The following is a 57,671-nucleotide window of genomic DNA, read 5'->3' on the forward strand; positions in this document are numbered from 1 at the left end:
GAGCGGGCTTGTCCCGCGCTGGGCTGCGCAGCAGCCCCAAAACCAGGCAACTTGGTTTTTCTGAAAAAACGCGGTGGGTTTGATGGGGCTGCTTCGCAGCCCAGCGCGGGACAAGCCCGCTCACCACAACAGCCCGTTTGCCATAGATTCAGTATCCACGGAAAGTTATGTAGACACCTATGCCCCGATAGGGCCATCAGCCTCACCACAAGACTCAAGGCTCCAACCCAATGCCGCGCAAAATCACACCCGTCACGGTCTGGATCGCTTTCTCAAACTGCAGGTCCGACAACGGCTGGTGATCATTCAGAATCTTCACCTGATGGTCAAAGTCGGCATAGTGCTGGGTCGAAGCCCAGATCATGTACAGCAGGCTCGACGGCTCCACCGGCAGGATGCGTTTGTCTTCCACCCATTGACGAATTTTCGCTTCCTTCATCTTGGCCCAGTCGTACAGGCTTTCGTCCAGCGCCTCACCGAGTGTCGGCGCGCCGTGGATGATTTCGTTGGCCCAGACCTTGGAGCCATACGGCCGTGTGCGTGAGCGCTGCATCTTGGCGCGGATGTAGCTGCTGAGCACCACCCGTGGGTCATCGAAGGTTTCGAAGCTCAGGGCATCCTGTTTCCACACATCCAGCAGGTCGAACAGCACGGCGCTGTACAGCTCGCTTTTGGTGGTGAAGTAGTAATGCAGGTTCGAGCGCGGCAGTTGCGCTTCTTCGGCGATGTCGGCCATGGCGGTGCTGCCGTAGCCTTTCTCGGCGAAGACTTTCTCCGCCGCCAGCAGGATTTTTTCGACGTTGGCCCTACGAATTCCGATCTTGTGATTGCCCATAAGGGCTCCCTGACAAAGACATACGCCAAAGACTACCACCCGCTCTAGATCGGGGCGACAGGCCAAGCCGAAACTTCGTACACTGCCCACTCCTACCCATTGATTGGTATTGAACAATGTTGATCAAGAAAACCCTCACCATCGTCGCCCTGCTCGCATCCCTGCTGGGCGCCTCGGCGGCGTTCGCCCATGCTCACCTCAAAAGCTCCACGCCGGCGGCAGACAGCACGGTGACAGCCCCCGCCGATCTGCGCCTGACCTTCAGCGAAGGCATCGAGGCGACCTTCACCAAGGTGTCCCTGAGCAAGGACGGCACCGAAATCGCGATCAAAGGCCTGGACACCGAAGGCACCGACAAGAAAGTCCTGGTGGTCACCCCGGCCGCACCACTCGCGGCCGGCAACTACAAAGTGGTGTGGAATGCCGTGTCGGTCGACACCCACAAGAGCAACGGCGAATACAGCTTCAAGGTTGGCCAGTAATCCATGGCGACCCTGCTGGTGCTGTGCCGCTTTGTGCATTTCATCGTCGTGTTGCTGATGTTCGGGGCCTGCGCGTTCAGGCCCTGGCTCCTCGGCGCTGAACCGCAGCCGGCGCTGGACCGGCAATTGCTGCGCATCACCCGTGGGCTGGCATGGACGGCCCTCGCGTCGGGGGCGATCTGGTTACTGTTGATTACTGTCAGCATGGCGGGCTCATGGTCGGCGGCGCTGGAACCGTCGACCGTGCAGTTGGTGCTGGGCAAGACCTTTTTTGGCCAGGTGTGGACCTGGCATCTGATCGTGAACGGCTTACTGATCATCAGCCTGATGACCCCGTGGAGGGCCCCTCGCCTGCCGCTGATCACGCTGTTGCTGATAACCCTGGCCCCGGTCGGCCATGGCGCCATGCTCGATGGGCTGAGCGGGCAGTTGTTGATCCTCAACCAGGTGGTCCATCTGATGTGTGTGGGCGCGTGGTTGGGCGGGCTGTTGCTGCTGGTCTTGATCCTCAGGCAATCACAGCGTTTTGAGTTGGCGCCCGTCCTGCGTCGTTTCAGTGGCGTGGGTTACGGCCTGGTCGCGGGCTTGCTGGTGACCGGCCTGATCAATGTGCGCGTCCTGACCGGGCAGTTGTGGCCCACGCCGTTGTTCAGTGGTTTTGCCCTGATTCTGTTGATCAAGGTGATGCTGGTGCTGGGGATGTTGGCGCTGGCGTTGCTGAACCGCTTACGCCTTGATAGCTGCGAACAACGGCTGGGCAGCTTGAGGGCCAGCGTGATGCTGGAATGGCTGCTGGGTGTTTGCGCAGTGGCCGCCGTTTCACTCCTGGGCACCTTGCCGCCGATGCTGCTGGCTGGCTGAAACGACATTGACTCTGCCCGCTTTAGGTCGGCACCCTCGTTGTCATCGTATAACTTCCCCTTGACACCTCGGGAAATCCCCGCAAATATCCGCTCCAATGTCGTACGACGACGTATAACAAATAATAAAAACAACAAACAGAAAGGGAGCATCACTGTGAGTCAATTCGCCCGCAATTCGTCTGCGCGTCTCGGTCTTATCGGACTCGGCAGCCTGGCCTTCACCCTCCCCCTCACTGTCCAGGCCGAAGGGTTTGTCGACGACGCCAAGGCCACGCTCAACCTGCGCAACGCCTATTTCAACCGTAACTTCACCAACCCGGCGAACGCTCAGGGCAAGGCCGAAGAGTGGACGCAGAGTTTCATTCTCGATGCCAAGTCGGGCTTTACCCAAGGCACCGTGGGCTTCGGTCTTGATGTGTTGGGCCTGTATTCCCAGAAGCTCGACGGCGGTAAAGGCACCGGTGGCACGCAGTTGTTGCCGATCCATGATGACGGTCGCCCTGCGGATAATTTCGGGCGTCTGGGTGTGGCGTTGAAAACCCGGCTGTCGAAGACCGAGTTGAAGGTCGGCGAATGGATGCCGGTGCTGCCGATCCTGCGTTCCGACGACGGGCGCTCCCTGCCCCAGACCTTTCGCGGCGGCCAAGTGACGTCCAACGAGATCGCCGGCCTGACCCTTTACGGCGGCCAGTTCCGTGGCAACAGCCCGCGCAACGACGCGAGCATGGAAGACATGTTCATGAACGGCAAAGCGGCGTTCACCTCCGACCGTTTCAACTTCGGTGGCGGCGAATACAGCTTCAATGACAAGCGCACCCAGGTCGGCCTGTGGTACGCCGAACTGAGCGATATCTACCAGCAGCGCTACGTCAACCTCACCCACAGCCAGCCGGTAGGCGACTGGACCCTGGGCGCCAACCTCGGCTTCTTCAGCGGCAAGGAAGACGGCAGCGCCCTGGCCGGCGATCTCGACAACAAGACCACCTTCGCCCTGCTCTCGGCCAAATACGGCGGCAACACCTTCTATGTGGGCCTGCAAAAACTCACCGGCGACAGCGTGTGGATGCGCGTCAACGGCACCAGCGGCGGCACCCTGGCCAACGACAGTTACAACGCCAGCTATGACAACGCCAAGGAGAAATCCTGGCAGGTGCGGCATGACTTCAACTTCGTGGCGCTCGGCGTGCCGGGGCTGACCCTGATGAACCGCTATATCAGCGGCAGCAACGTACACACCGGCGCGATCACCGACGGCAAGGAGTGGGGACGCGAGTCGGAGCTGGCCTACACCGTGCAGAGCGGCGCGCTGAAGAACCTCAACGTGAAGTGGCGCAACTCGACCATGCGTCGGGATTTCAGCACCAACGAGTTTGATGAGAACCGGATCTTTATCAGCTATCCAATCTCGCTGTTGTAGAACTCAGCCTCCCAGCCCCAGGAAATCCCCGGTGGGAGGGGGTTTGCTCCTGATGGCGGTGGGTCACTAACAGATGCACTCACTGGCATGCCCTCATCGAGGGCAAGCCCTCTCCCACATTTTACTCCGCGCTCTGTCCGCAAGAACGTTGACAACCTGGGGACTCCCTAACAATACTTCGGCATAGTCATACGACAACCTACAACAAAAAATCTGGAATCCCCATGACCACGACCACCCACGCTCCTTTCAACCGCCTGCTCCTCACCGGCGCCGCCGGCGGCCTTGGCAAAGTCCTGCGCGAGCGCCTGCGCCCCTACGCACATGTCCTGCGCCTGTCCGATATCGCGGCCATGGCCCCGGCTGCCGATGCTTCGGAAGAAGTCCAGCCCTGCGACCTCGCCGACAAACAAGCCGTGCATCACTTGGTGGAAGGCGTCGACGCCATCCTGCACTTCGGCGGTGTCTCGGTAGAGCGTCCTTTTGAAGAAATCCTCGGTGCCAACATCAGTGGCACCTTTCATATCTACGAAGCCGCCCGTCGCCATGGCGTCAAACGTGTGATCTTTGCCAGCTCCAACCACGTGATCGGCTTCTACAAACAGACCGAAACCATCGACGCCCACTCGCCACGCCGCCCGGACAGCTACTACGGCCTGTCCAAGTCCTACGGCGAAGACATGGCCAGTTTCTACTTCGACCGTTATGGCATCGAGACCGTGAGCATTCGCATCGGCTCGTCGTTCCCGGAGCCGCAGAACCGTCGGATGATGCACACCTGGCTGAGCTTCGACGATCTCACCCAACTGCTCGAACGCGCGCTGTACACGCCGAACGTCGGCCACACCGTGGTCTACGGCATGTCGGATAACCAGGGCACCTGGTGGGACAACCGCTACGCCGCGCACCTGGGGTTTGCACCCAAGGACACGTCCGAAGTGTTCCGCGCCCAGGTCGAAGCCCAGCCGCCCGTAGCTGCCGATGACCCGGCCAAGGTCTATCAGGGCGGCGCGTTCTGCGCGGCCGGGCCGTTCGGTGACTGAGTTCACATCAACCCAAGGGAATGAGTTGCCATGACTGCTGATTTGATCGTCGACGCCCGCAATGCCGTGGGTGAATGCCCGGTGTGGGTGCCTGAAGAAAACGCGCTGTACTGGGTGGACATTCCCAACGGCGGCCTGCAGCGCTGGAGCGCCAGCAGCGGCCATGTCGCGGCGTGGAAAGCCCCGCAGATGCTCGCCTGTATCGCCCGCACCACGGCGGGCAATTGGGTCGCGGGCATGGAAACCGGCTTTTTCCAACTTACCGCACACAATGACGGCAGCCTCGACACCACGTCTCTGGCCAGTGTCGAACACCCGCGCCCGGACATGCGCCTCAACGACGGCCGCTGTGACCGCCAGGGCCGCTTCTGGGCCGGCAGCATGGTGTTGAACATGGGCCTGAATGCGGCCGAGGGCATCCTCTACCGCTACGCGTCAGGCTCAGCGCCTCATGCTCAATTGGATGGGTTTATCACCCTCAACGGCCTGGCCTTCAGCCCCGACGGCCGCACGATGTACGCCTCGGACTCGCACCCGCTGGTGCAACAGATCTGGGCCTTCGACTACGACATCGACACCGGCACGCCGTCCAATCGCCGCGTGTTTGTGGACATGCACAACCACCTCGGCCGCCCGGACGGCGCAGCGGTGGACGCAGATGGCTGCTACTGGATCTGCGCCAACGACGCCGGCTTGATCCACCGCTTCACCCCGGACGGTCGCCTGGATCGCTCCCTGAGCGTTCCGGTGAAAAAACCCACCATGTGCGCCTTCGGCGGCAGTCGCCTGGACACGTTGTTCGTCACCTCGATCCGTGATGATCAAAGTGAACAGTCGGTGGCCGGCGGTGTGTTCGCCCTCAACCCCGGCGTCACCGGTTTGCCGGAGCCCAGCTTCACCCTCTAGCTGCATCGCTGTGCCTTGAATACAACAATAAAATAACAAGACAGGAGTGACCCCCATGGACTTCAAACGCACCTTGCTCGCCGCCGCAGTGTTCACCCTCAGCAGCGCCGCCCACGCGCTGGAAATCAAATTCGCCGACATCCACCCCGCCGGCTACCCCACCGTGGTCGCCGAAGAGAACATGGGCAAGGCCCTGACCAAGGAAAGCAACGGCGAACTGACCTTCAAATATTTCCCCGGCGGCGTGCTGGGCTCCGAGAAAGAAGTGGTCGAACAGGCCCAGGTCGGCGCCGTGCAGATGACCCGCGTCAGCCTCGGCATCGTCGGGCCGGTGGTGCCGGACGTGAACGTGTTCAACCTGCCGTTCGTGTTCCGTGACCAGGCGCATATGCGCAAGGTCATCGACGGCGAGATCGGCGATGAGATCCTCGCGAAGATCACCGACTCCGAGTTCGGCCTGGTGGCCCTGGCCTGGATGGACGGCGGCACGCGCAACCTCTACACCAAGAAACCCGTGCGCAAGATCGAAGACCTCAAGGGCATGAAAATCCGCGTGCAGGGCAACCCGTTGTTCATCGACGCGTTCAACGCCATGGGCGCCAACGGCATTGCCATGGACACCGGCGAGATCTTCAGCGCCTTGCAGACCGGGGTCATCGACGGCGCGGAGAACAACCCACCGACCCTGCTTGAGCACAACCACTACCAGAACGCCAAGTACTACACCCTCACCGAACACCTGATCCTGCCCGAGCCCATCGTGATGTCGAAAATCACCTGGAACAAACTCACCCCCGCCCAGCAGGACATGGTGAAAAAAGCGGCCAAGGCCGCCCAGGCCGATGAGCGCGTGCTGTGGGACGCCAAGTCCGCCAGCAGTGAGGAAAAACTCAAGAAGGCCGGTGTCGAGTTCATCAGCGTCGACAAAAAGCCCTTCTATGACGCCACCGCAGCGGTACGTGCCAAGTACGGCGCGCCGTACGCCGACATCATCAAGCGTATCGACGCCGTTCAGTAACGCCCTCCTCCCTGACAAGGCTTGGCGCGGTCGGCATCGACGCGCCCGGTTACGGTGAACGCCATGAAGAATCTGCTGCTGCGCATCAACGACCGCATCTACATGACCTGCATCTGGGTCGCCGGCCTCGCGGTCCTCGGGGTCGCACTGATCATCCCTTGGGGCATCTTCGCCCGCTACATCCTTGGCACCGGCTCAAGCTGGCCGGAGCCCACCGCCATCCTGTTGATGCTGGTGTTCACTTTTATCGGCGCGGCCGCCAGTTACCGTGCCGGTGCGCACATGTCGGTGGCGATGGTCACTGACCGCCTGCCGCCCACCCAACGCCGAATCGTCGGCATTTTTTCGCAACTGCTGATGGCGACCATCTGCCTGTTCATGACCATTTGGGGCACCAAGCTGTGCCTGTCCACCTGGAACCAGTTCATGAGCGCCATCCCCACCCTGCGCGTGGGCATCACCTATATGCCGATCCCCATCGGTGGCGTGCTGACCCTGGTTTTTGTGCTGGAAAAACTCCTGCTCGGTGACCAGAGCAACCGGCGCGTGGTGCGTTTTGACCTGGTTGAAGAAAGCGAAGGGGCTGCCTGATATGGACGCATTGATTCTGCTGGGCAGCTTTATCGCCTTGATCCTGATCGGTATGCCGGTGGCCTACGCCCTGGGCTTGTCGGCGCTGATCGGCGCGTGGTGGATCGACATCCCGTTCCAGGCCCTGATGATTCAGGTGGCCGGCGGCGTGAACAAATTTTCGCTGATGGCCATTCCGTTCTTTGTGCTGGCGGGGGCGATCATGGCCGAGGGCGGCATGTCGCGCCGGCTGGTGGCGTTTGCCGGGGTGCTGGTGGGCTTTGTGCGCGGCGGCCTGTCCTTGGTCAACATCATGGCCTCAACATTTTTCGGCGCGATCTCCGGCTCGTCGGTGGCGGACACCGCCTCGGTGGGCTCGGTGCTGATTCCGGAAATGGAACGCCGTGGCTACCCACGGGAATTTGCCACGGCGGTGACCGTCAGCGGCTCGGTGCAGGCCTTGCTCACCCCGCCCAGCCACAACTCGGTGCTCTACTCCCTGGCGGCAGGCGGCACCGTGTCCATCGCCTCGCTGTTCATGGCCGGCGTGGTGCCGGGGCTGATGATGAGCGCGTGCCTGATGGTGCTGTGCCTGATTTTCGCGAAGAAACGCAACTACCCCAAAGGCGAAGTCATCCCGTTGAAGCAAGCGCTGAAGATCGCCGGCGAAGCGCTCTGGGGCATGATGGCCATGGTGATCATCCTCGGCGGCATCCTGTCGGGCATCTTCACGGCCACCGAGTCCGCCGCGATTGCGGTGTTGTGGGCATTCTTCGTGACCATGTTCATCTACCGCGACTACAAGTGGAATGAACTGCCCAAGCTGATGCACCGCACGGTGCGCACGATTTCCATCGTGATGATCCTGATCGCCTTCGCCGCCAGCTTCGGCTACATCATGACCCTGATGCAGATCCCGGCGAAAATCACCACGCTGTTCCTGACCCTGTCGGACAACCGCTATGTGATCCTGATGTGCATCAACGCCATGCTGCTGTTGCTCGGCACGGTGATGGACATGGCGCCACTGATCCTGATCCTCACGCCGATCCTGTTGCCGGTGGTGCTCAATATCGGCGTCGACCCTGTGCACTTCGGCATGATCATGCTGGTGAACCTGGGCATCGGCCTGATCACCCCGCCGGTGGGCGCGGTGCTGTTTGTCGGCGCGGCAGTGGGCAAGACCACGATCGAGAAAACCGTGAAGGCGCTGCTGCCATTTTATGCGGTGCTGTTCCTGGTGCTGATCGCCGTCACTTACATCCCGGCGTTGTCGCTGTGGCTGCCGAGCGTGGTGCTGTAATGATTGAGCTTAAAGATGACCTGACCCACCTCAGCCTTAACCCGGCCGTGGGCGGCAGCCTCGTCAACTGGACCGTGCGCGCCAGCGGGCAACCGCTGTTGCGGCCTAACGACCCGCGCAGCAAGCTGCCTGGCAAGCTGGGGTGTTACCCGTTGGTGCCCTGGTCCAACCGCATTGCCAATGGGGGGTTCGAGACCCCCGACGGCTGGCTGGCCCTGGCGCCCAACAGCCCGAGCGATCCCTTTCCGATTCACGGCTCGGCCTGGCAGCAGCCGTGGCACGTCGTCAGTCAAAGGGCGCAGGAAGTGGTGTTGGAGCTGCGGTATGAAACGCCGTTCGCCTACCGCGCCGAGCAGCGGATCCGGTTGAGCAACGGCGAACTGAGCATCGCATTGCGCGTGACCCATCTGGCCGAAAAAGCGGCGTGGCATGGGCTTGGGCTGCACCCCTACTTCCCGCGCCGGCCTGACACTCGGTTGCAGGCCTCGGCGGCGCAGGTGTGGTTGAGTGACGGCACAAAGTTGCCGACAGGCTTGGCGGCAGTGCCGCCCGAGTGGGATTTTCGGGTATTGAACGAGTTGCCTGAAAGTCTCGTGGACAACGGCTTTTGCCAGTGGGACGGGCACTGCCGAATTGAACAGCCAGAGCTGGGCTATACGCTGGAATGCCAGGCCACCGGCGCCGATTACTTCCTGCTGTATTGCCCGCCGGGGTTGGGGTTCTTTTGCATTGAACCGGTGAGTCACCCGGTGAATGCTCATCACCTGCCGGGGCGACCGGGCCTGAAACTGCTGGAACAAGGCCAGTCCACCCAACTCAATTTCACCCTGAAATACATTCAAAATGTGGGAGGGGGCTTGCCCCCGATGGCGGCCTGACAGCCCCCTCCCACAGTTTTGATTAGTGTTGTGTCAGTGATGTCAGGGTGGAGAGTTTTTCAGACGCCCAGCCGTATCGATACTCACGACAACCGACAACCCAGGCCGCAGCCGCTCACTCTCGGCCTGATCCGGGTCCACGGTAATCCTCACCGGCACCCGCTGGGCAATCTTCACAAAGTTGCCCGTCGCGTTGTCCGCCTGCAACAGGCTGAACTCCGACCCCGTCGCCGGGGAAATATGCTGCACCGTGCCGTGAAACCTGCGGTGGTTCAGCGCATCCACGGTGAAGGTCACCGGTTGGCCGACCTGCACGTTGTCCATCTGGGTTTCTTTCATATTGGCGATTACCCACAGCTGTTTCGGCACCAGGGCCATCAGTTGCGCGCCGGAGTTGACGTAGGCCCCCAGACGTACGCCAATCTGGCCCAACTGGCCGTCGCGGGGCGCCGTAATGCGTGTGTTGGAGAGGTCGATCCGCGCCAGTTCGACCGCCGCATCGGCACTCGCCACCGCCGCCTCCAAAGAACCGCGATTGACGATCACCGTCTGCAAATCCTGGCGCGCGATTTCCAGGCTGGCCTGGGCTTGGGCGACGGCGGCAACCGTCTGTGCATTGGCCGCACGGGTCACGTCCAGCTCGCGCCGGGACACCGAACCGTCGCTGATCAGCTCCTCGTTGCGTCGCAGATCCGCCGTGCTTTTACGCGCCTGGGCCTGGCTATCCACCAGCGCAGCCTGGCGCAACTTGATGGTCGCTTCGGCACTGTTGCGCTGCTGAACCACATTGGCCAGCGCGGCTTTCTGCACCGCCAGTTGCGCCAGGGCCTGGTCCAGGCGCTGTTTGTAGATACGATCATCCAGGCGCACCAACAGGTCGCCAGCCTTGACGTACTGGAAGTCCTGCACCGGCACTTCGAACACATAGCCGCTGAGTTGCGGGCCGATGATCGTCACCTGGCCGCGTACCAGGGCGTTTTCAGTGGTTTCCACCGCGCTACTGAACGGCGGCAATTGCCAGGCGTAGAGCACAACCAACACGCCGACGATGGCAATCGCGGCAAACCCCAGGGACGACAGGATGCGCACCCGCAGTGGCCGCAACTCGGTGGGCACGGCGCCGGGCGGCGTGCTGCCTTCCGGGGTGGAGGCGATGGCGGTGGTGGTGGTCGTTGATGGTTCGGTCATGAAGGTGCGCCGCTGGGTTGAACGGGAGGGGCTGCTTGAGTGGTACTCATCAGCCACAGACTGCGGATAAAGATCCAGAGCATGGTCAGGATCGCGATGATCGCGATCAGCATGAAGACATCGTTGTAGGCCATGACATTCGCTTCGCGCGTCGCCGCCGTGGCCAGGCTGCGAATACCCATGAGGTTGCGCAGTTCCGGGTCGGCGACAATGCCGCCGTAGGCCGAACCACCGCTCTGCACCCGCGCGGCCACACGCGGGTCAAGCAAGGTCAGGTGTTCGACAATCATGCTGGAGTGGAACTTCTCGCGCACGATCTGGAACGTGCCCAGCAGCGCCGCGCCAATCAGGCCGCCGAGGTTCTGGCAAATACCGAACATCACCGAAAAACTCACCAGGTTGCGTGGGTTGGTCAGTACGTTCTTGGTGCCCAGCACCATGGTCGGCCCCAGGAAAAACGTGCCGCCAAAGCCCAGCAGGAACTGGCTGACATACAGGTTCTGGGGCCGGGTCAGGTTGCTGGAGAAACTGTCCATCACCGAGCCCACGGCCATCAGCGCCAGGGAAATCACCAGCGGCATCAGCAGGTGCGCCGGGTTGATGGTCAACGCGCTGACCACCAGCCCGCTGATCGCGCCGGCCAGCATCACCACATACAGGGTGTGCATCTGCTGGTAACTCATATTGAGCATCTGCATAAAGCCCACCGCACCGGTGGATTGCTCGGACAGCACCATGCGAATCAGGATCACCGCCAAGGCCAGCCGGATCATGGTGCCGCTGCCCAGCCAGCGGGTCATCAGCATCGGGTTGGCGCGGTTATGCTCGATGGCCAGCCCGGCCATGATCAACACCAGGGAACAGGCCGAGGCGACGCCGATCCACGGCGCTTCCAGCCACCAGTCGATACGCCCCAGCGACAGCACCGCACAGAGCAAGGCCACGCCGGTGGCGAGGATGCCGAAGGTCAGGAAGTCGAGTTTTTCGAAAGTTTTGAAACGGTCGCCGGGCGGCAACTTGAGCAGGAATACACAGCCCAGGCAGATCAGCGCCATGCCCAATTCAAACAGGTACAAGCCGCGCCATTCGGCGATTTGCAGCAAGTCTTCGGAGAACAACCGCGCCAGCGGCAACGCCAACTGCGCCGTACCCAGGCCCAGCACCAAGGCTTTGAGCCGCCACTTGGCCGGGAACGCCTGGATCATGTAGTACAAACCCAACGAACTCAGCGCCGCGCCCACCATCCCGTGGGCTGCGCGTACCGCGATGGCCGAGCTGAGGTCATTGACGAACAAATGGCCAAAGGTCACCAGCGCGTACAACACCAGGAACACTTCGGTGAACACCCGCAGGCCGAACTGCTGGCGGAACTTCACCAGCAGCAGGTTCATGCACACGTTGGTCATCACATAGGCGGCGGGCAGCCAGGCCATTTCCGCCGTGGTCGCACCGAGCGCGCCTTGCAGGTATTGCAGGTTGGCGATGACCAGGGCGTTACCCAGGCCACCGGTGATGGCGACCAGCACACCGACCAGCGCATACAGCCAGCGCTTGTGCGTGGGGTGCCACGGCGTCGACGGCGAACCGGGCAGGCTCGGGCGCTCGTGGGGTTCCCAGGTGTGGGGGGTGTATTTGTCCATTCAATGACCTAGATGGGCCGACGGGGTCGGTGGGTGAAACCAGTACTCAGAGTAGTAAACCTGAGTGGGGTTCATCTTGCCATGTTGGGGGGGGTTGGGGGCTTCGGTGGTGGTGGTCAAGGATGTAAGAGCCAGATCAAAAGCAGATCAAAAGCGGGGTAAACCTATCTGCTATGTGGAGATCTGAATGTGGGATTGCATTTCAAGTTCAGCGTAAAGCGTTGAAAAGCATTCCCGCTGCAACCACCACACACAGGCTGGCAAACCCCACCTGCAAGGTGCGCGCAGGAATCACCGAACACAGGCGCCGGCCGACCAGCATGCCGACGATGGTGGCACCGATAAATACCCAGCCAAGCGGTTCGATATGCACACCGGCATGCAACGCGCCGGCCACGCCGATCAGCGAGATCAGGCTGATCACCATCAGCGACGTGGCGACGATGCCGCGCATCTGCACGTCGGTGAGTTGCTTGAACGCCGGCACGATCAGAAAGCCGCCGCCCACGCCGAGCAAACCGGACACCGCACCGGTCACGGCACCCAGCACGGCCAGGGTGGCGCTGCATTTGGCGGTCCAGGCCAGGCGCCCGGTCTGCTGATTGAGCATGCAGTTCTTCTGTCCCCAAGAAGCGGCGCCATGGTCACTCGGCCCGGCCTCGACCTTTTCACGCTGCAACATGCGCCAGGCCACCAGCACCATCAACGCACTGAACAGCGCCATCAGCACCGGCTCAGAGAGTTGGTGAGCGAGAAACACACCCAGCGGCGAAAACAGCGCGCCCAGCAAGGCGATCAGCAACGCAGCGCGGTAACGCACCAGGCCGTGGCGCAAACCATCAATCGCACCGACAGCCGCCGCCGCGCCCACCGCAAGCAACGACACCGGCGCGGCCTGAGTCATGGTCAAACCCAAGCCCAGCACCAGCGCCGGCACCCCGAGGATGCCACCACCCGCGCCGGTCAGGCCCATGACCAGGCCCATCAACACACCCAACACAGTGGCCAGCAGCATTCAGTCCACCTTGCTCAGACGGGTCAGCCATTCACGGCCCTTGAGCATGCCGTTCCAGTAGAACCACGGCAGCAGCGTGGCCTTGAGGAACCACATCGACCGACGCGCCTTGGTCGGGTCGAGGCCGAAGGTCGGCAGCAACTTGCCGCCGTAGCCGAACTCGGCGAGCACCACCTTGCCCTTCTCCACCGTCAGCGGGCACGAGCCGTAGCCATCGTACTTGAGCGGCATCGGCGCCTGTTTGCGCAAGGCCAGCAGGTTTTCGGCAACCACCACGATCTGCTTGCGCACGGCGGCGGCGGTCTTGGCGTTGGGGGTGCCGCATACATCGCCCAGGCCGAAGATGTGCGGGTAGTGCAGGTGTTGCAGGGTGTTGGGGTGCACTTCACACCAGCCGGCGGCATCGGCCAGCGGGCTTTGGCGGATGAAGTCCGGCGCGACTTGCGGCGGCACGACGTGCAGCAGGTCAAAGGATTTCTCTTCAACCGTCGTATTGCCCTCAGTGTCCTTCACGGCAAACCAGGCCTTGCGCGCCGGGCCATCGACCTTCACCAGATTGGAATTGAACGCCAGGCGGGCGTTGTATTTCTCTACGTATTTCATCAACGGCGGTACAAAAGTTGCCACCCCGAACAACGCCGCGCCGGCCAGGTTGAATTCCACCTCGATGTGCTTGAGATGGCCCTGCCTGAGCCAGTGATCGCACGACAAGTACATGGCCTTCTGCGGCGCGCCGGCGCATTTGATCGGCATGGCCGGCTGGGTGAAGATCGCCTTGCCGCCCTTGAGTTGCTGCACCAACTGCCAGGTATAGGCGGCGTGTTCGTAGCTGTAGTTGGACGTGACACCGTGCTGGCCGAGGGTGTCCTGCAGGCCCTCGATGCTCTCCCAGGCCAGGCGCAGGCCGGGACAGACGACGAGATTCTGCCAACTCACACGCTGGCCGCTGTCGAGCACCAACGTCTGTTCGTCCGGCAGGACTTCGCTGACCGCGGCCTGTATCCAGGTGACGCCATTGGGCAGCACGTCGGCCAGCGGGCGACGGGTCTTCTCCAGGTCATAGGCGCCTCCGCCCACCAGGGTCCAGGCCGGCTGGTAGCAATGGTGGTCGCTGGGTTCGATAAGGGTGATGTTCAGGTCGGGGTCGCGCTTGAGCAGGCTGGCCAGCAGGCCAATGCCTGCCGAGCCGCCGCCGATGACAACGATCTCGCCACTGATGGTTGGGCCCCAGTGTTGTTCGGTCATGGTCTGTTGCCTTTTTTTGTCAATGCACACAAGGGTCGTTGCCGTATGGCGTCACGCCCAATGATGGGTCGAAGCTTTGCCTCTGACCGTTTTTTTCCCTTAAGCTCGCAAGCCTATGTGGAAAACATCTTGAATGTAAGCCGCAATCCACCCTCAAGGACCGTCGCCATGTCAGCGTTGATTCAATCCTTTCTGGACGAGGCGTCGTCGACCTACACCTACGTCGTCTATGCAGCGGACGGCGGCCCCTGTGCCATCGTCGACTCGGTGCTCAACTACGACCCGGCCTCCGGGCGCACGGACACACGCCAGGCCGACAAAGTCATCGCCTTCGTCGGCGAACACCGCCTGCAAGTGCAGTGGCTGCTGGAAACCCACGCCCACGCCGACCACCTGTCGGCTGCGCCGTATCTGCGCCGCACGCTGGGCGGCAAGATCGCCATCGGCCAGTCGATCAGCAAGGTGCAGGACGTGTTCAAGAATCTGTTCAACCTGGAACCGGAATTTCGCGTCGACGGCTCGCAGTTCGATCACCTGTTTGCGCCGGATGAGGTTTTCCATATTGGCGGCTTGAAGGCCCAGGCCCTGCACGTGCCCGGCCACACCCCGGCGGATATGGCTTACCTGATCGAGGATCAATTGATCCTGGTAGGCGACACGCTGTTCATGCCCGATGTGGGCACCGCCCGCTGCGACTTCCCCGGCGGCGATGCGCAGCAGTTGTATGCGTCGATGCGCAAGTTGCTGGCCTTCCCGCCGCACACCCAACTGTACGTATGCCATGACTACCCGCCTGAAGGACGCGAGGCCAAATGCCTGACCACCGTGGCCGAGCAGCGCGCGGGAAATATCCATGTGCATGACGGGGTGGATGAGGCGGCGTTTGTGGCAATGCGCACCCAGCGCGATGCCGGGTTGGGCATGCCGACGTTACTGCTGCCGGCGATCCAGGTGAATGTGCGGGCGGGGAATATGCCGCCGGCCGAAGCGAACGGTGTGACCTACCTGAAGATCCCACTCAACCAGCTATGAAATACGGTTAAACATGTGGGAGGGGGCTTGCCCCCGATAGCGGTGAATCAGTAACAGAGGAGCCGACTGACACACTGCACTCGGGGGCAAGCCCCCTCCCACATTTTCAACCGAGGCTGATGCCATTGGCGGGCAAGGGCAGCGCGGTTTTGTAGCGCACCTGCTTCAACGCAAAACTCGACCGGATATTCGCCACCCCCGGCACTTTGGTCAAAAAGTCCATCATGAAGCGCTCCAGCGACTGAATCGTCGGCACCAGCACCCGGATCAGATAGTCCGGGTCGCCGGCCATCAGGTAGCACTCCATCACTTCGGGGCGGTTCGAGATCGCGCCTTCGAACTGCTGCAACGCCAGTTCATTCTGCTTTTCCAGGCTGACGTGGATAAACACATTGACGTGCAGCCCCAGCAGGTCGGCGTCGAGCAGCGTGACCTGCTCACGAATCAACCCCAACTCTTCCATCGCTTTGACCCGGTTGAAACACGGCGTGGGCGACAGGTTGACCGAGCGGGCCAGGTCGGCGTTGGTGATGCGGGCATTCTCCTGCAGGGCATTGAGAATGCCGATGTCGGTACGGTCCAGTTTGCGCATGAGACAAAATCACCTGTTTATTATGTTTATGCAGTTTTTTTATCCGCAAATGATCCTGAGCGCAACGAAACACAGATAAATATTCTTCTACGCCCCGCCTATGATTGTTGTAGGACAAGATTTCTTCTACCCGAAGACTGACTGTCAGCTAGCGCGCCCACTACAAGAAATTCACAAGATCGAGCGTAGAAGCCATGACCCAGCAGTATGAACCACTGCGCCTGCACGTCCCTGAACCCTCGGGCCGACCAGGCTGCAAGACCGACTTCACCTACCTGCGCCTGACCGACGCAGGCCTGGTGCGCAAACCCGCCATCGACGTAGAACCCGCCGACACCGCCGACCTGGCCAAGGGCCTGATCCGCGTGCTCGACGACCAGGGCCAGGCCCTGGGGCCATGGGCCGAAGGCGTCAGTGTGGAAATCATGCGCAAAGGCATGCGCGCCATGCTCAAGACGCGCATCTTCGACAACCGCATGGTGGTCGCCCAGCGTCAGAAAAAAATGTCGTTCTACATGCAGAGCCTTGGCGAAGAAGCCATCGGCAGTGCCCAGGCCCTGGCCTTGAACATCGACGACATGTGCTTCCCTACCTACCGCCAGCAAAGCATCCTGATGGCCCGCGAAGTGCCACTGGTGGACCTGATCTGCCAGTTGCTGTCCAACGAGCGCGATCCGCTCAAGGGCCGCCAGTTGCCGATCATGTATTCGGTCAAGGATGCGGGCTTCTTCACCATTTCCGGCAACCTTGCCACCCAGTTCGTACAGGGTGTGGGCTGGGGCATGGCGTCGGCGATCAAGGGCGATACCAAGATCGCGTCCGCCTGGATCGGCGATGGCGCCACCGCTGAATCGGACTTCCATACCGCCCTCACCTTCGCCCACGTGTACCGTGCGCCGGTCATCCTTAACGTCGTAAACAACCAATGGGCCATCTCCACCTTCCAGGCCATTGCCGGCGGTGAAGCCACCACCTTCGCCGGACGCGGCGTAGGCTGCGGCATCGCCTCCCTGCGCGTGGACGGCAACGACTTTATCGCGGTGTACGCCGCCTCGGCCTGGGCCGCCGAACGTGCGCGGCGCAACCTGGGGCCGAGCCTGATCGAGTGGGTCACCTACCGCGCCGGTCCGCACTCCACCTCGGATGATCCGTCCAAATACCGCCCAGCCGACGATTGGAGCCACTTTCCGTTGGGCGATCCGATTGCCCGTCTCAAGCAGCACCTGATCAAGATTGGCCAGTGGTCCGAAGAAGAGCACGCGGCGGTCAGTGCCGAGCTTGAGGCCGAAGTGGTCAAGGCGCAGAAAGAAGCCGAACAGTACGGCACCCTTGCCGGCGGCCAGATTCCGAGCGCCGCGACCATGTTCGAAGACGTCTATAAAGAGATGCCGGAGCACTTGAAGCGCCAGCGTCAAGAGTTGGGGATCTGACATGAACGATCACAACAACAGCATCGAATTGGAAACCGCCATGACCACGACCACCATGACCATGATCCAGGCCCTGCGCTCGGCCATGGATGTGATGCTTGAGCGTGACGACAACGTGGTGGTGTTCGGCCAGGACGTCGGTTACTTCGGCGGCGTGTTCCGTTGCACCGAAGGGTTGCAGGGCAAGTACGGCAGCTCGCGGGTATTCGACGCGCCGATCTCGGAAAGCGGCATTATCGGCGTGGCCGTGGGCATGGGTGCCTATGGTCTGCGCCCGGTCGCTGAAATCCAGTTTGCCGACTATGTGTACCCCGCCACCGACCAAATCATCTCCGAAGCCGCGCGCCTGCGGTATCGCTCGGCGGGCCAGTTCACCGCCCCCCTGACCATGCGCATGCCCTGCGGGGGTGGCATCTACGGCGGCCAGACCCACAGCCAGAGTATCGAAGCGGTGTTCACGCAAGTTTGCGGCCTGCGCACGGTGATGCCGTCCAACCCCTACGACGCCAAAGGCCTGCTGATTGCCTCCATCGAGAACGATGACCCGGTGATCTTCCTGGAGCCCAAGCGCCTGTACAACGGCCCGTTCGATGGCCATCACGACCGTCCTGTCACGCCGTGGTCGAAGCACCCGCAAGCACAGGTTCCCGACGGTTACTACACCGTGCCGCTGGACGTGGCCGCCATCGTGCGTCCGGGCTCGGCCGTTACCGTGCTGACCTATGGCACCACGGTGTATGTGTCGCAGGTTGCCGCTGAAGAAACCGGCATCGACGCCGAAGTCATCGACCTGCGCAGCCTGTGGCCGCTGGACCTGGAAACCATCGTCAAGTCGGTGAAAAAAACCGGCCGTTGCGTGGTGGTGCACGAAGCCACCCGCACCTGCGGTTTTGGCGCCGAGTTGGTAGCGCTGGTGCAAGAGCATTGCTTCCACCACCTGGAAGCGCCGATTGAACGCGTCACCGGTTGGGACACTCCCTACCCGCACGCGCAGGAATGGGCGTATTTCCCAGGGCCGACCCGAGTGGGCGCGGCGTTGAAACGGGTCATGGAGGTCTGAATGGGCACGCACGTTATCAAGATGCCGGACATTGGCGAAGGCATCGCAGAAGTTGAATTGTCGGTATGGCATGTGAAGGTCGGCGACATGGTCGTCGAAGACCAGGTGCTGGCGGATGTCATGACCGACAAGGCGATGGTGGACATTCCCTCGCCGGTGCACGGCAAAGTGCTTTCCCTCGGCGGCGAGCCGGGTGAAGTCATGGCCGTGGGCAGTATTCTGATCAGCATCGAAGTCGAAGGCGCCGGTAACGCCAAGGACGCGCCGGTCGCGGCTGAGCCGGTGAAGGCTGCGCCTGTGGTCGAAGCCCGGCCCGCGCCGGTGGTTGAGGCCAAACCCGCGACCCAACCCGCAGCGGCGCCGGTGGCCCGCGAAACCCATGAACGCCCGCTGGCCTCCCCTGCCGTGCGCAAGCATGCGTTGGATGCGGGTATCCAGTTGCGTCTGGTGCAAGGTTCCGGGCCCGCTGGCCGGGTCTTGCATGAAGACCTCGACGCTTACCTTCAGCAAGGCGCGACACCGTCCTCGACAGCCGCCAACCCCTACGCCGAACGCACTACCGAAGAGCAGATCCCGGTAATCGGCATGCGCCGCAAGATCGCCCAGCGCATGCAGGACGCCACCCGCCGCGCCGCGCATTTCAGCTACGTCGAAGAGATCGACGTCACCGCACTGGACGAGTTGCGTGTGCACCTCAATGAGAAACACGGCGCCACACGCGGCAAGCTGACCCTGCTGCCGTTTATCGTGCGGGCCATGGTCGTGGCGTTGCGCGATTTCCCGCAGATCAATGCGCGTTATGACGACGAAGCCCAGATCATCACCCGCCTTGGTGCGGTGCATGTGGGCGTCGCCACCCAAAGCGACGTGGGCTTGATGGTGCCAGTGGTGCGTCACGCCGAAGCCCGCAGCCTGTGGGGCAACGCGGAGGAAATCGCGCGCCTGGCCACGGCCGCACGCAATGGCAAGGCCAGTCGCGATGAGCTGTCGGGTTCGACCATCACCTTGACCAGCCTGGGTGCCCTCGGCGGCATCGTCAGCACGCCGGTGCTGAATTTGCCGGAAGTGGCCATCGTTGGGGTCAACCGCATCGTCGAACGGCCCATGGTGATCAAGGGCCAGATCGTGGTGCGCAAGATGATGAACCTCTCCAGCTCGTTCGATCACCGCGTGGTCGACGGCATGGACGCGGCGCAATTCATCCAGGCCATTCGCGGCCTGCTCGAACAACCCGCCAGCCTGTTCCTGGAGTAAGTCATGACCTTGAATACCACTTTGCTGATCATCGGCGGCGGGCCTGGCGGGTATGTGGCGGCGATTCGCGCCGGCCAGTTGGGCATCCCGACCATCCTGGTGGAAGGCCAGGCGCTGGGCGGCACCTGCCTGAATATCGGCTGCATTCCGTCCAAGGCCTTGATCCACGTGGCCGAGCAGTTCCAGCAAACCGTGCATCACAGCCAGGGCTCGCTCCTGGGCATCGATGTGGACGTACCGACCCTCAACATCCGCAAAAGCGTGGAATGGAAAGACGGCATCGTCGACCGCCTGACCACCGGCGTCGCGGCACTGCTGAAAAAACACAAAGTGCAGGTGATCCACGGCTGGGCCAAGGTGGTGGACGGCAAGACCGTCGACGTCGGCGATCAGCGCATCCACTGCGAACACCTGCTGCTGGCCACCGGTTCGACCAGCGTCAACTTGCCGATGCTGCCGATCGGCGGGCCGATCATTTCGTCCACCGAAGCCCTGGCGCCAACCCGTGTGCCCAAGCGCCTGATTGTGGTGGGCGGCGGGTACATCGGCCTGGAGCTGGGGATTGCCTATCGCAAGCTGGGCGCCGAGGTCAGTGTGGTCGAGGCCCAGGATCGCATCCTGCCGGCCTACGACGCCGAACTGACGCAGCCGGTCAGCGAATCCCTCAAGCAACTGGGGGTCAAGCTGTACCTCAAGCACAGCGTCACCGGGTTCGCCGACAACTGCCTGCAGGTGCGTGACCCGAACGGCGATACGTTGACCCTGGAGACCGATCAGGTCCTGGTGGCGGTGGGGCGCAAACCCAACACCCAGGGCTGGAACCTTGAAGCGCTGAACCTGGCGATGAACGGCGCGGCGATCCAGATCGACAGCCGTTGCCAGACCAGCATGCGCAATGTGTACGCCATCGGCGACCTGAGCGGCGAGCCGATGCTGGCCCACCGCGCCATGGCCCAGGGCGAAATGGTTGCCGAACTGATCAGCGGTCAACCCCGTGAATTCAACCCGGCAGCGATCCCGGCGGTGTGCTTTACCGACCCGGAACTGGTGGTGGTCGGCAAGACCCCGGACGACGCCAAGGCGGCGGGCCTGGACTGCATCGTGTCGAGTTTCCCGTTTGCGGCCAATGGCCGGGCCATGACCCTGGAGTCGAAAACCGGCTTCGTGCGGGTGGTGGCGCGGCGTGACAATCATCTGATCGTCGGCTGGCAAGCCGTGGGCGTCGGTGTATCGGAACTGTCCACCGCGTTTGGCCTGAGCCTGGAAATGGGTTCACGCCTGGAGGATGTAGCGGGCACCATCCATGCGCATCCGACCTTGGGCGAAGCGGTGCAGGAAGCTGCATTGAGGGCATTGGGTCACGCGCTGCACCTGTAGAGGCGTGGTGAAGCCATCGGGGGCAAGTCGAATCGTCGCACCGCCCGCTCCCACACCGGCCAAGAATGAAGTATTGTTGCGCCCATTCAGAAAAAAACCGACTTGACCAAAGATAGAGGGTGTCATGGGTAACGAAAGCATCAATTGGGACAAGCTGGGTTTTGACTACATCAAGACCGACAAACGCTACCTCCAGACCTTCAAGGATGGCGAGTGGCAAGCCGGCACCCTGACCGACGACAACGTGCTGCACATCAGCGAGGGCTCCACCGCCCTGCACTATGGCCAGCAGTGCTTTGAAGGCCTCAAGGCCTACCGCTGCAAGGACGGCTCGATCAACCTGTTCCGCCCGGACCAGAACGCCGCACGCATGCAGCGCAGTTGCGCCCGTCTGCTGATGCCGCATGTGCCGACCGACGTGTTCATCGATGCCTGCAAACAAGTGGTCAAGGCCAACGAGCGGTTCATCCCGCCGTACGGCAGCGGCGGCGCGCTGTACCTGCGCCCGTTCGTGATCGGCACCGGTGACAACATCGGCGTGCGGACCGCGCCGGAGTTCATCTTCTCGGTGTTCTGCATCCCGGTCGGCGCCTACTTCAAGGGCGGCCTGGTGCCACACAACTTCCAGATCTCCACGTTCGACCGCGCCGCCCCACAGGGCACCGGTGCTGCGAAAGTCGGCGGCAACTACGCAGCCAGCCTGATGCCGGGCTCGGAAGCGAAAAAATCCGGCTTCGCCGACGCGATCTACCTGGACCCGATGACCCACTCGAAGATCGAAGAAGTCGGCTCGGCCAACTTTTTCGGGATCACCCACGACAACAAGTTCATCACGCCGAAGTCGCCTTCGGTGCTGCCAGGCATCACCCGCCTGTCGCTGATCGAACTGGCCCAGACCCGCCTGGGCCTGGAAGTGGTTGAAGGCGAAGTGTTCATCGACAAACTGGCCGACTTCAAGGAAGCCGGCGCCTGCGGTACTGCGGCGGTGATCTCGCCGATCGGCGGCATCCAGTACAACGGCAACCTGCATGTGTTCCACAGCGAAACCGAAGTCGGCCCAATCACCCAGAAGCTCTACAAAGAGCTGACCGGCGTGCAGACCGGCGACGTTGAAGCGCCAGCGGGTTGGATCGTCAAGGTCTGACCCAGCAACACCGCAAAAAAGTGTGGGAGGGGCAAGCCCCCCCCCACATTTTGATCTCCAGTATTTTCAAGATTGAGGGATATTCCCAGCAATCTTCTTGCCCATGCTGATCCTCGGCTCCACCCCATACCCCAGCGCCTCATAAAACCCCGCCACCGCCTCGTTGCCACTGGTGATCTGCAGGTTGATCTTCATGCAGCCCAGTACCGTCAACGCCTGCTCCGCATGCCGTACCAGCGACGCGCCCAGGCCATGACGCCGATAGTCCGCGTGCACCGCAACCGAATACAGCCAGCCGCGATGGCCGTCGTAACCGGCAAGGATGGTCCCGATCACCGCTTTTTTATCCGTCGCCACAAAGAACAACCCGTCATTGACGGCCAGCTTTTTATCGATCGCCAGGCTCGGCAGGTTATGCGCGGTGTCATAGCCAAACGCCTCCTGCCATAACTCAATCACTTGCGCACGGTGCGAGCGGTCGCGATACGGCCCGATGGGATAGCGTGATGACAGCGTCTTTTCCATCACCAGCGTGCGCTCGTTGCCATGGTAAACGTCGCGCACTGTGTGAAACCCCAGCTTGGTGTAGAACGGCTCGGCGGTCAGCGAAGACGGCACACTCAACACCGTCACCCCGGTTTCACGGGCGCGCAGCTCGATTTCCATCATCAGCAACCGGCCGATGCCCTGCCCCTGCAAGCTCGGGTTGACGAACACTGAGCGCACCACATTGGCGTCAAGCGCCGCCGTGGCGACCACGCTCTGATCCTGGATCGCCACCAGCACGATACGGCGCTTGAGCAACGCCAGCACTGCGTCCGGCGTGAAGTTGCTCGCCACACGGGCAATCACATCCGCGGGGTAATCCTGCGCATTGCTGCTGTGCAGGGCCGCCAGGATGACTTGGCTGATGCCTTCGGCATCGGTGGCTTGGGCGAGACGAACGACGGTGGACATGATTCCTCCTGGCTGACGACGCTGGAACAGACACCACAATACCAATGTGGGAAGGGCGGTGCGACGATTCGACTTGCCCCCGAAAGCAATCCTTCAGATATGGATTTTCTGGCTGAGCCACCGCCATCGGGGCAAGCCCCCTCCCACACTTCAAGCGCATTTCACCCCTACAGCCGGTTCGGCTGCCATACCCCACTTTTCAGCTTTCCCGGCTGAGGCGCTCGTTGGTTTCAGCCGGGATTCCTCTGCCACAGCGCACAAAATAGCCCCACTGCCCAACCCCATGGATTCGTGCACCCATGCAAACCACCAACACCGTCCTGATGATTCGCCCGGCGCGCTTTGCCTTCAACCCGGACACCGCGATCAACAACCGCTTCCAACGCCAGCCCCTGGACCCACTCAGCGCACAGCAGAAAGCGCTGGAAGAGTTCGACGGCTATGTCGATACCCTGCGCCAGCACGGCGTGGAAGTACTGGTGGTGCAGGACACCCCGGCGCCCCATACCCCCGATTCGATCTTTCCCAACAACTGGTGGAGCAGCCATGCCGACGGCAGTCTGGTGCTGTACCCGATGGAAGGCCAGAACCGTCGATTGGAGCGCAACAAGGGCGTGCTGCAAGTACTGGAACAACGTTTTGCGGTCAAGAACACCATCGACCTGAGCCACCTCGAACAACACAACATCTTCCTTGAAGGCACCGGCAGCATGGTGCTCGACCGCCAGCATCGCATCAGTTACGCCTGCCATTCCGGGCGTACCCACCACGATGCGCTGCGCGAATTCGCCGCGCGCCTCGACTACCAGCTCTGCGTATTCCATGCGGTGGACCGCCACCACGCGCCGATCTACCACAGCAACGTGATGATGAGCGTGGGCCGCGACCTCTCGGTGGTGTGCCTGCAAGCCCTGCCCGACGAAGGCGAACGCCTGACCCTGGAGCGCTCCCTGCACGACACCGGCAAGGACATCCTTGCCCTTGATTTTGACCAGTTGGAAGCCTTCGCCGGCAACATGCTCGAAGTCCACGACCGCGATGGCCAGCCGCTGCTGGTGATGTCCGCCAGTGCCTGGGGCGCGTTGCAACCGGCCCAGCGCCAGCATGTGGAACGCCATACCCGACCGGTGGTGGTGAACATCGACAACATCGAACGCATCGGCGGCGGCAGCGCCCGCTGCATGCTGGCGGAAGTGCACCTGCCTGCCCGCCCCTCATTTCAATAAGGAGTCTTGCCATGACCCGCTATATCGACGTCAACGACCTCAGCTACCTGGTCTCGCAAAAAGGCCTGCAAACCTGCATCACCGAGATGGCCGAATACATCCGCGCCGACTACCTGCGCTGGCAGGATTTCGAAAAATGCGCACGCCTGGCCAACCACTCGCCGGACGGTGTGATCGAGCTGATGCCGGTGTCCGACGCGTCGCTGTACGCCTTCAAATACGTCAACGGCCACCCGAAGAACACCCTGACGGGGATGCTCACCGTCATGGCGTTCGGAGCGTTGGGCGATGTGGACACCGGCAAGCCGGTGCTGCTGGCAGAAATGACCCTGACCACCGCCATCCGCACTGCCGCCACCTCGGCGCTGGTCGCACGCTACCTGGCGCGCGACAACAGCCGCAGCATGGCGCTGATCGGTAACGGCTCGCAAAGTGAATTCCAGGCCCTGGCCTTTCACGCCATGCTCGGCATCAATGAAATCCGTCTGTTCGATATCGACGCCAAGGCCACTGCCAAGCTGGCAGCCAACCTCAAGGCCTTCCCGGCGATCAAGGTGATCCTGGCCGGTAGCGTGGCCGAAGCGGTCAAAGGTGCGGACATCGTCACCACCGTGACCGCCGACAAGGCCTACGCGACCATCCTCACCGACGAGATGATCGAGCCGGGCATGCACCTCAATGCCGTGGGCGGCGACTGCCCAGGCAAGACCGAACTGGACCGCCGTATCGTCGAGCGCGCCCGGGTGATCGTCGAGTACGAGCCGCAAAGCCGTATCGAAGGTGAGATCCAGCACATGCCGGAAGATTCGCCGGTGACCGAACTCTGGCAGGTGATCAACGGCCAGCAACCGGGCCGCGAGAACGCGCGCCAGATCACGCTGTTCGACTCGGTGGGCTTTGCCATCGAAGACTACTCGGCCCTGCGCTATGTGCTGGACGTGGCCAAGTCGCTGGATGTGGGCAGCGAGTTGGAATTGGTGCCGGACCTCGCCGACCCGAAAGACCTTTTTGCGCGCCTGGCCCAACAGCCACGCGCACAGCACAAAAAGCGCGCCTGAGACCGCTCTGGCCTGCCGCTTTGCGCCTAGGGCAGGCCCTATTTACAGCGTTGAAAAGCCGATTCAGCGGGTCCGACAGCCGATTCCGCTGCATTGCGCTTTTTTACAGCGCAATTTGCGCTTTGCGCACCAGGTAAACGACACAAAAAACGCACCACCATGAAGCATTCTGAGCCCGACCAGAGAGTCACCGAATGAATGCAGCTGCACCTCTTTTTTACTGCCCTGACATCAATTACAAAATATAGGGACTACACCATGACTCCATTGCGATCACTGTTCGCTGCGTTGCTGTTGCCACTGTGCGCCACCGCCGCCCACGCCCAGGATTGGAAAGAAATCCGCTTCGGCGTGTTCCCCGAATACCCGCCCTTCGAATCCGTGGCCGCTGACGGCAGCCTGCAAGGTTTTGATATCGAATTGGGCAACGCCATCTGCGCCAAGCTCGACGTGAAATGCACCTGGGTGCACAACGAATTCGACGGCATGATCCCGGCCCTGCGCGCACGCAAGTTCGACGCCATCATGTCGTCCATGGCCGTGACCCCGGCCCGTGAGAAAGTCATCGATTTCAGCGACCGGCTGTTCCTCAGCCCCACGTCGGTGATCACCCGTAAAAGCGCCGACTTTGGCGACACACCCGAATCGTTGAAAGGCAAGCAGGTGGGCGTGTTGCAAGGCTCGTTGCAGGAAGCCTATGCCCGTGCGCACCTGGCCAAGCTCGGGGCACAGGTCAAGGCCTACCAGTCCCAGGAACAGAACTACGCCGACCTGCAAAACGGTCGCCTCGATGCCACCCTGACCGACAAACTCGAAGCCCAGCTCAACTTCCTGTCCAAGCCCGAAGGCGCCGACTTCAAGACCGGCCCGGCCTTCAAGGACCCGACCTTGCCGCTGGACATTGCCATGGGCCTGCGCAAGAACGACCAGGAATTGCGCGCGCTGATCAACAAGGGCATCGCCGCCGTCCAGGCCGATGGCACCTACGCGCAGATCCAGAAAAAATACTTCGGCGATCAAGACATCTACCACGAGTAAGCCAACGCCGAGCCCCCTGTGGTAGAGGACTCATGTGGGAGGGGGCTTACCCCCTCCCCCACAAGCCGGGCCCGCAGGGGAATATCTGCGCCTTTAGAGATTTCTCCCCATGAACGACCTCCTCAACCTGCAAGGCTACGGCCCCATGCTGGCCCAGGGCGCCTGGATGACGCTCAAACTGGCGTTCCTCGCGCTGGCCCTGAGCCTCACCCTCGGTCTGCTCGCCGCCGGTGCCAAGCTGTCCCGCGCCAACTGGCTGCGGGTGCCGGCCACGCTGTACACCACGCTGATCCGCAGCGTGCCGGACCTGGTGCTGATCCTGCTGATTTTCTACAGCCTGCAACTGTGGCTCAACGACCTGACCGAAAGCTTTGGCTGGGCCTATTTTGAAATCGACCCGTTTACCGCCGGGGTGATTACCCTTGGGTTTATCTACGGCGCATATTTCACCGAAAACTTCCGTGGCGCGATCCTCAGTGTGCCGGTCGGCCAACTGGAAGCCGCTACTGCCTATGGCCTGAGCCGCTGGCAGCGGTTTCACCTGGTGCTCTTCCCGCAGTTGATGCGCTTCGCACTGCCGGGCCTGGGCAATAACTGGCTGGTGCTGCTCAAGTCCACGGCGCTGGTGTCGATCATCGGCCTGTCGGACCTGGTCAAGGCCGCGCAAAACGCTGGCAAGACCACCAACGAGCCGCTGTACTTCCTGATCCTCGCCGGCCTGGTCTACCTGGTGATCACCACCCTCTCCAACCGCATCTTCAAGCGCCTCGAACGGCGCTACAACCTCGGCATCAAGGGGATGGCGCGATGATCGAACTGTTCCAGCAATACGGCCTGGCCTACTTGTTCAGTGATGGCGCGGGCTTGTCCGGCGTGGCCATGACGCTTTGGCTGTTCATCATTTCGGTGGTGGTGGGTTTCGTTCTGTCGATTCCCCTGGCTTTGGCTCGGGTCTCGGAGCACTTCTGGCTGCGCTGGCCGGTGGAGGTCTACACCTACCTGTTTCGCGGCACGCCGCTGTATATCCAACTGCTGATTTGCTACACCGGGCTGTACAGCCTGGACGTGGTACAGGACAACGCACTGCTCAATCAGTTTTTCCGCAACGCGCTGAACTGCACCTTGCTGGCCTTTGTGCTGAACACCTGCGCCTACACCGTGGAAATTTTCGCCGGAGCCATCCGCAATATCCCCCACGGCGAGATCGAAGCCGCCCGCGCCTATGGCCTGCACGGCTGGCGCTTGAACCTGTTTGTGGTGGTGCCTGCCGCGTTGCGCCGTGCGTTGCCGGCCTACAGCAATGAAATGATCCTGATGCTGCACGCCACGTCGCTGGCGTTCACCGCCACCGTCGCCGATATCCTCAAAGTGGCCCGCGACGCCAATGCCGAGACGTTCCTGACGTTCCAGGCCTTCGGCATCGCCGCCCTGTTGTACATGTTGCTGTCCTTTGCACTGGTGGGCCTGTTTCGACTGGCCGAACGTCGCTGGATGCGTTTTCTTGTTCCTACCCGAGGCTAACCCATGAATCAGTCCGCGCAGGCCCTGGCCACTTATCCTGTTGACGAACCCACTGCCAACACCGCAACCGCTGCGATCAAGCTGCAAGTTGAAGGCATTCATAAACGCTACGGCGAGCACGAGGTGCTCAAAGGGGTTTCGCTCAACGCCCGCCAAGGCGATGTAATCAGCCTGATTGGCGCCAGTGGCTCAGGCAAAAGTACGATGCTGCGCTGCATCAACTTTCTGGAACAGCCCGACGCCGGGGTGATCACCCTGGACGGGATCAGCATCGAAATGCAGCAAGGCCGCGCCGGCACCCGTGCGCCGCATCAAGCGCAATTGCAAAACCTGCGCACGCGCCTGGCCATGGTGTTCCAGCACTTCAACCTGTGGAGCCACATGACCGTGCTGGAAAACATCACCATGGCGCCCCGCCGGGTGTTGGGCGTCAGTGCGGCTGAAGCAGAAAAGCGCGCACGGATGTACCTGGACAAGGTCGGTCTGCCCGGCCGCGTCGCGGATCAATACCCGGCGTTCCTGTCCGGTGGCCAGCAACAGCGCGTGGCGATTGCGCGGGCGTTGGCGATGGAGCCGGAAATCATTCTGTTCGATGAGCCAACGTCCGCACTCGACCCTGAGCTTGTAGGAGAAGTCCTCAAAGTCATACAGACGTTGGCCGAGGAAGGTCGTACCATGCTGATGGTCACCCACGAGATGGGCTTTGCCCGCCAGGTGTCCAGCCAAGTGCTGTTCCTGCACCAGGGCCGGGTCGAGGAACACGGCGGCGCCGAGATCCTCGATCACCCCAAGAGCGAGCGCTTGCAGCAATTTCTTTCCAATCGTTTGAAGTGAAACCCATGGATACCAAGGCCAACGGACCCCATACCTCCCCCGCGCTGGACCGCATCGATGAAGCAATCATCGAAGTGCTGCGCCATCAGGGGCGCATCACCTACGAAAAGCTCTCGTCACTGGTGCACCTCACCCCCAGACCCTGCCTGGAGCGAGTGCGCAAGCTGGAGCGCCGCGGGGTGATCCGTGGGTATGGGGCGATCATCGATGTGCAGATGGTCTCGCCAGGGCTGTCGTTGCTGGTGCTGGTGGCCTTGTCCAACCAAAGCGGGCGCTCGGCGCAAAAGGCCTTCGAAGCCTGCGTCAAGGCCTGTCCCCAGGTGTTCGAATGCCAATTGATCAGTGGGCCGTTTGACTACAGCCTGCGCATGCGTTGCCGGGACATGGAGCATTACCGGGTGCTGACGGAGACCTGGTTGAACAATGATGAGTTGCACATCGATAAGTTGGTGGCGCACCCGGAGTTGGCAGTGGTTAAAAACACCGCGACCGAACTGACCTGACGCCACTCCCCTAACACCGGAGATCCCATATGGGAGGGGGCTTGCCCCCGATGGCCATGGGTATCTACACAACTCTTGAAGGCTGATACATAACTCTGTGTTCAGCGGGCGTGTCCCGCTCACCACAACAGCCCATTTGCCATAGATTCAGCATCCACTGGAAATTGTGTAGATACCCATTCCCCACTTTCAACCGTGCCTGCTCGAAATCCGTTTTCCCGGCTTAGTGCCAACCAACTTCGCCTGCCCATCCTTCTGTTTGCCCGTACGCGCCTCGCTGATCAACCCCGGTATCAACTTGCCCTCGGGCAAGTTCTTCCAGAACCGACTCGGCAAGTGCCCTTCCATCACCTTGGGGTTCAACCGCGCCGGATTGAAAATGTGGCTGTAGTAGGTCAACCACATAGCGCTGTGCGGGTCTTCGACATTCTGCGCCAACTGCTGCCATGCCTCGGGGCACTCGCGCTGATGAATCAGCTGTTCACCGTCGTAATACACCCCATCCAGCGGGGTGGCGATCATCCACCGATGTCGCCCCATACGCCCGACAAAGTGCTGGCTGGCCGATTTCAAAATGTCGTGGGCCGGCTCATGCCAGGCCACATATTCCGGCAACTCAGGGCCCGCCTCTGCAGGCAACGCAATGAACCGCACAAACGCATGCAGGTGGTGGGCTTCACGGCTGACCTGCTTGATACGCCGCTGCAATTCGCTGCCCAGCTTGTCCCCCGCCAGCATCGCCGTGCGGTCGCCATGGCTGACGCGCCATAGCACTTCATACAGCAGGCTCCAGCGCTGGTCTCCGTGATAGCAGGCCGCCGACTCCAGCAGCTCGATCAGCGCCTTGGGAATGCGCGCCTGGTAAGGGCCGAGACCTTCAGGGATCGCTTCGTCAGTGGCGAACAGGTCCGCCACTTCGGCCTCGCCCCAGCTCACCTGGCTGGGGTCGACCTGATGGCTGAGCAGCCAGCGGGCTTGCTCGCGCCAGGTGCTGAACAGGTTGTCGCATTCCAGGCTGATCATCCCCACAACCCCATCTGTTGCGGTTGCGGGCGGTCACGCAGTTGTTCGCGCAGCAGCACGCTGGTGCTGTCGGCTTGCTGCGGGTGGTAGTCGCTGGTGATGAAAAACGGCTTGGCCTTGGCCAGCACACAGCGCATGCGCGCCAGGTCTTCGAAGCGGATCTTGCGTTCACGGCGCAGGTCCACCAGGCGTTGCGTGGTGCGCAGGCCGATGCCGGGGATGCGTGCGATCAGGGTCGGTTCGGCGCGATTGAGGTCGAGGGGAAACACCTCCCGATGCTCCAGGGCCCAGGCCAGCTTGGGGTCGATATCCAGCGCCAGATGGCCGGGGCCTTCAAATAATTCATTGGCACTGAAGCCGTAGCTGCGCAGCAGGAAATCCGCCTGGTACAAACGGTGCTCGCGCATCAAGGGCGGCGCGGCGAGGGGCACGCTTTTCGGGCTGTTGGGGATGGGGCTGAACGCCGAGTAATACACACGGCGCAGCTTGAAGTTGCCATACAGCGCCTCGGCGCCGTGAAGGATGGTGCTGTCATCGGTGTCGTCGGCGCCGACGATCATCTGCGTGCTCTGCCCGGCCGGGGCGAAACGCGGGGCGCGGGGTTCGTTGAGCACCGTCTGCTCGCCGGTGTAGATGGTCTGCATGGCCTGCTTGATCGTGACGATCTGTTTTTCCGGCGCCAGGGTGTTCAGGCTGGCCTCGGTGGGCAGTTCGATGTTCACGCTCAGCCGGTCGGCATAGCGCCCGGCCTCGGCGATAAGCGCCGGGTCGGCGTCGGGGATGGTCTTGAGGTGGATATAGCCGCGAAAGTCATGCTCTTCACGCAGCAGTTTCGCCACCCGCACCAGTTGCTCCATGGTGTAGTCGGACGAACGGATGATGCCGGAGCTGAGGAACAGCCCGCTGACGCAATTGCGCTTGTAGAAGTCCAGGGTCAGGGTGACCACCTCCTCCGGGCTGAAACGCGCGCGGGGTACGTCGCTGGAGCGGCGATTGACGCAGTATTGGCAGTCGTAGAGACAGAAGTTGGTGAGCAGCACCTTGAGCAGCGACACGCAGCGGCCGTCGGGCGTATAGCTGTGGCAGATGCCCATGCCATCAGTGGAGCCCAGCCCCGCCTTGCCCTCCGAACTGCGCTTGGGCGCGCCACTGCTGGCGCACGAAGCGTCATACTTGGCGGCGTCGGCGAGGATGCTGAGTTTTTCGATCAACTGCATGGAGGGCTACCGATACTGGTTTTTTGTACAGTATCAGGCGACCCTCCGGGTCACAAGTGCAGCCTGTCAGCTGGCAGTGGCCAGCAGCAGGTCCTTCACCGAACGCCCCTTGCCTCGGCTGCGGTCGTTTTCGTACAACGATGCGGCAATTTCATCGGCACGAATCGGCAGAATCGACAGCAAGGTGTCGCTCAAACCATGGCTGGCCTGGCTGAAGCCCTGGATATAGATACCAGCCTTGCAGCGCTCGTCGGTGACGATGCGGTAGTCGCGGGCCACTTCGAAATCGCCCATATACGCTTCCAGAGGTGCCAGCAGTTCGCGGTGCATCTGGCGCTCGTAGCCGGTGGCCAGCACCACGGCGTCGTAATGATTGACGGTGATGTCACCGGTGGCAGAGTTGCGCAGGGTCAATTCGATACCCAGCGGACCGGCCAGCGCTTTTTCCACCACGGTCATGGTGCGGAAGGCGTGACGCGCGATGCCGGAGACTTTCTGGCGGTAGAGAATTCCGTAGATACGCTCGATCAGGTCCAGGTCCACCACCGAGTAATTGGTGTTCTGGTACTCGGCGACAAGACGCTCGCGCTCGGCCCCCACTTGTTGGAACACCAGGTCGGTGAAGGCCGGCGAGAACACCTCGTTGACGAACGGGCTGTCATCGGCGGGCTTGAGCGCCGAACCGCGCAGGATCATGTCGACCTGCACCGACGGGTAGCTGTCATTGAGGTCGATGAAGGCTTCGGCCGCGCTCTGGCCACCGCCGATGATCGCGATGCGCATCGCCTTGCTGTCCACACAGGGTTGTTGCGCCATGCGTGCCAGGTACTGGGAGTGATGGAATACGCGATGGTCGTCCCTGAGCCCCTTGAACGCCTCCGGCACCCGTGGCGTACCACCGGCGCTGACCACGACCGAGCGCGTGGTGCGCACATGCTGCTCGCCGTGGGCGTCGCGGGAAATCACGCGCAGTGCTTCAACCTGCTGCTGATGCAGGATCGGTTCGATCGCGAGCACTTCCTCGCCATAACGGCCCTGGCCCTGGAACTGCGCCGCGACCCAGCGCAGGTAGTCGTTGTACTCCATGCGGCACGGGTAAAAGGTGCCCAGGTTGATGAAGTCGACCAGGCGGTCGTGGGCCTTCAGGTAATTGACGAAGGAGTAAGGGCTGGTGGGGTTGCGCAGGGTCACCAGGTCCTTGAGAAACGAAATCTGCAGTTCGCTCTGGGTCACCAGGGTATTGCCGTGCCAGCGGTAATCGGCCTGCTTGTCGAGAAACAGCGCGTCCAGTTTGCCCTGGGTTTTCTCTCGTTCCTGCAGGGCGATGGCCAGCGCCAGGTTCGATGGGCCAAAACCGATACCGATAAGGTCGTGAACCGCGGGCGAAGCAATTGCCTGTGTCATTCCAGTGTCCTCTGGATAAGCCCCTTGGCGATGGGGCAGGAATACCTTCAAGACCTGTACAACAGGTCATGTGTTGATAGGAAACGAGGACAGTGAAATAAAATTTAACTGATCAGCGATCAGTGTGCTTCCCACTCGCGCATCCGCACCCGGCAGTGCTTCATGGCGTTGACGATATGTTTTTCCACAAGGGCGCGGGAAATACCGAGGCGCTCGGCAATCTGCAGGTGGGTCATGCCGTCGAGCTTGCGCAGCAGGAAGCTGTCGCGACAGGCTTTCGGCAACTCGGCCAGGGCACGCTCAAGCAGCTCCAGGCGCTGGTCCTGGTCGTGGCTGGCGTGGGGGGAACCGGGGGAAAAGCGTTCTTCGCTGTCGAGTATTTCCAGCGGTTCGTACTGGCGCAGCACATTGCGCCGATGGCCGTCGATCACCAGGTTCAGCGCGGTGCGGTACAAAAACGCGCGGGGCTGGTCGATGGGGACGGCGCTAGATCGTTCCAGTACCCGAACGTAAGCGTCATGCACCACATCTTCGGCCACCTGACGGTTGCCCAGCTTGGCGTTGAGGAAACACACCAGCTCGCGATAGTAGTTTTCCAACATGACTCCCGACCGCCGCAGAAGGGCGATATCCGTTCCTTGAGTACCTGAAAAATGACAACCCACTGCGTAATGGCAGTTTGGGTGCGTGCAATTTATAGTAATTCTCATCTACTTTTAAACAAGTCTTGCGCCATCGGTCGTTTTTTTTACCCGGCAGACGTGTTTCACGGTGTGTAACAGCCTAAATCCCCACGTGTTTCTCTCGTTTAACTGTCAGCTCTGCGCAACTGCGCTCCGAACTTTCCTGGCTGGAACCTAAGCATGAAACGCCCTCGACCTGCCCGACGCGCCCTGCTAGTTGTGGCGTGCCTGATTCCCGTCATCGCCGTCGCCGCCTGGCAGGTCCTGCCGCCCGGCCGTGACACACTGACTACCGTCACCGTGACCCGCGGCAATATCGAAAACAGCGTGACGGCCCTGGGCACCTTGCAGCCGCGTCGTTACGTGGACGTGGGCGCCCAGGCGTCCGGGCAAATCCGCAAGATCCACGTTGAAGCCGGCGATCAGGTGCAGGAAGGCCAATTGCTGGTAGAGATCGATCCCTCGACGCAAAAAGCCAAGCTCGATGCCAGCCGCTACGCCATCGAAAACCTCAAGGCGCAGTTGCAGGAACAGAAGGCCCTGCACGAACTGGCGCGCCAGAAGTACCAGCGCCAGCAGCGCCTGGTCGCGGGCAACGCCACCCGCGAGGAAGATGTGCAAACCGCCAAGGCCGAACTGAGCGCCACCCAGGCCCGTGTCGATATGTTCCAGGCGCAGATCCTCCAGGCCCAGGCCAGCCTGCGCAGTGACGAAGCGGAGCTGGGCTATACACGCATCTACGCGCCGATGACCGGCACCGTGGTCGCCGTCGACGCACGGGTCGGCCAGACCCTCAATGCCCAGCAGCAGACGCCGTTGATCCTGCGCATCGCCAAGTTGTCGCCGATGACCGTGTGGGCCGAAGTCTCGGAGGCCGACATCGGCCACGTCAAACCCGGCATGACGGCCTACTTCACCACACTGAGCGGCGGCAACCGCCGCTGGGCCAGCACCGTGCGGCAGATCCTGCCGATCCCGCCCAAGCCGCTCAATGAAACCCAGGGCAGCGGCAGTCCCAACAGCTCCAGCAAAAGCGGCACCGGCCGCGTGGTGCTGTACACCGTACTGCTGGATGTGGACAACGGCGACAACGCATTGATGGCCGAAATGACCACCCAGGTGTTTTTTGTCGCAGGACAGGTCAAGGACGCCCTCACCGCGCCGGTTGCCGCCCTGCTGGGCACCAGCAACGCCGATAAGCAGATCGCCCGCGTGGTGATGGAGAACGGCCGCATCGAGGAACGCGAGGTGCAACTGGGCATCAGTGATCGTCTGCGGGTCCAGGTGCTCGGCGGCCTGAGCGAAGGCGACCACCTGTTGATCGGCCCGGCTGCTGGCAGTGGGGGTTGAGGTGACCACGCCCCTGATCGAACTCAAGAACATCCGCAAGTCCTACGGCGGTGGCGACAGCCCGCAGGTGGACGTGTTGCGCGGCATCGACCTGTCGATCCATGCCGGGGAATTCGTCGCCATCGTCGGCGCTTCCGGCTCCGGCAAGTCCACGCTGATGAACATCCTCGGCTGCCTCGATCGCCCCACGGTGGGGGACTACCTGTTCGCCGGGGAAAACGTCGCTCACCTGGACAGTGACGAACTGGCCTGGCTGCGCCGCGAAGCCTTTGGTTTTGTGTTTCAGGGCTATCACTTGATCCCCTCGGGTTCGGCCCAGGAGAACGTCGAGATGCCGGCGATCTACGCCGGTATCAGCGCGGCCGAGCGCCACGCCCGAGCCAACGCGCTGCTGACCCGCCTGGGCCTGGCCGAGCGTACCGGCAACCGTCCCCATCAACTGTCCGGCGGTCAGCAGCAGCGGGTATCCATCGCCCGCGCGCTGATGAACGGCGGCCACATCATTCTCGCCGACGAACCTACTGGCGCCCTCGACAGCCATAGCGGCGCCGAGGTAATGACCCTGCTGGACGAGCTGGCCAGCCAGGGCCACGTGGTGATCCTGATCACCCACGACCGCGAAGTCGCAGCACGGGCCAACCGCATCATCGAGATCCGGGATGGCCTGATCATCAGCGACTCGGCCGACGACAATGCTACCGCCCCGCCCGCCGCCAACGGCGCCCTGCAAGCCGTGGACCTGCGTCAACGCCTGATCGACGGCGCCGAGCATAACGGCGCGTGGAGAGCCGAAGTGCTGGACGCTGTGCAAGCCGCCTGGCGCGTGATGTGGATAAACCGTTTCCGCACCGCACTGACCTTGCTGGGGATCATCATCGGCGTGGCATCCGTGGTGGTGATGCTCGCCGTCGGCGAAGGCAGCAAGCGCCAGGTCATGGCGCAGATGGGCGCGTTCGGTTCCAACATTCTCTATCTGAGCGGCGCGTCGCCCAACCCACGCGCGCCACTGGGCGTGGTCACCCTCAATGACGTCCAGGCACTGGCCGCGCTGCCGCAGGTCAAGCGCATCATGCCGGTCAATGGCAGCAAGGCGGGTGTGCGCTATGGCAACGTCGATTACATGGCGTATGTGGGCGGCAACGACACCAATTTTCCGGACATTTTCAACTGGCCGGTGGTCGAGGGCAGTTACTTCACCACCGCCGACGAGCGCAGCGGGGCCACGGTCGCCGTGATCGGCCACCGTATCCGCGAAAAGCTGTTCAAGGGCCAGGTCAATCCGATCGGGCAATACATCTTGATCGAGAACGTACCGTTCCAGGTGATCGGCGTGCTGGCGGAAAAAGGCGCCGCCTCCGGCGACAAGGACAGTGACGACCGCATCGCCATCCCCTACACCGCCGCCAGCGTGCGTTTGTTTGGCAGCTACGACCCCGAATACGTGGTGATCGCCGCCGCCGACGCGGGCAGGGTCCACGACGCCGAAGTGGCCATCGACCAACTGATGCAGAAGCTGCACAACGGCACACACGACTACGAGTTGACCAACAACGCCGCAATGATCCAGGCCGAGGCCCGGACCCAGAACACCCTGTCGCTGATGCTTGGCTCGATTGCGGCGATTTCCTTGCTGGTGGGCGGCATCGGCGTGATGAACATCATGCTGATGACCGTGCGCGAGCGCACCCGTGAAATCGGCATCCGCATGGCCACCGGTGCACGCCAACGCGACATCCTGCGCCAGTTCCTGACCGAGGCGGTGATGCTTTCGGTGGTCGGCGGCCTGTGCGGCATTGCCCTGGCGCTGCTGGTGGGCGGCGTATTGGTGCTGGCCAAGGTGGCGGTGCAATTTTCCCTGGTGGCGGTGCTGGGCGCATTTGGTTGCGCGCTGGTCACCGGCGTCGTATTCGGCTTTATGCCGGCCCGTAAAGCTGCCCGGCTCGATCCGGTTAAGGCATTGACCAGTGAATAAACGATCCATCCCCTCGCAGCTGTCCCTGCTCAGCCTGTGCCTGCTGCTCAATGCCTGCGCCGGCGATCCGCCCTCGGTGGACAGCGGCATTGCGCCACCGGCCGCCTGGCAATTCGCCGAGCGCGACGCGGCCCAGGCCACCAACCAGCGCTGGTGGACGCAATTCGGCAGCCCGCAGTTGAACCGGCTGGTCGAGCAGGCCCGGCGTGACAGCGTCGACGTGGCCGCCGCCATGGCCCGCGTGCGCCAGGCCCAGGCCAGCGCGGTGATCGCCGGGGCGCCGCTGTTGCCCGAGGTGAAGTTCGACCTCACCACCAGCCATCAGAAATTGCTGCACGGCCAGGGCGGGCCGGACCTGGACGCTTCGCCGAGCGATGACGCGGTGGACAATTTCGGCGCCAGCCTGGCGGCCAGTTACGAAGTGGACTTCTGGGGTGGACGTGCTGCCGCCCGCGACAGCGCGCTGCAAGGGCTGCGGGCCAGCGAATTCGACCAGGCCACCGTGGAACTGACCTTGCTCAGCAACGTGGCCGACCGCTACGCGCAAACCCTGGCCGCGCGCCAGCGCCAGCAGATCGCCGAGCTGAACCTGGCCAATGCCCGCAACGTGCTCGACCTGGTGCAGACCCGCTATGACGCCGGCTCCGCCACGGCGCTGGAACTGGCCCAACAGAAAAGCCTGGTCGCCAGCCAGCGGCGCCAATTGCCCTTGATTCAGCAACTGGCCGAAGACGCGCAGATCACCCTCGCGGCGCTTCTCGGCCAGCCGGTGCAAAACCTGGACCTGGGTGCAGAGCCCTTCCAGGCCATGACGTGGCCAACCATCGGCGCCGGCATGCCCAGCCAGTTGCTCAGCCGCCGACCCGATATTGCCAAGGCCGAGGCCGAGCTGGCAGCCGCGCAGGCGAATGTCACCGTGGCCCGAGCGGCCATGCTGCCAGCCCTGACCCTCGGCGCCACAGTGGGCTCCGACGCCTACAAGGCCGTGGACATCCTGCGCAGCCCCTACTACACGCTGACGGCCGGCCTGGTGGGGCCGATCTTCAACAACGGCCGTTTAAGCGCCGAGCGCGACAAGGCCCGAGCACGCCAGGATGAGCTGCTGTACGCCTACCGCGGTGCGATCATCAACGGTTTTGCCGATGTGGAAAAAACCCTCAGCAGCATCACGCGGCTGGACCAGCAGCGTCATTGGCAAACGGATGAATTGCAGCAGGCCCAGGCTGCCTTCCAAATCGCCGAAAGCCGCTACCAGGCCGGCGCCGAGGACTTGCTCACGGTGCTCGAAACCCAACGCACGCTGTACGCTGCCCAGGACCTGAACGTGCAACTGCGCCTGGCGCGCCTGCAGGCCAGCATTGCGTTGTACAAGGCACTGGGTGGCGGTTGGAAAACCGATATCCGATAAACAAAACTCCAGTTTCCTACGCAACCCACGTTCTTCCCCTACATTCCTCGAACCAAGGTCCTTGGTAAAAAAGCCGTTATCACACGGCTGCCCAGGACCTCTTGATGACGATTGCAAAACACCTCGCGTGTGGCTGTCTGTGCTTGATGGTAAACATTGGCCATACCGCATCACTGATCCAACCCACCGCCATCGATTGGCTGCTGGACTGCCCCCTCCCCGCCCTCGAACGGCTGGACCCCAACGTGGTGTCACGCACCCAGTGCGGCGTCGTGACCGTACCGCGCAACTACGCCGCGCCTCGGCAAGGCACCCTGCGCCTGCACCTGACCCGCGTCGGCGCCCGCGAGCCGTTGAGCCGCGAGGGAGTGGTGTTCACCCAGGCCGGCGATACCGCGCCCAACAACCAGGGCACCTTCGTGATTCACCTGGCCACCCGCTGGGAATCCTATGCCACACAAGCGTATCGCAAGCTGGTCAACCGTTATGACGTCATCGAGCTCAGCCCTCGTGACCTCAGCCAACAGAACGGCGTAGAACACGCCGCACGGGACATGGAGTTCGTACGTGCCCAACTGGGGGATGCACAACTGCTCTATCTGGGTAACGCCGATGGCACGCGGTTGGGCAGCCGTTACGGTGCGCTGTATCCAGAGCGTGTCGCACGCATGGTGCTGCTCAACGCTGAACACAGCACGACAGCTGCATCCCAGGTCGAACAACTGCGTCTCAAGGATCCCGCAAGACCGGACGCCGGCGGCTGCATCAACCGCTGGGTGGGCGACTTCCTGGCGTATGGCAGACAGCCGCCACGGTCAACTCGCTGTCTTGACCCAGACGGTTGGGAGTAGCGCGTCGATGGAGTCGCCTGCCAATCCCCGCTTCTGCGTGATCAGTTCTACAATGCCCCCATTCATCCCCAGGGGTCTTCATGGACATCGAACTGGCACGCACCTTTCTCGAAATCACCCGTTGCGGCAGCCTGGCGGCGGCCGCTGAGAAACTTCACGTCACCCAGACCGCCATCACCGCACGGGTCAAAAGCCTGGAAAGCCAACTGGGCAGTACGCTGTTTATCCGCAACCGCGCCGGCGCACGCCTGACCGCCGACGGCGAGGCCTTCGTGGTGTATGCCAACCAGTTGCTGCAAACCTGGGAAGCCGCGCGGCGTGACCTGCCGTTGCCCGATGGCTATCGCAATGTGCTGCACATCGGCGGTGAGGTCAGCCTGTGCAACCCGTTGATGCTCGGGTGGGCCAAGGCGCTGCGCGAACACATTCCGGGCCACGCGCTGCGCACCGAAGTGCGTGAAGGCGACCACCTGTTGCGCCAGCTGGAACTGGGCGTGCTCGACGCGGCGCTGGTGTTCCAGCCGCAATACTGGCCGGGGTTGCAGGTGGAACAGGTACTGGAAGAAAAACTGATCCTGGTGCAATTGGTCAGCAAGCCGGCGCCGTACGTCTACATCGACTGGGGGCCGGGCTTTCGCCAGCAACACGACGCCGCCCTGCCCGACAAGGCCCGGGCTGCGGTGAGCTTCAACCTGGGGCCGTTGGCCTTGCAGTACATCCTCGAAAATGGCGGCGCTGGCTATTTCCGCACGCGGGTAGTGCAAAGCTACTTGGACAGCGGTGTGATGCAGCGTGTGTCCAAGGCGCCGGAGTTCAGCTTCCCGACCTTCCTGGTGTATTCAAGGGCGCGGGATTCGGCGGTGTTGCAGCAGGCATTGGCGTTACTGCGCGATGTGGTCAAGGCCGAAGGTGACTGGTCACAACGCTGGGATCCACTGATGTGAAACGGGCAGTGAACTAGCGCGATCCTGAAGCCGGGCTAAGCTCAGTCACCACCCAAAACCGCTATGAGCCCCAACGACAATCAGGAATCGTCATGAGTACCCGTCCAAAAAAACTGCGCCATCTGCTGTTTGTGTTGCTGCTGGCGGTGGTCGCCTTTTTGCTGCTGATGCCGACCAAGGTACAACCGGTGAACTGGGCGCCGCCCAAAGCGCCATCGATGAAAGAAGGCCCTTTCGCCGAGAACCAACGCCTCAAGGGCGTGCAGAAAATCGGCGCCCAGGACATCGCCGGGCCGGAGGCGTTGCTGTTGGATGCCCAGGGTTTTCTCATCAGCGGCCTGCAGGATGGGCGCATCATCCGCACCTCCCCCGACAGCCGCAACCTTGAGGTACTCGCCAATACGGGCGGACGCCCGCTGGGCCTGGCGTTGCACCCGGATGGGCGCTTGATCATTGCCGATGGCGTGAAAGGTCTGCTCGCACTGGATGCCAACCGCCAACTCACCTCCCTGAGCACCGGCGCCGATGGCGTGCCCTTCGGTTTTACCGATGACGTCATCGTGGACGCCAGTGGCCGCTATGCCTATTTCAGCGACGCATCGAGCCGCTGGGGGTATGGCCAGGATGGCGAAGCCGTGATCGAGCATGGCGGTGATGGTCGGCTGCTGCGTTACGACTTCAGCAATGGCCGCACCGAGGTGTTGCTCGACCAACTGCAATTTGCCAATGGCGTCGCCCTGGGCCCGGACGAACGCTACGTACTGGTGAATGAAACCGGCGCCTATCGCATCAGCCGCTACTGGCTCAAAGGCGAACGCGCCGGCAGCCACGACCTGTTTATCGACAACCTGCCAGGCCTGCCGGACAACCTGAGTTTCAACGGCCAGGACCGCTTCTGGGTGGCGCTCTATTCACCGCGCAATCCATTGCTGGACAGCTTTGCCGGCTACCCGCTGCTGCGCAAAGTGATGGTGCGTGCACTGATGGTCGTGCCCAAGCCCATCGAGCGCAAAGCCTTTGTGCTGGGGTTGGATACCAACGGCAAGGTCATCGCCAATTTGCAGGATGGCAGCGCAGGCAACTACTCACCGATTACCACCGCGCGGGAGTATGGCGACTGGTTGTACCTGGGCTCGTTGAAGAGCACGAGCATGGCGCGCTTGCCGTTGCAACTGGCGTTGGCGCCGGAGTGAAGGACGGGCAGCCTGAGCTCTATCTGAAGCATGGAGATCCAATGTGGGACCTCGAATCCGCCTTAATACCCCGTCATCTCCAGATACCCCACCCCGCCCTCAAACCGCACCGGCCCTTCCCAATACGGAATCCCCAGGTTCATCCAGGCATTCGGGTTGACGGCTTCGGTGGTGATATCCAGCTGTTTGCGAGGAATTTTCAGCGACCAGCGCGTAGGAATGTTGCGCCCATCAATGGCCGTGCTTTCCAGCGGGGCGAGTTGGATATCGGCGTTGTGCAACGTCTCGGTACGTCCCTGGGCGTCGATCCAGGTGCCGGTGAGATAACCGCCGCCGTCCTTCTGGCGTACGCGAAACAGCATCAGTTGCGCGCCCCGATCCAGGTGCAGGGAGAACCAGTCCCAACCGGTCTGGTTGGCGCTCAGGGGTTGGCTGCTCCATTCGCGGTCGAGCCAGGCCGGGCCGGTGACTTGATAGGTGTTGCCGTCAATGCGCACACTGCCCTCGGCAGTGAAGAACGGCTGACTGTAGTAATACGACGCCTGGCCCTGGTCGGATTTGCGGCTGTAGCCGTTGTCGCCTTGCAACACCAGCGGCCGACTGGCGGTGAGGCGCAGGTCGTAGGCGAAGTGCGCATCGCTGGCCTTGAGTTGCATATCCGCCAATGCACCGACTGCGCCAGGACGGCTGGCAAAGTTCCAATCGTCGATCCACGCAGTGAACGGCGCGGCCTGGGCACCGGCCTGGCCAACGCCGCCACGGGCTAGACGTTCGGCGGCGTAATGGCGGTTGGCAGAGGTGACGGCGGCATGGCCGAGCCACACCGTCGAATCCTGCCAGCCGGCCTGGGTCGGCCCGGCTTTCAACGCGTTGCGAAACAGCGTCCATTGCACGCCGAACACATTGCCCTCGGCATCCTTGAGGTTGGCGGTAACGTACCACCACTCGATGCGAAAGCCGTCATGGGGGCCGTGGTCCTCGGGAAAGCTGAACGCCTTGCCGGGCACCACTTGGGCAAAGTCCGCTGCATCGCTGCCCAGGCCTGCGAAGCTCTCCTGGGGTGCGGGGACTTTGTCACAGGCCGCCAGCAGCCATAACGCGCAGATCAACGCCTTAATCTTCATGGGCAAAGGTCCGAAGCAAATCCGCCGGGCGGCTGCGGTACAACTGCCACAGCGGCAAGGCCGATGCTAACAATGTGGCCAGCATCGCCAGCCCGAGTAATTGTGCGAGCTGCCACGGGAACACCTGCAACGGTAGCCGCCAGCCAAAGGCCTGCACGTTGATCACCGCGTCCAGGCACCACGCCAGCAGCACCCCCAGCGGCAACGCCAGCATCAGGGTGAGCACCGCCAGCAGCCAGGTCTGGCCCAGGTTCAGCAGCATCAATTGTCGCCGTGTCACGCCCAGCGCCCACAGCGGAGCGAGTTGGCCGAGGCGGCTCTGGCTCTGGGTCAGCAGGCTGATGAACAGCGCCACGCCGGCCACGCCCAGGGTCAGGCTGTTGAGGGCGGCGGTCGCGGCGAAGGTGCGTTCGAACACCTGGCTTGACCAGCCCTTGAGTTGCTGTTGATCGACGATACGGCTGTCGTCCAGGGCAAATTCGCGCTGCACTTCGCGCACCAGTGACGCCACATCGGGCGGCGCGACGCGCAGGTTGAAACGCGCCGGCGAGAGGGTCGGCCAGTGCGCCAGCAGGTGCGCGGAATTGACCAGGATATGCCCCTTGGGATTACCGTAATCGGCGTAGATCCCCACCACCCTGGGCGACCATGCACCTTGCGGCGTGGGGATATTGAGCGAATCCCCGAGCCTGACTGACAACCTGCGCGCCAACTGCTCGCTGAGCATCAAAGTGTCGTCACCCAGCAGTTGGTCCCAGGGCTCAGCGACAGCCTCCAACAACGGCCAATGCTGACGATAGGTCGGATCATCGACCACCCCGAACACATCCGCCGGCCAACCCTGCACTTGCACCGCGACCTGCCAGGTCGGCAACACCCTCTGTACCAGCGATTGGTGCGCCAGCCAGGTGCTGAGCTGATCCGCCTGGGCCGGGGTTTGTGGGTTGAGGTACAGCTCGGCCGTCAGGCGTTGCTCCAGCCAATGATTGAAGGTGTGGCGAAAGCCTGACGTCATGGAGCCCGCGCCGATGTTAGCGGCCAGGGCCAGCAGCAACGCCATCAACGCCAGGCTCAAGGCCGGCAATTGTTGGCGACAATCGGCGAGAAACCATTGGCCCAGTACCGAACGGCTGCGCCCCAGCACGGCCTTGAGCAGCCCGTTGAGCAGCACCGGCAAGCCCAGGGCAGCGCCGAGCAGTAACGCCGCCATCAATATAAAACCAGACGCCAGGCTGTCGCCCAGCCAAAGCGCCAACAGCGCGATCAGCAATGCGGTTGCTGCGACCCAGCCCTGGCGCCGTAACCAACGGCCATGGGCTTCGTGCCAGGCCTGGGCGTTGGCCAGCGCCAGCAACGGCAGGCGCGCCGCCCGCCACACGCTGCTGGCGCCGGCAAGCAAGGCGCCCAACAGGCTCAAGCCGAGCCCCGCCAACCACCACCCCGGGCTCAGGCTTAACTGTCCCGGTACTTCGGCGCCATATAACCCCCTCAGGCTGACAGCCACATCCGGCAGCAACAGGCTGGCCAGCAGGTAGCCGCTGGCAACGCCCAGCACACCGCCCAGCAGCGACAACGCGCCCAACTCCACCCCAAGCCCGAGGATCAACAAACGCGCACTGACCCCGCAGGCACGCAAGGTGCGCAACAGTGCGCGTCGTTGCTCCAGGGCCAGGCCGATGGCCGCGTGCACGATAAACAGCCCCACCACAAAGGACAGGAAGCCCAGCGCATCCAGGTTCAAGTGAAAGCTTTCGGTAAGGCGCGCCAGGTTGTTGTCCTCGCCCTGCCTGAGTTGCAGCCCGGCGGGTGGTGTGGGATGCCCGGCGGCGAAGGCCTTGTCCAACAGCAGGCGTGATAGTTGCCCAGGCATTTCCAGCAGGGGTTGAGCAAAGCCGATATCGGTGAGTAACAGGCCGGGCGCCATGTCCGGCTGCGCTTGCAAGGGCGGCAGGCGTTGCCCGTTCTGCGCCAGGGGTTGCTGCCCTTCGAGCAGCCCCAGGGCCTGCAAGGTTTGCGGCGCGATCCAGGTCCGCCCCGGCGGTTCAAAGAAGGCAAGCATCTGCGCCTGGCTCAAGCGCTGCCCCGCTACCGCACCGCTGCCGGGCAGCGACAGCGGATCAATGCCCATCAATTGCAGGCGCACGTCCTCATGCCCCTTGAGCTGCAAACGCCCCTGCACCACCGGCGACACCGGCCAACCGGCGCGGCGCAATTGGGCGAACAGCGCTTGCGGAAAACTGGCCGCGTCCGGCGCACTGAGGCTGGCCTGGGGTTCGCCGCCGATCAACTGGCTGGCGCGGGCATAACTGTCGCGCGCCTGAGTATTGAGGGCCTGCACGCCGGTCAGGAGTGCGGTGGCCAGCCACAAGCCGGTAAGCACGCTGAAGAACTGCACCGGATGGCGCCGCCAATGGCTGAGCAACGCGCGCAGTGTCCAATAAAACACCGCCATGTCAGCGCGCATCCGCCGGCAGGACGCGGCCGTGATGCAACACCACCTGCTGGTCCAGCCGCGCCGCAATGCGTGGGCTGTGCGTGACCATCAACAGGCTGGTGGGGCTGTCACGCAACAGGTCCAGCAGCAGTTGCAGCACCTCGTCGCTGGTGGCTTCGTCGAGGTTGCCGGTGGGTTCGTCAGCCAGCAGCAAACCCGGCCGTGACGCCAAGGCCCGACCTACCGCGACCCGCTGTTGCTGGCCGCCCGAGAGCTGTTCCGGATAGCGCTTGAGCAAGTCGCCCAGGCCCAGGCGTTCGACCAACTGCGCCTGCCAGCGCGGATCAAAGCGCCCCGCCAGGCGGGCCTGGAACGCCAGGTTGTCGTCAACGCGCAAACTGCCGATGAGGTTGAACTGCTGGAATACCAGGCCGATTTCAGTGCGCCGCCAGTGGGCCAGTTGCGGCTCGCTCATCTGGTCGAGACGCTGCTCACCCACCTGGATACTGCCGCGATCCAGCCGATCAAGCCCCGCCACCAGATGCAACAAGGTGCTCTTGCCGCTGCCCGACTCGCCCATCAACGCCAGGCTGCTGCGTGGGGCCAGGTGCAAATCCACACCGGCCAGCACCACCAATGGGCCTTGAGGGGTCGTGTAGCTTTTGAAGACACCTTGCACCTGCAACATGGGAGCACTCGATTGATGGGCGGCCATCGAGAATAACGGCTGCGCCATTGGGCCACGCAAATTTTTCACATGGATTTCACCGGTTGCCCACTCGCAGCCCTCTAAATTGCCGGTTATGCGCCACGCGTCGGCCACTTGATCAGTGGCCACGCCTGACAGTTTTTAACCGCCGCATGTTCAGCGAAAAGACAGCAGCCCTGTGACAGCCTCCTGCTTCACTGCGGCTATTCGCCAACAAGTTGCGCCTAATTAATACAACATTGCCAACAGTGTCCAAGGTGAATGAAGTGGTAGACATTACCCTGACCAAACCACGCTCGCCCCGGGCTTTTTTCAAGCGCCTGCAACGTCTGTGGCTTGGCATTGCCGTGATCACTGCGCTGCTCGCTTGCAGCCTGCTCTGGCCGGCTTCGCCACGGGATCTCGGCGTGGGCAACCGCCTGCTGACCTCCCAGGTCATGCCGCTGTGGCGCGACGGCGACGTGATCGTGCTGGTGCGTCATGAAGAGCGCTGCGACCGCTCGACCAACCCGTGCCTGGGGCCGGTCGAAGGCCTGACAATCAACGGCAGCCAACAGGCGGAAAAACTCGGCAGCGCCTTTAAATGGTTGGGCATGGACGGCAGTGACGTGCTCGCCAGCCCGGCCATTCGTACCGCCCAGACCTTGCGCTTCATGTTCGGTAAAAACGAGCTGACCTCCGGACAGCAAGCCGTCTGCGGCGCAGCCATGGGTGAGGAATTGCTCAGCCACAAGCAGCCGGGGCGCAACCTGGTATTTGTGACGCACAGCGGCTGCATCGCCGACTTCGAAAAATCCCAGGGCTTCCCCCGTGCGGCATTTCCCGAGTACGGCAGCGCCCTGTTCGTGCAAGTGTTGCCGAACGGTAAATTCAAGACCCTGGGCCTCATGAACAATCCGGACTGGCCGGCTGCGCTCAACCATCTCTGATGTGATTGCCTGTGTTCAGCAACAAGACAGCCCTGTTCTGGCATGTTTAGTTGCGCCTTTGAATTAAGCCCCCCATGACTCTCTCCTGTTACTTAGTGACCGCTGTGACCGTTTGCACCATGACCTCATTACTTAAAACCCCTGGCTTTAAACGTCAAGGAGCGACGTTTTCATGACCCGTTCAAATCCCCTGTATCTGCTGTTGCTTGCCTTCGCCGCGTTCTATCTATTGCCCTTGGGCCTGCACGGCCTGTGGACCCCGGATGAAACCCGCTACGCCCAGATCAGCCAGGAAATGCTGCAGTCCGGTAACTGGGTGGCGCCGCACTTCATGGGCGTGCGCTATTTCGAAAAACCCGCCGCCGGGTATTGGCTGATTGCCCTTGGTCAAGCGGTGTTCGGCCAGAATCTGTTCGGCGTACGCATCGCCTCAGCCCTGGCCAGCGGCTTGAGCGTGATGCTGGCCTACCTGATCGCTCGCCGCCTGTGGAACGACCCGCGTAAAAGCGTCGCCTGTGCCCTGCTTTACCTGAGTTTTGGCCTGGTGGCGGGGCAAGCGGGATATTCCAATCTGGATCCGCAATTCACCCTCTGGGTCAACCTGAGCCTGGTTGCGCTGTGGTTTGCCCTCGACAGCAGCAACCTGCGTGGACGCCTGACGGCCTGGGCGGTGTTGGGATTTGCCTGTGCCATGGGCTTCATGACCAAGGGTTTCCTGGCGTGGGCGCTGCCCGTATTGATTGCCGTGCCCTATATGCTCTGGCAACGGCGCCTTGGTGAGCTGCTGCGTTATGGCCCGCTGGCGGTGGGCGTGGCGGTGCTGGTGTGCCTACCCTGGGTCCTGGCAATCCATAGCCAGGAACCGGACTTCTGGCGCTTCTTTTTCTGGAATGAACACATTCGCCGCTTCAGCGCCGACAACGCGCAACACGTGCGGCCCTGGTGGTTCTTCCTGCCGATCATCGCCGTGTCGTGCCTGCCCTGGGCCGGGCTGCTTCCCAGCACCCTGCGCCAGGCCTGGCAGCAAATACGCCAGCCGGCTATCGGTTTCCTGGCCTTGTGGCTGCTGCTGCCCCTGGGCTTTTTCAGCCTGAGCAACGGCAAGCTGCCGACCTACATCATGCCGTGCCTGTTGCCCCTGGCATTGCTGATGGGACACACCTTGAGCGACCTGCTGCGCAACGGCCACCCACGCGCGCTCAGGCTCAATGGTCTGCTCAACCTGGTGATCGGCATGGCGGCCATGCTCGGCCTGCTCTACCTGCAAATCGCCCGGCCGCTGTACGGCAACAGCCTCGCCGAGATGTTCAGCCTGTCCCTGGCCTTCATCGTGTTACTGGTGTGGATCCTCACCAACCTGCTGCAAGCCGTGCGCCCGCTCACGCTATGGGCGCTGCCGGCCGTGGGCATCGGCGTGCTGGTGATCCTGCTGCCAGCGAGCATGCCGGCGCAGATCGCCGATAACGAAATGCCCGACCAGTTCGTGCTGGAACACCTGGACGCGTTGCAACACACCCACGCCCTGCTGAGCAACGAACTGGGCAGCGCCAGCGCCCTGGCCTGGCGCCTGCAACGCACCGACGTGGCGCTGTATGGCACCGAAGGCGAACTGCGCTACGGCTTGCAGTTCGCCGATGCAGGCCAACGTAAAGTCGATCTGGATCAAGTACAGGCCTGGCTCGCCGAGGCGCGCCAGCACGGCTCGGTGGGCGTGCTGATGCGGGTCGACAGCACCAGCGAAATGCGCGAGGCCGGGCAGTTGCCGCTTGGGGGTAAGCGTTATTCCAAGGGGTATTTGCAGCTGATTCTGTATCCGCAGTTGCCTGCTACAGACGTAGACTCGCTGCATAAATAAAAGCCTCGTCCAGACTCTTAGCGCCGTACGCCCGCATAAAACCTTGGGCATCAGTGAAACGATTGAACCGCCGCTGACTGACCATGTAGAAATCATCGCAGTGAGCAACGATCTCATCGACATTATGCGACGAGACCAGTACGGCGACTCCTTCCTCGGCGGCGCCCTCCAGACACTTCCAAATATGATGACGAAACTCAGGATCAACACCCGCGGTAGGCTCATCCAAGATAACCAGATCAGCGTCGGCGCTAAGAAGAGACAACGTAAAAAACCAGCGTTTTTCCCCGTAACTGCACAGAGATGATTTTTTTGTCCATATTTCGCAATACCGATCTGCTATCCCAGGACTCCACTTCTCAATTTTCTCCAGCGCGTGTTGTTTATCAAGCTTACTGTCAGAGCAAAAAAGCATTGTCATCCTGAAAACATCAAACATACGAAACACAGGTGGCGTACTAATCACTTGTGACAAGTAAAGTAACTTCGAAAAAGACCGAACGATTTCACCCGCTTCGATTCTTTTCAAGCCACACACCACATCAAAGAACGTTGTCTTACCAGACCCGTTAGCACCTAACAACCCGCATATTGACCCAGCCTCAACGGTCAGCGTGGCATCTTCAAACAAAGTTTTCCGCGCACACCTGACCTCAAGCGAATTCACAACAAGCCGCTTCATCAATAACGACTCCATACAGGGTTAATAGTTAAAAACCGAAACACAATCCAAAGCGTAACAAAAAACGAAACACCAATAACCAACGCTATGAACCAGCACTCAGCGACACCTACCAACATAATATGGTTAGCCCACCACATAGGATTAATAAAGCTTACTCTTTCGAGAACAGGGCTGGACGTCCCAATGCTGACGATTCCAAGCGCTAACATTGTAAGCGACGCAATGGAAAAAACAGTGCTTGAATTTTGAAAACCCAAGGGGACAAGAGTCAATAAGAGAGCCGGTACCGAAAACAATAAAAAACAAATATAGAACCGTCCAAGGATGCCAAGAAGCTCTTCTACCTCGACCGCACCATTATAGCTGCGGGTCAGCAAATAAAAAACACAACAATATACGAGCGATATTATAGAATAGGCTAAATAATGCCCAAAAAGAAAAATAACTTTATTATCATCCGTATAGACAAAAGACCTCAAAAACCCACTCTCCCTGCGACCAACGATATAAAACGCCAATCCAAACAAGGCAACACTTGAAGCGACGAAGGAATAGAACCACGAGGCACTGGACAAATAGTCATTGGGCGCGTCGTTATTCGCCCCTCTCGAATAAGTTATTAAATAGTAAGTAACCACCGGAGACAACACCGACCAAAACAGCGCAACGGGCTCTTTTAATTGTTCTTTAACGAATAGTGAGGCCAGCAACACAGGCTTAACGAATGAGTAACGATTCATTACACACCTCAGGGAAACGGGACCATTCTATCCTTCCGGGAAACCAGCATCGACAATCACACATATACCAATGCGACGTAGACTCCTCAAAAATTTTGCCATCACTTCATCTCTCCTTTCACACAAGTTGTTCTCAGCCACTTCCCGAAAAGTGACAAAAACAATCTAGTACACGCATTGAGAAAAGCCCAAAAGATAAAAAATTCCGCGTAGGAAAATTAACTACCGCATTTAGGAAGTTTCCCTCACTAATTTCAGAAGTTAAATACTTGCGAGCAACGTCGGCCTCCAACCAACCAAGGATGGGAAGATGTGAACACTTATAGAATTAACAACTTACGAACCACAGATTCGCACTAAAAATCTTTCCTACCCCCGAGGGGGGTTTAAAGATTCAGAGCTTTACCGAGGGAACCAACAAAAACATCCGACAAACGGCCTATATATTCTTATCAGTCGTCCATACCAGTCCCTAACGCCTGGCTCGCCCGTGCTTTATCGTCGAAAAAGGTACTAGAAGGATGATTTACAACCCCGTAGCGAATAAATCAGGAGTGGATGAGAAGCGGGCGATCATTGCGGGAGTTTGCAAACCCACATTGATTGCCTTTCATATCCGCCGCCGCCGATCAAGCTGCGGAATCGCCGTCTGCGCCACCTCCACCCGCTGCACCTGCGCCACGGTCCTGGCGGCCAGTTGCGCCAGCGTCGGCTGACTGAACAGGCTGCGCGCATCCACCTCCAGCCCGGCCTTGCGCAGGCGCGCGACCAGGTTCACCGCCAGCAGCGAGTGCCCGCCCAGTTCGAAGAAGTGGTCGTGGCGCCCTACCCGCTCCAGCTTGAGCACCTGCGCCCAGATGCCGGCCATCAGGGTTTCCACTTCGCCCTGGGGCGCTTCATAGGCGCGGCTGAGCACCGCTTCCAAACCCGGTTCTGGCAACGCCTTGCGGTCGAGTTTGCCGGCGGGGTTGAGGGGGAGTTCTTCAAGCGCCACGAAGGCCGCCGGTACCATGTATTCCGGTAACTGCTGCAGTACATGAACGCGCAAGTCTTCCAGGCTCGGCGCCGGTCCGCGCAGGGTGAAGTAAGCGACCAGTCGCTCATCGCGAATCAGCACCGCCACCTCACGCAACGCTGGATGCGCCAGCAGGCACGATTCGATTTCGCCCAGTTCCAGACGCACGCCGCGCAGCTTGACCTGGAAGTCGTTACGCCCAAGGAATTCCAGGTTACCGTCCGGCTGATAGCGCACCAGGTCGCCGGTGCGGTACAGCCGATCCCCCGGCACAAACGGGCTGTCGATAAAGCGTTCGGCCGTCATCTGCTCCAACCCCAGGTACCCACGGGCCACGCCGACGCCGCCGATATGCAACTGGCCGCTGACGCCCATGGGCACCGGCGCGTCGTGTTCGTCCAGCACATACAGGCGCGTATTGTTGATCGCCCGGCCGATGGGCAATTGCAGCGCCGGGACCGGTGCGCCGGGTTCCAGGGTCCAGGCGCTGCTGTCCACCGTGGCTTCGGTGGGGCCGTAGACGTTATGCAGGCGCACCTTGGGCAAACGCGCCTGCACGCCACGGGCCAGGGCTTCGGTGAGTTCGCCGCCGCCGCACAGCACATCGGTGAGGCTGGTGCACAGCGCGGACTCTTCCAGTTCAAGGAACTGCTGCAACATTGCCGGTACGAATTTGATCACGGTGATCTGTTGCTCGCGAATCACCTGCGCCAGGTAAGCCGGCTCGCGATGACCATCGGGCCGCGCCAGAACCAGGCGCATGCCATTGGCCAGCGGCCAGAACAACTCCCAGACCGAGCCGTCAAAGCTGAACGGCGCCCTTTGCAACAGCGCGCCGCCCTCGGCATTGGGGCACAACTGCGAGCCCCAGTGCATCAGGTTGCCCAGGCCACGATGTTCGATCATCACGCCCTTGGGCGTGCCGGTGGAGCCGGAGGTGTACATCACGTAGGCCAGGTTCGCGACGCTCAGCCCTGGCACCGAGGGGTTGCCGTCCGGCGCGTGGCTCCAGGCGCAGTGGTCAAAATCGATCACCGGGATGGCGACTTCACCGGGCAAGTCGCGAGTGGCCGCGTGCACCAGCAGCGCCACCGGTTGGCTGTCCTGAAGCATGTAGGCCAGGCGTTCGCGGGGGTAGCCGGGGTCCAGCGGCACATAGGCGCCGCCAGCCTTGAGGATCGCGAGCAACCCCACTACCAGGTCCAGGCCGCGCTCGACGCACAGCGCCACGCGCGAATCTGGCTGCACGCCACGCTCGCGCAGGTGGAAGGCCAGGCGGTTGGCGCGCTCGTTGAGTTCGCGATAAGTCAGTTGCAGCTCACCGGCCTGCACCGCCACCGCGTGGGGAATGTGCCGCGCGTGGGCTTCGAACAGCGCCTGGACGGTGAGGGTTTCAGGGTAGTCGGTGGCGGTGGCGTTGAAGTCCAGCAGCAGTGTCTGCACTTCGCGGGCGGGCAGCACCTGCACGTCACGTAAAGGCGCTTGCGGCGTGCGCTCCAGTGCCTCGGCCAAGTTGATCAGCGTGGTTTCCAGGTAGTCCAGGGTACGTTCGGCGCCCACCGTGCGCGGGGCCTTGGCCTTGAGTTTAAAACCGCCGGCGGTATCGTCCACGCTGAGCATGAGCGGGTAGCTGAGGATGTCTTCGGCACTGACCAGAGCAATGCCCGGCACCAGCACGAGGTCGCGCTCGGTATCGGTATGACGGTAATTGAGCAGGCTGTTGAACAGCGGCGCCGCGCCGCTGCAACGCTGGGCCAAGGCCAGCGACGCTTGCTCATGGGCGAGCAAGGCGCTGAGTTGGTGATGGGTGTCACGCAACGCATCCGCGACGTTTTGCCCGGCCAGGTGCAGGCGTAACGGCAAGGTATTGATGAACATACCCAAGGCGCGATCGGCGCCCTCGCCCGCCTGCAAACGGCCGAGCAACACGGTGCCGAACACCCCGTCATCACGGCCCGCCACGCGGCTGAGCACCTGGGCCCAGGCCAAGTGGAACAGGCTGGCGGCGCTGACGCCCACACCACGGGCCTGGGCACGCAAGCGCCGGTTGAGGTCGTCACTCAGTGCACGCTGCGCTTCTTCGGTATCCGCCCGATTGGCCTGGCGCTCCTGCACGCCGAAGGCAAACGTGGGCTCATCCACATCGCCCAGTTGCGCACGAAAAAACGCCTCATGGGCCGCCTGGCGCACCGGTGAACGGGACTGCGCCACCACATTGCGATACGGCACCGGCGCCGGCAATTGCGCCTGTTGGCCGAGCAGGTGGGCGCGGATTTCCTGCATCAGAATCGTGGTGGACGTCGCATCGTTGACCAGGTGATGAAAGCGCAGCCGGGCCACCCAACCCGTGGGCGCTTCGGCATAGTCCAGCGCCATCAACGGTGCCTGGCGCAAGTCCAACGGGCTGTCACCGTCACGCCAAGGTTCCACACGCAGGCGGGCCGCACGCCACACCACTTGCATCGGCTGCTCCAGGGCATCCCAGGCCAGGCTGGTGCGCAGGATGTCGTGGCGGTCGATTACCTGTTGCAGGGCCAGGGCAAAGGCGTCCAGTTGGTCGCGCCGCGCAAAGCTGAACTGTGCCTGTTGCTGGTACGGGTCATGCTCGTCGGTGAGGTGGTGGTAGAGCAAACCTTCCTGTAACGGCGCCAGGGGGTAGATTTCCTGGACGTTGGCCGCACCGCCGGGAATACCGGCATTGATACGATCAATGCTGGCTTGATCGAGCTCGGCCAGCGCCAGCAACTCCGGGGTGATATGGCGACAATCAGCGGGGACGCGATTGGCCGGCACCTCCACGTCGCTGCCTTCACTCACCGCCGCCAGCGCCGCCAACGTCGGCTGGCCGAACAGCACCTGCACATCGGCGCGCAACCCGGCCTGGCGCATGCGCTGCACCAATTGCACGGCAAGCAACGAGTGCCCGCCCAGTTCAAAGAAATGGTCGTGACGGCCCACTTGCTGCACCTGCAACAGTTCGGCCCAGAGTTGGGCGAGGACGGTTTCCACACCGGCTCGCGGCGCTTCGAACCGGCGAGTGACGAACGCCACCTGGGTCGGCGCCGGCAATGCCTTGCGATCGAGTTTGCCGTTGGCGGTCAGGGGCCACGCCTCCAGGGGCATGTAGGCCGCCGGCAGCATGTAGTCCGGCAATGAGGCGTGCAGGTGGGCACGCAGGGTTTCGATGTCCACGGGCTGGCGTGGGATAAACCAGGCGAGCAGTTGCCCGTCGCGAGATTGCACCACGGCTTCCTGAACATCCGCATGGGTGGCCAGGGCCGATTCGATTTCCCCCAGCTCGATGCGCATGCCACGGATTTTCACCTGGTCGTCATTGCGGCCCAGGTATTCAAGGTTGCCGTCGGGCAACCAGCGCGCGAGGTCGCCGGTGCGGTACATCCGGCCCGGCGCAAACGGGTTGTCGAGAAAACGTTCGGCGCTCAGTTCCGGGCGATTCAGGTAGCCGCGCGCCACGCCTTTACCGCCGACGTAAACCTCCCCCGCCACGCCGATGGGAACAGCGCGCTGCCGCTCATCCAGCAGGTAGATTGCCGCGTTGGCGACGGGCGCACCGATATGCAACGGCTGGCCTGCCTCGACGCGGCCGAAGGTGGCAACCACGGTGGCCTCGGTGGGACCGTAGTTGTTGATCACATCGAAAGTCTGCGCACGCGAGAAGCTGCGCAGACGGTCACCGCCGATCAGCAAGGTGCGCAGGGTCGGGTGCTCCAGCCGCTGGCTGAAGGCGTATTCAGCCACCGGTGTCGGCAGGAAGCACACATCCAGCGGCTGCGCACGCCACCAACCGAGCAGCGCGTCGATGTCCTCTGCGCCGTCATGGGCCGGTGGCAGGTGCAAGGTGGCGCCCACGCACAACGCCGGCCAGACTTCCCAGGCCATCGCGTCAAAACCAAAGCCTGCGACGCTGGCGGTGTGGCTGCCCGCGTGCAGGTTGAAGGCCTGGCAGTGCCAGTCCACCAAGTTGCAGACGCTGTGGTGTTCGACCATCACGCCTTTGGGCAAACCGGTGGAGCCCGAGGTGTAGATCACATAGGCGAGGTTCGACGGCTTGACCGCCACGTGCGGGTTGGCACCGAACTGGCGCGTCAGTCGGTCCAGCTCGATCACCGGCGCCGCCTGGGCAGGCAGGCGCTGCAGCAAATCATGCTGGGTCAGCACCACCACCGGCGCGCTGTCTTGCAGCAGATAGCTCAAGCGTTCGGCGGGATGGGCCGGGTCGACCGGCACGTAGCAGGCGCCAGCTTTGAGAATCCCCAGCAGGCCCACCAGCGTGTCCAGACCGCGCCGCGCCAGGACGGCCACACGGTCATCGGGTTGCACACCCAACTCGATCAGTTGATGGGCCAAGCCATTGGCTTTTTGATTAAGTTGGGCGTAGGTCAACGGGTGGCCCTGGTAAATCGCGGCCACAGCGTCCGGCGTGCGCACGGCCTGGGCTTCGATGCGGGCGTGCAGGGTGTGTGGCTGCGCGTGCGCTTGTTCAGTGGCGTTCCATTGCTGCAGTCGGGCCTGTTCGGCGGGTGTGACCATGCAGAACGCGCCGACTGGCAACTCGGTGTTATCCAGCCCCTGCTCCAGCAACCAGGTAAAGCGCTGGGTCAGGGCGAACACCTCGTCGTGCTGGAAGTACGCTTCGTTGTAGACGCAATGCAGACTTGCGGTGTCCTGGTGGCGGTTGCTGCGCAGGTGGAAGGCGATCGGCAGCGCTTCATGGTGGTTGGACACCTTGATCGCCCGGGCCTGGGTGGCGCCGTAGCGCAGTTCATGGGCGTCCTGCTCGAAGGACACCGACAGGTCGAACAGTTGGGCGCGATCGGCACGGTGCAGGCCCAGCTCGCGGTTCATCTCGCTCAACGGGAAACGCTGGTGACGGAAATCCTGCTTGAGCTGGTCGCGCACGCCGCGCACCAAGGCACCGAACGGCAGGTGTTCATCAAACTGCAAACGCACTGCGCTGACCTGGGCAAACAAGCCCACGGTGGCGCGAAAACGCGCGTTGGAACGGTTCAGGATCGGCACCCCTACTACCCAATCGGGGCGCTGGGCAGTGCGGGTGAAATACACATACATCGCCGCCAGCAGCACATGGAACGCCGAGGCCTGGTAACGGCTGGCCAGCTGTTCCATGCGCTTGAGCAGGGCGATGGGAAAGGGTTGCGCCAGGGTGTTGCTGGGCGTGTTGGCGACGTACTTCGAGGGGAACAAAGGCTCTGGCAGTACCTGGTATTTATCCAGCCAGTAGGCGCGATCGCGGGTGAAGCGTGTTGAGTCGCGGTAGCGCTGGTCGGCGTCGATAAAGTCGATATAGGACGGCGCCGGTGGCTCGGGTGGGTAGCCTTGTTCAAGAGCGGTATACAGGTGCGCCAACGATTGCAGCATCTGTCCAAAACCCCAGCCGTCGAGGATCACATGATGGGCCTGGGTGCCGAGCCGGTAGTGGTTGTCGGCGAGCTTGACCAGGAAAAAATGGAACAGCGGCGCGCCCTCCCGCGGATACGGCCGTGCCATGTGCGCCTGCATCAAGGCCTGGCTCGCTGCATGCGGGTCGGGCAGTGCGCAGAAATCGTGCTGTGCCACTTCGGTCACCAACGCAGGGGCGAAGGTTTGTCGAGGCAGGCCGTGGTCATCACTGTGCAGTTGAGTGCGTAGCGCGTCGTGCCGGGCCACCAACTGCTCGACGGCGCGCTGGATCAATTCAGGCGCTACCGCACCTTCGAAGTCGACATAACCGCCGATGTTGTAGAGCGGTGAGTCGCCCATCCGCAGTTGATCGAGCCAGATGTCCTGTTGGGCCGAGGTGAGGGGGAAGCTGGCCGGCAGGTTGGGAAATTGCTGCATAAGATCCTTCTCATGGGTGTCAGGCGCTGGCCGCGCAGGGAGCCCCATGACGGCGAAATTGCCGGATTTGAGCATGGGGGTCGGGGGCTGTCTGTCACCCGAAACCCGGACATTCAAATGGATGGATCCGGGTTGGCTGAAGGTTCACTGCTGAAACGATTAAAGAGTTGTAGGACATCGACTACATCTGGTCGCTGCTGGTTTTTTACAACGGCCCTTTAAAATAACTATTTTCTATATAAATCATTAACTTAAGCGGTAATCAGATTTGCGCTGCGTTTTTCTTGACCGGAAACAGCTTTCAGAAACGTCGAATTAATGACGTGGTTTTTATGGCAGCTTGTGTCCCTCGTTTCCGCTACATACGTAGGACAAATCCCCTGGCTAAATAAAATCTCGAGTGCCGACTCTCGTTCATGAGGAACGGATCGCCCCCCAGAGGCCCAGGGAGTTCGTTGACGGTTTTCGACATCAAGGATGAGATGGCTATGAGTTTGAAGCGCAGCATGGGTAACACACAGAGCCCGAATTTCTACGCTGAAATGGGTGAATTGATTGCACACAGCGGCCATGAGGCGTTTGCCGACCATATGCTGCATCTGGTCAGCAAATGGATACCGATCCACTTGGTGGACCTCAGTGAATGGACCCTCGACGAGCTGCGCGACCGCGTGCTCGATATCAAGCTCCTTGGCAGCGCTGGCCAGAAGCAGGACTTGCCTGCGCCTCTGGCCGTACGCCCGTTGGACGACCACCCGCTGCTGCAGCAAATGCTCAGCATGCAGGACCCATTGCTGATCCAGATGAGCGCCAAACCCAACAGTGCCAACCCTCGCGGCACCTCGCA

The 57,671-nt window shown here is 61.8% G+C and carries 48 protein-coding genes (1 of these 48 running past the window's edge); 31 read left to right on the forward strand and 17 right to left on the reverse strand.

Annotated features, from left to right (window positions below):
* Positions 1–214: 214 nt before the first annotated feature.
* Positions 215–835: a TetR/AcrR family transcriptional regulator gene (locus EJD88_RS20575; protein ID WP_099586628.1), complete on the reverse strand. Its 621-nt coding sequence runs from the start codon at positions 833–835 to the stop codon at positions 215–217.
* A gap of 116 nt (positions 836–951) precedes the next feature.
* On the opposite strand from EJD88_RS20575, the gene copC reads away from it, so the two are divergent.
* From copC to EJD88_RS20620, 9 genes are all read left to right on the forward strand, one after another.
* On the forward strand, positions 952–1,317 hold the full coding sequence (gene copC / locus EJD88_RS20580) for a copper homeostasis periplasmic binding protein CopC (protein WP_158878884.1): 366 nt from the start codon (positions 952–954) through the stop codon (positions 1,315–1,317).
* Positions 1,318–1,320: 3 nt separating this feature from the next.
* Positions 1,321–2,178 (forward strand): copper homeostasis membrane protein CopD, encoded by an 858-nt coding sequence (copD, locus tag EJD88_RS20585; RefSeq protein WP_099586626.1) that lies wholly within the window; start codon positions 1,321–1,323, stop codon positions 2,176–2,178.
* Positions 2,179–2,334: 156 nt separating this feature from the next.
* Complete coding sequence (locus tag EJD88_RS20590) at positions 2,335–3,597, forward strand: OprD family porin (RefSeq protein WP_099586625.1); 1,263 nt, start codon at positions 2,335–2,337, stop codon at positions 3,595–3,597.
* 224 nt (positions 3,598–3,821) lie between these two features.
* Positions 3,822–4,640 (forward strand): NAD(P)-dependent oxidoreductase, encoded by an 819-nt coding sequence (locus EJD88_RS20595; protein WP_158878885.1) that lies wholly within the window; start codon positions 3,822–3,824, stop codon positions 4,638–4,640.
* A 30-nt stretch (positions 4,641–4,670) separates the two neighbouring features.
* On the forward strand, positions 4,671–5,546 hold the full coding sequence (locus EJD88_RS20600; protein WP_158878886.1) for an SMP-30/gluconolactonase/LRE family protein: 876 nt from the start codon (positions 4,671–4,673) through the stop codon (positions 5,544–5,546).
* Between the two features lie 55 nt (positions 5,547–5,601).
* The gene (locus EJD88_RS20605; protein ID WP_158878887.1) at positions 5,602–6,564 is read left to right on the forward strand and encodes a TRAP transporter substrate-binding protein; all 963 of its coding nucleotides are present in this window, start codon (positions 5,602–5,604) and stop codon (positions 6,562–6,564) included.
* 63 nt (positions 6,565–6,627) lie between these two features.
* Positions 6,628–7,155, forward strand: coding sequence for a TRAP transporter small permease (locus EJD88_RS20610; protein ID WP_099586621.1), 528 nt, complete (start codon positions 6,628–6,630; stop codon positions 7,153–7,155).
* A gap of 1 nt (position 7,156) precedes the next feature.
* On the forward strand, positions 7,157–8,437 hold the full coding sequence (locus EJD88_RS20615) for a TRAP transporter large permease (protein ID WP_112196026.1): 1,281 nt from the start codon (positions 7,157–7,159) through the stop codon (positions 8,435–8,437).
* On the forward strand, positions 8,437–9,315 hold the full coding sequence (locus EJD88_RS20620; protein ID WP_158878888.1) for an aldose 1-epimerase: 879 nt from the start codon (positions 8,437–8,439) through the stop codon (positions 9,313–9,315). The genes EJD88_RS20615 and EJD88_RS20620 overlap by 1 nt, the downstream gene beginning before the upstream one ends.
* A gap of 42 nt (positions 9,316–9,357) precedes the next feature.
* On the opposite strand, the gene EJD88_RS20625 is transcribed toward EJD88_RS20620, so the two are convergent.
* The 4 genes from EJD88_RS20625 to EJD88_RS20640 all read right to left on the reverse strand — a co-directional run bounded on the left by EJD88_RS20625 (position 9,358) and on the right by EJD88_RS20640 (position 14,403).
* Entirely contained in the window at positions 9,358–10,503 is a 1,146-nt protein-coding gene (locus EJD88_RS20625; protein WP_158878889.1) for an HlyD family secretion protein, read from the reverse strand.
* Positions 10,500–12,143: an MFS transporter gene (locus tag EJD88_RS20630; RefSeq protein ID WP_112196028.1), complete on the reverse strand. Its 1,644-nt coding sequence runs from the start codon at positions 12,141–12,143 to the stop codon at positions 10,500–10,502. The genes EJD88_RS20625 and EJD88_RS20630 overlap by 4 nt, the downstream gene beginning before the upstream one ends.
* Positions 12,144–12,351: 208 nt before the next feature.
* Complete coding sequence (locus EJD88_RS20635; protein ID WP_158878890.1) at positions 12,352–13,158, reverse strand: sulfite exporter TauE/SafE family protein; 807 nt, start codon at positions 13,156–13,158, stop codon at positions 12,352–12,354.
* Positions 13,159–14,403 (reverse strand): FAD/NAD(P)-binding oxidoreductase, encoded by a 1,245-nt coding sequence (locus EJD88_RS20640; protein WP_158878891.1) that lies wholly within the window; start codon positions 14,401–14,403, stop codon positions 13,159–13,161.
* Positions 14,404–14,571: 168 nt separating this feature from the next.
* Here EJD88_RS20640 and EJD88_RS20645 point away from each other — a divergent pair, with 168 nt between their 5' ends.
* Positions 14,572–15,435 carry an MBL fold metallo-hydrolase gene (locus tag EJD88_RS20645; RefSeq protein WP_158878892.1) on the forward strand — a complete coding sequence of 288 codons (864 nt, stop codon included), beginning with the start codon at positions 14,572–14,574 and terminating at the stop codon, positions 15,433–15,435.
* Positions 15,436–15,541: 106 nt separating this feature from the next.
* Here the strand turns inward: EJD88_RS20645 and bkdR are convergent, their stop codons facing one another.
* On the reverse strand, positions 15,542–16,027 hold the full coding sequence (gene bkdR, locus EJD88_RS20650; protein ID WP_158878893.1) for a Bkd operon transcriptional regulator BkdR: 486 nt from the start codon (positions 16,025–16,027) through the stop codon (positions 15,542–15,544).
* A 194-nt stretch (positions 16,028–16,221) separates the two neighbouring features.
* On the opposite strand from bkdR, the gene EJD88_RS20655 reads away from it, so the two are divergent.
* The 5 genes from EJD88_RS20655 to EJD88_RS20675 all read left to right on the forward strand — a co-directional run bounded on the left by EJD88_RS20655 (position 16,222) and on the right by EJD88_RS20675 (position 22,292).
* On the forward strand, positions 16,222–17,457 hold the full coding sequence (locus EJD88_RS20655; protein WP_099586611.1) for a 3-methyl-2-oxobutanoate dehydrogenase (2-methylpropanoyl-transferring) subunit alpha: 1,236 nt from the start codon (positions 16,222–16,224) through the stop codon (positions 17,455–17,457).
* Position 17,458: 1 nt separating this feature from the next.
* Positions 17,459–18,517 carry an alpha-ketoacid dehydrogenase subunit beta gene (locus EJD88_RS20660; RefSeq protein ID WP_099586610.1) on the forward strand — a complete coding sequence of 353 codons (1,059 nt, stop codon included), beginning with the start codon at positions 17,459–17,461 and terminating at the stop codon, positions 18,515–18,517.
* Positions 18,518–19,771, forward strand: coding sequence for a dihydrolipoamide acetyltransferase family protein (locus tag EJD88_RS20665; RefSeq protein WP_158878894.1), 1,254 nt, complete (start codon positions 18,518–18,520; stop codon positions 19,769–19,771).
* Between the two features lie 3 nt (positions 19,772–19,774).
* Positions 19,775–21,148, forward strand: a complete 1,374-nt coding sequence (gene lpdA / locus EJD88_RS20670; protein ID WP_158878895.1) for a dihydrolipoyl dehydrogenase — start codon at positions 19,775–19,777, stop codon at positions 21,146–21,148.
* A 124-nt stretch (positions 21,149–21,272) separates the two neighbouring features.
* On the forward strand, positions 21,273–22,292 hold the full coding sequence (locus tag EJD88_RS20675) for a branched-chain amino acid aminotransferase (RefSeq protein ID WP_099586607.1): 1,020 nt from the start codon (positions 21,273–21,275) through the stop codon (positions 22,290–22,292).
* Positions 22,293–22,358: 66 nt separating this feature from the next.
* Here EJD88_RS20675 and EJD88_RS20680 read toward each other — a convergent pair whose 3' ends face one another.
* Entirely contained in the window at positions 22,359–23,249 is an 891-nt protein-coding gene (locus EJD88_RS20680; protein WP_158878896.1) for a GNAT family acetyltransferase, read from the reverse strand.
* A gap of 299 nt (positions 23,250–23,548) precedes the next feature.
* Here EJD88_RS20680 and ctlX point away from each other — a divergent pair, with 299 nt between their 5' ends.
* From ctlX to EJD88_RS20715, 7 genes are all read left to right on the forward strand, one after another.
* Positions 23,549–24,475, forward strand: a complete 927-nt coding sequence (gene ctlX / locus EJD88_RS20685) for a citrulline utilization hydrolase CtlX (protein WP_158878897.1) — start codon at positions 23,549–23,551, stop codon at positions 24,473–24,475.
* Between the two features lie 11 nt (positions 24,476–24,486).
* Positions 24,487–25,533: an ornithine cyclodeaminase gene (locus EJD88_RS20690; RefSeq protein WP_158878898.1), complete on the forward strand. Its 1,047-nt coding sequence runs from the start codon at positions 24,487–24,489 to the stop codon at positions 25,531–25,533.
* Positions 25,534–25,791: 258 nt separating this feature from the next.
* Positions 25,792–26,571: an ABC transporter substrate-binding protein gene (locus EJD88_RS20695; protein WP_099586603.1), complete on the forward strand. Its 780-nt coding sequence runs from the start codon at positions 25,792–25,794 to the stop codon at positions 26,569–26,571.
* A 109-nt stretch (positions 26,572–26,680) separates the two neighbouring features.
* Positions 26,681–27,382 carry an ABC transporter permease gene (locus EJD88_RS20700; RefSeq protein WP_112196037.1) on the forward strand — a complete coding sequence of 234 codons (702 nt, stop codon included), beginning with the start codon at positions 26,681–26,683 and terminating at the stop codon, positions 27,380–27,382.
* Positions 27,379–28,092: an ABC transporter permease gene (locus EJD88_RS20705; RefSeq protein ID WP_099586601.1), complete on the forward strand. Its 714-nt coding sequence runs from the start codon at positions 27,379–27,381 to the stop codon at positions 28,090–28,092. The genes EJD88_RS20700 and EJD88_RS20705 overlap by 4 nt, the downstream gene beginning before the upstream one ends.
* Before the next feature lie 3 nt (positions 28,093–28,095).
* Positions 28,096–28,926, forward strand: a complete 831-nt coding sequence (locus EJD88_RS20710; protein ID WP_244653863.1) for an ABC transporter ATP-binding protein — start codon at positions 28,096–28,098, stop codon at positions 28,924–28,926.
* Between the two features lie 5 nt (positions 28,927–28,931).
* Entirely contained in the window at positions 28,932–29,429 is a 498-nt protein-coding gene (locus EJD88_RS20715) for an Lrp/AsnC family transcriptional regulator (RefSeq protein ID WP_099586600.1), read from the forward strand.
* A 189-nt stretch (positions 29,430–29,618) separates the two neighbouring features.
* Here EJD88_RS20715 and EJD88_RS20720 read toward each other — a convergent pair whose 3' ends face one another.
* From EJD88_RS20720 to EJD88_RS20735, 4 genes are all read right to left on the reverse strand, one after another.
* Complete coding sequence (locus EJD88_RS20720; protein ID WP_112196038.1) at positions 29,619–30,452, reverse strand: TIGR03915 family putative DNA repair protein; 834 nt, start codon at positions 30,450–30,452, stop codon at positions 29,619–29,621.
* Complete coding sequence (locus EJD88_RS20725; protein ID WP_099586598.1) at positions 30,449–31,669, reverse strand: putative DNA modification/repair radical SAM protein; 1,221 nt, start codon at positions 31,667–31,669, stop codon at positions 30,449–30,451. The genes EJD88_RS20720 and EJD88_RS20725 overlap by 4 nt, the downstream gene beginning before the upstream one ends.
* A 66-nt stretch (positions 31,670–31,735) precedes the next feature.
* Positions 31,736–33,073, reverse strand: coding sequence for a lysine N(6)-hydroxylase/L-ornithine N(5)-oxygenase family protein (locus tag EJD88_RS20730; protein ID WP_099586597.1), 1,338 nt, complete (start codon positions 33,071–33,073; stop codon positions 31,736–31,738).
* A 119-nt stretch (positions 33,074–33,192) separates the two neighbouring features.
* Positions 33,193–33,675 (reverse strand): sigma-70 family RNA polymerase sigma factor, encoded by a 483-nt coding sequence (locus EJD88_RS20735; protein ID WP_099586596.1) that lies wholly within the window; start codon positions 33,673–33,675, stop codon positions 33,193–33,195.
* 261 nt (positions 33,676–33,936) lie between these two features.
* Here EJD88_RS20735 and EJD88_RS20740 point away from each other — a divergent pair, with 261 nt between their 5' ends.
* The 6 genes from EJD88_RS20740 to EJD88_RS20765 all read left to right on the forward strand — a co-directional run bounded on the left by EJD88_RS20740 (position 33,937) and on the right by EJD88_RS20765 (position 41,474).
* Positions 33,937–35,106: an efflux RND transporter periplasmic adaptor subunit gene (locus tag EJD88_RS20740; protein ID WP_099586595.1), complete on the forward strand. Its 1,170-nt coding sequence runs from the start codon at positions 33,937–33,939 to the stop codon at positions 35,104–35,106.
* A 1-nt stretch (position 35,107) separates the two neighbouring features.
* Positions 35,108–37,078 carry a MacB family efflux pump subunit gene (locus EJD88_RS20745; RefSeq protein WP_112196975.1) on the forward strand — a complete coding sequence of 657 codons (1,971 nt, stop codon included), beginning with the start codon at positions 35,108–35,110 and terminating at the stop codon, positions 37,076–37,078.
* Positions 37,071–38,486, forward strand: a complete 1,416-nt coding sequence (locus tag EJD88_RS20750; RefSeq protein WP_158878899.1) for an efflux transporter outer membrane subunit — start codon at positions 37,071–37,073, stop codon at positions 38,484–38,486. Before EJD88_RS20745 ends, EJD88_RS20750 begins: the two co-directional genes overlap by 8 nt.
* A gap of 104 nt (positions 38,487–38,590) precedes the next feature.
* Entirely contained in the window at positions 38,591–39,337 is a 747-nt protein-coding gene (locus tag EJD88_RS20755; RefSeq protein ID WP_158878900.1) for an alpha/beta fold hydrolase, read from the forward strand.
* A gap of 80 nt (positions 39,338–39,417) precedes the next feature.
* On the forward strand, positions 39,418–40,281 hold the full coding sequence (locus EJD88_RS20760) for a LysR family transcriptional regulator (protein ID WP_158878901.1): 864 nt from the start codon (positions 39,418–39,420) through the stop codon (positions 40,279–40,281).
* 92 nt (positions 40,282–40,373) lie between these two features.
* Positions 40,374–41,474: an SMP-30/gluconolactonase/LRE family protein gene (locus EJD88_RS20765; protein ID WP_158878902.1), complete on the forward strand. Its 1,101-nt coding sequence runs from the start codon at positions 40,374–40,376 to the stop codon at positions 41,472–41,474.
* Positions 41,475–41,536: 62 nt separating this feature from the next.
* On the opposite strand, the gene EJD88_RS20770 is transcribed toward EJD88_RS20765, so the two are convergent.
* Genes EJD88_RS20770 through EJD88_RS20780 form a run of 3 tightly spaced genes read right to left on the reverse strand, consistent with a single transcriptional unit; the run spans position 41,537 to position 45,720 of the window.
* Positions 41,537–42,598, reverse strand: a complete 1,062-nt coding sequence (locus tag EJD88_RS20770) for a lipocalin-like domain-containing protein (protein WP_158878903.1) — start codon at positions 42,596–42,598, stop codon at positions 41,537–41,539.
* Positions 42,588–45,050: an FtsX-like permease family protein gene (locus EJD88_RS20775; protein WP_158878904.1), complete on the reverse strand. Its 2,463-nt coding sequence runs from the start codon at positions 45,048–45,050 to the stop codon at positions 42,588–42,590. Before EJD88_RS20775 ends, EJD88_RS20770 begins: the two co-directional genes overlap by 11 nt.
* A 1-nt stretch (position 45,051) precedes the next feature.
* Positions 45,052–45,720 (reverse strand): ABC transporter ATP-binding protein, encoded by a 669-nt coding sequence (locus tag EJD88_RS20780; RefSeq protein ID WP_158878905.1) that lies wholly within the window; start codon positions 45,718–45,720, stop codon positions 45,052–45,054.
* 269 nt (positions 45,721–45,989) lie between these two features.
* Here EJD88_RS20780 and EJD88_RS20785 point away from each other — a divergent pair, with 269 nt between their 5' ends.
* Together EJD88_RS20785 and arnT are read left to right on the forward strand one after the other, a co-directional pair.
* The gene (locus EJD88_RS20785) at positions 45,990–46,670 is read left to right on the forward strand and encodes a histidine phosphatase family protein (RefSeq protein WP_158878906.1); all 681 of its coding nucleotides are present in this window, start codon (positions 45,990–45,992) and stop codon (positions 46,668–46,670) included.
* 172 nt (positions 46,671–46,842) lie between these two features.
* Positions 46,843–48,525 carry a lipid IV(A) 4-amino-4-deoxy-L-arabinosyltransferase gene (gene arnT, locus EJD88_RS20790; protein ID WP_158878907.1) on the forward strand — a complete coding sequence of 561 codons (1,683 nt, stop codon included), beginning with the start codon at positions 46,843–46,845 and terminating at the stop codon, positions 48,523–48,525.
* Here arnT and EJD88_RS20795 read toward each other — a convergent pair.
* The 3 genes from EJD88_RS20795 to EJD88_RS20805 all read right to left on the reverse strand — a co-directional run bounded on the left by EJD88_RS20795 (position 48,497) and on the right by EJD88_RS20805 (position 56,824).
* Entirely contained in the window at positions 48,497–49,207 is a 711-nt protein-coding gene (locus EJD88_RS20795; RefSeq protein ID WP_158878908.1) for an AAA family ATPase, read from the reverse strand. The two genes, arnT and EJD88_RS20795, sit on opposite strands and share 29 nt — an antisense overlap.
* A complete protein-coding gene (locus EJD88_RS20800; protein ID WP_158878909.1) occupies positions 49,207–49,950 on the reverse strand; it encodes an ABC transporter permease in 744 nt (247 codons plus the stop codon). Before EJD88_RS20800 ends, EJD88_RS20795 begins: the two co-directional genes overlap by 1 nt.
* A 610-nt stretch (positions 49,951–50,560) precedes the next feature.
* The gene (locus tag EJD88_RS20805) at positions 50,561–56,824 is read right to left on the reverse strand and encodes a non-ribosomal peptide synthetase (RefSeq protein ID WP_158878910.1); all 6,264 of its coding nucleotides are present in this window, start codon (positions 56,822–56,824) and stop codon (positions 50,561–50,563) included.
* Positions 56,825–57,312: 488 nt separating this feature from the next.
* Between EJD88_RS20805 and EJD88_RS20810 the strand changes: the two genes are divergently transcribed.
* On the forward strand, positions 57,313–57,671 hold the beginning of the coding sequence (locus EJD88_RS20810; RefSeq protein ID WP_158878911.1) for a helix-turn-helix transcriptional regulator. 436 nt of this gene lie beyond the right edge of the window; the window shows 359 of its 795 coding nt (coding positions 1–359); its start codon is at positions 57,313–57,315; the stop codon falls past the right edge of the window.

The sequence above is a fragment of the Pseudomonas sp. PB105 genome, assembly GCF_009764655.1.
Taxonomy (GTDB): Bacteria; Pseudomonadota; Gammaproteobacteria; order Pseudomonadales; family Pseudomonadaceae; genus Aquipseudomonas; species Aquipseudomonas cyclaminis.

What these genes read in the sequence shown, in the direction of transcription:
- EJD88_RS20755 (WP_158878900.1), top strand. Translation starts at nt 38,591, where the DNA reads ATGACGATTGCAAAACACCTCGCGTGTGGCTGTCTGTGCTTGATGGTA.
- EJD88_RS20775 (WP_158878904.1), bottom strand. Translation starts at nt 45,050, where the DNA reads ATGGCGGTGTTTTATTGGACACTGCGCGCGTTGCTCAGCCATTGGCGG.
- arnT (WP_158878907.1), top strand. Translation starts at nt 46,843, where the DNA reads ATGACCCGTTCAAATCCCCTGTATCTGCTGTTGCTTGCCTTCGCCGCG.
- EJD88_RS20690 (WP_158878898.1), top strand. Translation starts at nt 24,487, where the DNA reads ATGACCCGCTATATCGACGTCAACGACCTCAGCTACCTGGTCTCGCAA.
- EJD88_RS20765 (WP_158878902.1), top strand. Translation starts at nt 40,374, where the DNA reads ATGAGTACCCGTCCAAAAAAACTGCGCCATCTGCTGTTTGTGTTGCTG.
- EJD88_RS20655 (WP_099586611.1), top strand. Translation starts at nt 16,222, where the DNA reads ATGACCCAGCAGTATGAACCACTGCGCCTGCACGTCCCTGAACCCTCG.
- copC (WP_158878884.1), top strand. Translation starts at nt 952, where the DNA reads ATGTTGATCAAGAAAACCCTCACCATCGTCGCCCTGCTCGCATCCCTG.
- EJD88_RS20675 (WP_099586607.1), top strand. Translation starts at nt 21,273, where the DNA reads ATGGGTAACGAAAGCATCAATTGGGACAAGCTGGGTTTTGACTACATC.
- EJD88_RS20705 (WP_099586601.1), top strand. Translation starts at nt 27,379, where the DNA reads ATGATCGAACTGTTCCAGCAATACGGCCTGGCCTACTTGTTCAGTGAT.
- bkdR (WP_158878893.1), bottom strand. Translation starts at nt 16,027, where the DNA reads ATGCGCAAACTGGACCGTACCGACATCGGCATTCTCAATGCCCTGCAG.
- EJD88_RS20600 (WP_158878886.1), top strand. Translation starts at nt 4,671, where the DNA reads ATGACTGCTGATTTGATCGTCGACGCCCGCAATGCCGTGGGTGAATGC.
- EJD88_RS20665 (WP_158878894.1), top strand. Translation starts at nt 18,518, where the DNA reads ATGGGCACGCACGTTATCAAGATGCCGGACATTGGCGAAGGCATCGCA.
- EJD88_RS20645 (WP_158878892.1), top strand. Translation starts at nt 14,572, where the DNA reads ATGTCAGCGTTGATTCAATCCTTTCTGGACGAGGCGTCGTCGACCTAC.
- copD (WP_099586626.1), top strand. Translation starts at nt 1,321, where the DNA reads ATGGCGACCCTGCTGGTGCTGTGCCGCTTTGTGCATTTCATCGTCGTG.
- EJD88_RS20635 (WP_158878890.1), bottom strand. Translation starts at nt 13,158, where the DNA reads ATGCTGCTGGCCACTGTGTTGGGTGTGTTGATGGGCCTGGTCATGGGC.
- EJD88_RS20700 (WP_112196037.1), top strand. Translation starts at nt 26,681, where the DNA reads ATGAACGACCTCCTCAACCTGCAAGGCTACGGCCCCATGCTGGCCCAG.
- EJD88_RS20715 (WP_099586600.1), top strand. Translation starts at nt 28,932, where the DNA reads ATGGATACCAAGGCCAACGGACCCCATACCTCCCCCGCGCTGGACCGC.
- EJD88_RS20605 (WP_158878887.1), top strand. Translation starts at nt 5,602, where the DNA reads ATGGACTTCAAACGCACCTTGCTCGCCGCCGCAGTGTTCACCCTCAGC.
- EJD88_RS20805 (WP_158878910.1), bottom strand. Translation starts at nt 56,824, where the DNA reads ATGCAGCAATTTCCCAACCTGCCGGCCAGCTTCCCCCTCACCTCGGCC.
- EJD88_RS20725 (WP_099586598.1), bottom strand. Translation starts at nt 31,669, where the DNA reads ATGCAGTTGATCGAAAAACTCAGCATCCTCGCCGACGCCGCCAAGTAT.
- EJD88_RS20795 (WP_158878908.1), bottom strand. Translation starts at nt 49,207, where the DNA reads ATGAAGCGGCTTGTTGTGAATTCGCTTGAGGTCAGGTGTGCGCGGAAA.
- EJD88_RS20640 (WP_158878891.1), bottom strand. Translation starts at nt 14,403, where the DNA reads ATGACCGAACAACACTGGGGCCCAACCATCAGTGGCGAGATCGTTGTC.
- EJD88_RS20610 (WP_099586621.1), top strand. Translation starts at nt 6,628, where the DNA reads ATGAAGAATCTGCTGCTGCGCATCAACGACCGCATCTACATGACCTGC.
- EJD88_RS20630 (WP_112196028.1), bottom strand. Translation starts at nt 12,143, where the DNA reads ATGGACAAATACACCCCCCACACCTGGGAACCCCACGAGCGCCCGAGC.
- EJD88_RS20780 (WP_158878905.1), bottom strand. Translation starts at nt 45,720, where the DNA reads ATGTTGCAGGTGCAAGGTGTCTTCAAAAGCTACACGACCCCTCAAGGC.
- EJD88_RS20615 (WP_112196026.1), top strand. Translation starts at nt 7,157, where the DNA reads ATGGACGCATTGATTCTGCTGGGCAGCTTTATCGCCTTGATCCTGATC.
- EJD88_RS20695 (WP_099586603.1), top strand. Translation starts at nt 25,792, where the DNA reads ATGACTCCATTGCGATCACTGTTCGCTGCGTTGCTGTTGCCACTGTGC.
- EJD88_RS20800 (WP_158878909.1), bottom strand. Translation starts at nt 49,950, where the DNA reads ATGAATCGTTACTCATTCGTTAAGCCTGTGTTGCTGGCCTCACTATTC.
- EJD88_RS20680 (WP_158878896.1), bottom strand. Translation starts at nt 23,249, where the DNA reads ATGTCCACCGTCGTTCGTCTCGCCCAAGCCACCGATGCCGAAGGCATC.
- ctlX (WP_158878897.1), top strand. Translation starts at nt 23,549, where the DNA reads ATGCAAACCACCAACACCGTCCTGATGATTCGCCCGGCGCGCTTTGCC.
- EJD88_RS20740 (WP_099586595.1), top strand. Translation starts at nt 33,937, where the DNA reads ATGAAACGCCCTCGACCTGCCCGACGCGCCCTGCTAGTTGTGGCGTGC.
- EJD88_RS20720 (WP_112196038.1), bottom strand. Translation starts at nt 30,452, where the DNA reads ATGATCAGCCTGGAATGCGACAACCTGTTCAGCACCTGGCGCGAGCAA.
- EJD88_RS20575 (WP_099586628.1), bottom strand. Translation starts at nt 835, where the DNA reads ATGGGCAATCACAAGATCGGAATTCGTAGGGCCAACGTCGAAAAAATC.
- EJD88_RS20730 (WP_099586597.1), bottom strand. Translation starts at nt 33,073, where the DNA reads ATGACACAGGCAATTGCTTCGCCCGCGGTTCACGACCTTATCGGTATC.
- EJD88_RS20625 (WP_158878889.1), bottom strand. Translation starts at nt 10,503, where the DNA reads ATGACCGAACCATCAACGACCACCACCACCGCCATCGCCTCCACCCCG.
- EJD88_RS20770 (WP_158878903.1), bottom strand. Translation starts at nt 42,598, where the DNA reads ATGAAGATTAAGGCGTTGATCTGCGCGTTATGGCTGCTGGCGGCCTGT.
- lpdA (WP_158878895.1), top strand. Translation starts at nt 19,775, where the DNA reads ATGACCTTGAATACCACTTTGCTGATCATCGGCGGCGGGCCTGGCGGG.
- EJD88_RS20735 (WP_099586596.1), bottom strand. Translation starts at nt 33,675, where the DNA reads ATGTTGGAAAACTACTATCGCGAGCTGGTGTGTTTCCTCAACGCCAAG.
- EJD88_RS20595 (WP_158878885.1), top strand. Translation starts at nt 3,822, where the DNA reads ATGACCACGACCACCCACGCTCCTTTCAACCGCCTGCTCCTCACCGGC.
- EJD88_RS20660 (WP_099586610.1), top strand. Translation starts at nt 17,459, where the DNA reads ATGAACGATCACAACAACAGCATCGAATTGGAAACCGCCATGACCACG.
- EJD88_RS20620 (WP_158878888.1), top strand. Translation starts at nt 8,437, where the DNA reads ATGATTGAGCTTAAAGATGACCTGACCCACCTCAGCCTTAACCCGGCC.
- EJD88_RS20760 (WP_158878901.1), top strand. Translation starts at nt 39,418, where the DNA reads ATGGACATCGAACTGGCACGCACCTTTCTCGAAATCACCCGTTGCGGC.
- EJD88_RS20710 (WP_244653863.1), top strand. Translation starts at nt 28,096, where the DNA reads ATGAATCAGTCCGCGCAGGCCCTGGCCACTTATCCTGTTGACGAACCC.